The organism is Azotobacter armeniacus (genome assembly GCF_054779355.1).
In genome coordinates this window covers 1-55,181 of record NZ_BAAGYK010000139.1, presented here as the reverse complement: position 1 = coordinate 55,181, position 55,181 = coordinate 1, and the positions used below count along the sequence as shown (strand labels likewise).

General features: G+C 60.3%; 53 protein-coding genes, 5 pseudogenes and 1 CRISPR repeat array. Of the genes and pseudogenes, 14 read left to right on the top strand and 44 right to left on the bottom strand.

Annotated features, from left to right (window positions below):
* Positions 1–61: 61 nt before the first annotated feature.
* From ACYVD0_RS18860 to ssb, 11 genes are all read right to left on the bottom strand, one after another.
* Positions 62–532, bottom strand: coding sequence for a hypothetical protein (locus ACYVD0_RS18860; RefSeq protein ID WP_460428229.1), 471 nt, complete (start codon positions 530–532; stop codon positions 62–64).
* A complete protein-coding gene (locus ACYVD0_RS18855; protein WP_460428228.1) occupies positions 529–870 on the bottom strand; it encodes a type II toxin-antitoxin system RelE/ParE family toxin in 342 nt (113 codons plus the stop codon). Before ACYVD0_RS18855 ends, ACYVD0_RS18860 begins: the two co-directional genes overlap by 4 nt.
* Positions 867–1,127 (bottom strand): type II toxin-antitoxin system Phd/YefM family antitoxin, encoded by a 261-nt coding sequence (locus tag ACYVD0_RS18850; RefSeq protein WP_040107296.1) that lies wholly within the window; start codon positions 1,125–1,127, stop codon positions 867–869. Before ACYVD0_RS18850 ends, ACYVD0_RS18855 begins: the two co-directional genes overlap by 4 nt.
* A gap of 210 nt (positions 1,128–1,337) precedes the next feature.
* On the bottom strand, positions 1,338–1,733 hold the full coding sequence (locus ACYVD0_RS18845) for a type II toxin-antitoxin system PemK/MazF family toxin (RefSeq protein ID WP_460428227.1): 396 nt from the start codon (positions 1,731–1,733) through the stop codon (positions 1,338–1,340).
* The gene (locus ACYVD0_RS18840; RefSeq protein WP_460428226.1) at positions 1,705–1,986 is read right to left on the bottom strand and encodes an AbrB/MazE/SpoVT family DNA-binding domain-containing protein; all 282 of its coding nucleotides are present in this window, start codon (positions 1,984–1,986) and stop codon (positions 1,705–1,707) included. The genes ACYVD0_RS18845 and ACYVD0_RS18840 overlap by 29 nt, the downstream gene beginning before the upstream one ends.
* A 292-nt stretch (positions 1,987–2,278) precedes the next feature.
* Positions 2,279–3,319 carry a lambda-exonuclease family protein gene (locus ACYVD0_RS18835; protein ID WP_460428225.1) on the bottom strand — a complete coding sequence of 347 codons (1,041 nt, stop codon included), beginning with the start codon at positions 3,317–3,319 and terminating at the stop codon, positions 2,279–2,281.
* Complete coding sequence (locus tag ACYVD0_RS18830) at positions 3,306–3,926, bottom strand: hypothetical protein (RefSeq protein ID WP_460428224.1); 621 nt, start codon at positions 3,924–3,926, stop codon at positions 3,306–3,308. The genes ACYVD0_RS18835 and ACYVD0_RS18830 overlap by 14 nt, the downstream gene beginning before the upstream one ends.
* Before the next feature lie 135 nt (positions 3,927–4,061).
* The gene (locus ACYVD0_RS18825) at positions 4,062–4,571 is read right to left on the bottom strand and encodes a hypothetical protein (RefSeq protein WP_460428223.1); all 510 of its coding nucleotides are present in this window, start codon (positions 4,569–4,571) and stop codon (positions 4,062–4,064) included.
* Positions 4,552–4,731, bottom strand: coding sequence for a hypothetical protein (locus tag ACYVD0_RS18820; RefSeq protein WP_131255201.1), 180 nt, complete (start codon positions 4,729–4,731; stop codon positions 4,552–4,554). The genes ACYVD0_RS18825 and ACYVD0_RS18820 overlap by 20 nt, the downstream gene beginning before the upstream one ends.
* 133 nt (positions 4,732–4,864) lie before the next feature.
* Positions 4,865–5,998: a recombinase RecT gene (locus ACYVD0_RS18815; protein WP_460428222.1), complete on the bottom strand. Its 1,134-nt coding sequence runs from the start codon at positions 5,996–5,998 to the stop codon at positions 4,865–4,867.
* Positions 5,999–6,151: 153 nt separating this feature from the next.
* On the bottom strand, positions 6,152–6,646 hold the full coding sequence (ssb, locus tag ACYVD0_RS18810; RefSeq protein ID WP_460428221.1) for a single stranded DNA-binding domain-containing protein: 495 nt from the start codon (positions 6,644–6,646) through the stop codon (positions 6,152–6,154).
* Positions 6,647–7,094: 448 nt separating this feature from the next.
* On the opposite strand from ssb, the gene ACYVD0_RS18805 reads away from it, so the two are divergent.
* The 8 genes from ACYVD0_RS18805 to ACYVD0_RS18770 all read left to right on the top strand — a co-directional run bounded on the left by ACYVD0_RS18805 (position 7,095) and on the right by ACYVD0_RS18770 (position 20,679).
* Entirely contained in the window at positions 7,095–7,775 is a 681-nt protein-coding gene (locus ACYVD0_RS18805; RefSeq protein ID WP_460428220.1) for a hypothetical protein, read from the top strand.
* A gap of 558 nt (positions 7,776–8,333) precedes the next feature.
* Positions 8,334–9,311 carry a CRISPR-associated endonuclease Cas1 gene (gene cas1f, locus ACYVD0_RS18800; RefSeq protein WP_460428219.1) on the top strand — a complete coding sequence of 326 codons (978 nt, stop codon included), beginning with the start codon at positions 8,334–8,336 and terminating at the stop codon, positions 9,309–9,311.
* Positions 9,308–12,565, top strand: a complete 3,258-nt coding sequence (gene cas3f, locus ACYVD0_RS18795; RefSeq protein WP_460428218.1) for a type I-F CRISPR-associated helicase Cas3f — start codon at positions 9,308–9,310, stop codon at positions 12,563–12,565. The genes cas1f and cas3f overlap by 4 nt, the downstream gene beginning before the upstream one ends.
* A gap of 246 nt (positions 12,566–12,811) precedes the next feature.
* On the top strand, positions 12,812–14,119 hold the full coding sequence (gene csy1, locus ACYVD0_RS18790; protein WP_460428217.1) for a type I-F CRISPR-associated protein Csy1: 1,308 nt from the start codon (positions 12,812–12,814) through the stop codon (positions 14,117–14,119).
* Positions 14,112–15,077 (top strand): type I-F CRISPR-associated protein Csy2, encoded by a 966-nt coding sequence (gene csy2 / locus ACYVD0_RS18785; RefSeq protein WP_460428216.1) that lies wholly within the window; start codon positions 14,112–14,114, stop codon positions 15,075–15,077. The genes csy1 and csy2 overlap by 8 nt, the downstream gene beginning before the upstream one ends.
* Complete coding sequence (csy3, locus tag ACYVD0_RS18780; RefSeq protein WP_460428215.1) at positions 15,077–16,114, top strand: type I-F CRISPR-associated protein Csy3; 1,038 nt, start codon at positions 15,077–15,079, stop codon at positions 16,112–16,114. Before csy2 ends, csy3 begins: the two co-directional genes overlap by 1 nt.
* A gap of 10 nt (positions 16,115–16,124) precedes the next feature.
* On the top strand, positions 16,125–16,691 hold the full coding sequence (gene cas6f / locus ACYVD0_RS18775; RefSeq protein WP_460428214.1) for a type I-F CRISPR-associated endoribonuclease Cas6/Csy4: 567 nt from the start codon (positions 16,125–16,127) through the stop codon (positions 16,689–16,691).
* Positions 16,692–16,821: 130 nt separating this feature from the next.
* A CRISPR array of direct repeats spans positions 16,822–19,789; the repeat unit is 28 nt; unit sequence CTTCACTGCCGTGTAGGCAGCTCAGAAA.
* 62 nt (positions 19,790–19,851) lie between these two features.
* The gene (locus tag ACYVD0_RS18770; RefSeq protein WP_460428213.1) at positions 19,852–20,679 is read left to right on the top strand and encodes a hypothetical protein; all 828 of its coding nucleotides are present in this window, start codon (positions 19,852–19,854) and stop codon (positions 20,677–20,679) included.
* Positions 20,680–20,714: 35 nt separating this feature from the next.
* Here ACYVD0_RS18770 and traN read toward each other — a convergent pair whose 3' ends face one another.
* The 17 genes from traN to ACYVD0_RS18685 form a co-directional block, all read right to left on the bottom strand.
* Positions 20,715–23,345: a conjugal transfer mating pair stabilization protein TraN gene (traN, locus tag ACYVD0_RS18765; RefSeq protein WP_460428212.1), complete on the bottom strand. Its 2,631-nt coding sequence runs from the start codon at positions 23,343–23,345 to the stop codon at positions 20,715–20,717.
* Between the two features lie 163 nt (positions 23,346–23,508).
* Entirely contained in the window at positions 23,509–23,706 is a 198-nt protein-coding gene (locus tag ACYVD0_RS18760; protein ID WP_460428211.1) for a hypothetical protein, read from the bottom strand.
* A gap of 234 nt (positions 23,707–23,940) precedes the next feature.
* The gene (locus ACYVD0_RS18755) at positions 23,941–24,153 is read right to left on the bottom strand and encodes a hypothetical protein (RefSeq protein WP_090732726.1); all 213 of its coding nucleotides are present in this window, start codon (positions 24,151–24,153) and stop codon (positions 23,941–23,943) included.
* Between the two features lie 110 nt (positions 24,154–24,263).
* A complete protein-coding gene (locus tag ACYVD0_RS18750) occupies positions 24,264–24,680 on the bottom strand; it encodes a hypothetical protein (protein WP_460428210.1) in 417 nt (138 codons plus the stop codon).
* A 71-nt stretch (positions 24,681–24,751) separates the two neighbouring features.
* Positions 24,752–26,635 carry a VWA domain-containing protein gene (locus tag ACYVD0_RS18745; protein ID WP_460428209.1) on the bottom strand — a complete coding sequence of 628 codons (1,884 nt, stop codon included), beginning with the start codon at positions 26,633–26,635 and terminating at the stop codon, positions 24,752–24,754.
* Positions 26,636–26,714: 79 nt separating this feature from the next.
* A complete protein-coding gene (locus ACYVD0_RS18740) occupies positions 26,715–27,890 on the bottom strand; it encodes a DUF3150 domain-containing protein (RefSeq protein ID WP_460428208.1) in 1,176 nt (391 codons plus the stop codon).
* Between the two features lie 88 nt (positions 27,891–27,978).
* Positions 27,979–28,953 carry an AAA family ATPase gene (locus tag ACYVD0_RS18735; protein ID WP_460428207.1) on the bottom strand — a complete coding sequence of 325 codons (975 nt, stop codon included), beginning with the start codon at positions 28,951–28,953 and terminating at the stop codon, positions 27,979–27,981.
* Between the two features lie 94 nt (positions 28,954–29,047).
* Positions 29,048–29,404 carry a hypothetical protein gene (locus ACYVD0_RS18730; RefSeq protein WP_460428206.1) on the bottom strand — a complete coding sequence of 119 codons (357 nt, stop codon included), beginning with the start codon at positions 29,402–29,404 and terminating at the stop codon, positions 29,048–29,050.
* Positions 29,405–29,781: 377 nt separating this feature from the next.
* Entirely contained in the window at positions 29,782–31,227 is a 1,446-nt protein-coding gene (locus ACYVD0_RS18725; RefSeq protein WP_460428205.1) for a 3'-5' exonuclease, read from the bottom strand.
* 138 nt (positions 31,228–31,365) lie between these two features.
* Complete coding sequence (locus tag ACYVD0_RS18720) at positions 31,366–32,862, bottom strand: DEAD/DEAH box helicase (RefSeq protein WP_460428204.1); 1,497 nt, start codon at positions 32,860–32,862, stop codon at positions 31,366–31,368.
* 83 nt (positions 32,863–32,945) lie between these two features.
* Positions 32,946–33,656 carry a hypothetical protein gene (locus ACYVD0_RS18715; RefSeq protein WP_460428203.1) on the bottom strand — a complete coding sequence of 237 codons (711 nt, stop codon included), beginning with the start codon at positions 33,654–33,656 and terminating at the stop codon, positions 32,946–32,948.
* A 40-nt stretch (positions 33,657–33,696) separates the two neighbouring features.
* On the bottom strand, positions 33,697–34,095 hold the full coding sequence (locus ACYVD0_RS18710; RefSeq protein ID WP_460428202.1) for a DNA binding protein: 399 nt from the start codon (positions 34,093–34,095) through the stop codon (positions 33,697–33,699).
* Positions 34,096–34,395: 300 nt separating this feature from the next.
* Positions 34,396–35,286: a ParB/RepB/Spo0J family partition protein gene (locus ACYVD0_RS18705; RefSeq protein WP_460428201.1), complete on the bottom strand. Its 891-nt coding sequence runs from the start codon at positions 35,284–35,286 to the stop codon at positions 34,396–34,398.
* Positions 35,287–35,436: 150 nt separating this feature from the next.
* Positions 35,437–35,631 carry a hypothetical protein gene (locus ACYVD0_RS18700; RefSeq protein ID WP_460428200.1) on the bottom strand — a complete coding sequence of 65 codons (195 nt, stop codon included), beginning with the start codon at positions 35,629–35,631 and terminating at the stop codon, positions 35,437–35,439.
* A 187-nt stretch (positions 35,632–35,818) separates the two neighbouring features.
* Positions 35,819–36,121, bottom strand: coding sequence for a hypothetical protein (locus ACYVD0_RS18695; protein WP_460428199.1), 303 nt, complete (start codon positions 36,119–36,121; stop codon positions 35,819–35,821).
* Between the two features lie 16 nt (positions 36,122–36,137).
* Positions 36,138–36,416 carry a hypothetical protein gene (locus ACYVD0_RS18690; RefSeq protein WP_460428198.1) on the bottom strand — a complete coding sequence of 93 codons (279 nt, stop codon included), beginning with the start codon at positions 36,414–36,416 and terminating at the stop codon, positions 36,138–36,140.
* Positions 36,417–36,583: 167 nt separating this feature from the next.
* A complete protein-coding gene (locus tag ACYVD0_RS18685; protein WP_460428197.1) occupies positions 36,584–37,054 on the bottom strand; it encodes a hypothetical protein in 471 nt (156 codons plus the stop codon).
* Between the two features lie 35 nt (positions 37,055–37,089).
* On the opposite strand from ACYVD0_RS18685, the gene ACYVD0_RS18680 reads away from it, so the two are divergent.
* Positions 37,090–37,344, top strand: coding sequence for a hypothetical protein (locus tag ACYVD0_RS18680; protein WP_460428196.1), 255 nt, complete (start codon positions 37,090–37,092; stop codon positions 37,342–37,344).
* Positions 37,345–37,588: 244 nt separating this feature from the next.
* On the opposite strand, the gene ACYVD0_RS18675 is transcribed toward ACYVD0_RS18680, so the two are convergent.
* From ACYVD0_RS18675 to ACYVD0_RS18665, 3 genes are all read right to left on the bottom strand, one after another.
* Positions 37,589–38,434 (bottom strand): hypothetical protein, encoded by an 846-nt coding sequence (locus ACYVD0_RS18675; RefSeq protein WP_460428195.1) that lies wholly within the window; start codon positions 38,432–38,434, stop codon positions 37,589–37,591.
* 195 nt (positions 38,435–38,629) lie between these two features.
* Positions 38,630–38,869 (bottom strand): hypothetical protein, encoded by a 240-nt coding sequence (locus ACYVD0_RS18670; RefSeq protein ID WP_460428194.1) that lies wholly within the window; start codon positions 38,867–38,869, stop codon positions 38,630–38,632.
* A gap of 118 nt (positions 38,870–38,987) precedes the next feature.
* Positions 38,988–39,242, bottom strand: coding sequence for a hypothetical protein (locus ACYVD0_RS18665; RefSeq protein ID WP_460428193.1), 255 nt, complete (start codon positions 39,240–39,242; stop codon positions 38,988–38,990).
* Between the two features lie 590 nt (positions 39,243–39,832).
* On the opposite strand from ACYVD0_RS18665, the pseudogene ACYVD0_RS18660 reads away from it, so the two are divergent.
* Positions 39,833–40,447: pseudogene (locus tag ACYVD0_RS18660) on the top strand (transposase family protein); the annotation flags it as partial.
* 29 nt (positions 40,448–40,476) lie between these two features.
* Here the strand turns inward: ACYVD0_RS18660 and ACYVD0_RS18655 are convergent.
* The 9 genes from ACYVD0_RS18655 to ACYVD0_RS18615 form a co-directional block, all read right to left on the bottom strand.
* Positions 40,477–41,553 (bottom strand): endonuclease/exonuclease/phosphatase family protein, encoded by a 1,077-nt coding sequence (locus ACYVD0_RS18655; RefSeq protein ID WP_460428192.1) that lies wholly within the window; start codon positions 41,551–41,553, stop codon positions 40,477–40,479.
* Positions 41,550–42,794 (bottom strand): VWA domain-containing protein, encoded by a 1,245-nt coding sequence (locus ACYVD0_RS18650; RefSeq protein ID WP_460428191.1) that lies wholly within the window; start codon positions 42,792–42,794, stop codon positions 41,550–41,552. Before ACYVD0_RS18650 ends, ACYVD0_RS18655 begins: the two co-directional genes overlap by 4 nt.
* A gap of 151 nt (positions 42,795–42,945) precedes the next feature.
* The gene (locus ACYVD0_RS18645) at positions 42,946–43,524 is read right to left on the bottom strand and encodes a TerD family protein (RefSeq protein WP_460428190.1); all 579 of its coding nucleotides are present in this window, start codon (positions 43,522–43,524) and stop codon (positions 42,946–42,948) included.
* A 38-nt stretch (positions 43,525–43,562) separates the two neighbouring features.
* Positions 43,563–44,138, bottom strand: coding sequence for a TerD family protein (locus ACYVD0_RS18640; protein WP_460428189.1), 576 nt, complete (start codon positions 44,136–44,138; stop codon positions 43,563–43,565).
* Between the two features lie 143 nt (positions 44,139–44,281).
* The gene (locus tag ACYVD0_RS18635) at positions 44,282–45,442 is read right to left on the bottom strand and encodes a TerD family protein (RefSeq protein WP_460428188.1); all 1,161 of its coding nucleotides are present in this window, start codon (positions 45,440–45,442) and stop codon (positions 44,282–44,284) included.
* Positions 45,439–46,029, bottom strand: a complete 591-nt coding sequence (locus tag ACYVD0_RS18630; protein ID WP_460428187.1) for a TerD family protein — start codon at positions 46,027–46,029, stop codon at positions 45,439–45,441. Before ACYVD0_RS18630 ends, ACYVD0_RS18635 begins: the two co-directional genes overlap by 4 nt.
* Positions 46,030–46,058: 29 nt before the next feature.
* The gene (locus ACYVD0_RS18625) at positions 46,059–46,259 is read right to left on the bottom strand and encodes an HpcH/HpaI aldolase/citrate lyase family protein (RefSeq protein ID WP_460428186.1); all 201 of its coding nucleotides are present in this window, start codon (positions 46,257–46,259) and stop codon (positions 46,059–46,061) included.
* Positions 46,207–46,449 (bottom strand): phosphoribosyltransferase domain-containing protein, encoded by a 243-nt coding sequence (locus tag ACYVD0_RS18620; protein WP_460428185.1) that lies wholly within the window; start codon positions 46,447–46,449, stop codon positions 46,207–46,209. Before ACYVD0_RS18620 ends, ACYVD0_RS18625 begins: the two co-directional genes overlap by 53 nt.
* 572 nt (positions 46,450–47,021) lie before the next feature.
* A complete protein-coding gene (locus ACYVD0_RS18615) occupies positions 47,022–47,924 on the bottom strand; it encodes a RepB family plasmid replication initiator protein (RefSeq protein WP_460428184.1) in 903 nt (300 codons plus the stop codon).
* A gap of 1,013 nt (positions 47,925–48,937) precedes the next feature.
* Between ACYVD0_RS18615 and ACYVD0_RS18610 the strand changes: the two genes are divergently transcribed.
* Together ACYVD0_RS18610 and ACYVD0_RS18605 are read left to right on the top strand one after the other, a co-directional pair.
* Complete coding sequence (locus ACYVD0_RS18610; RefSeq protein ID WP_460428183.1) at positions 48,938–50,062, top strand: ParA family protein; 1,125 nt, start codon at positions 48,938–48,940, stop codon at positions 50,060–50,062.
* A gap of 91 nt (positions 50,063–50,153) precedes the next feature.
* Positions 50,154–51,125, top strand: coding sequence for a ParB/RepB/Spo0J family partition protein (locus tag ACYVD0_RS18605; protein ID WP_460428182.1), 972 nt, complete (start codon positions 50,154–50,156; stop codon positions 51,123–51,125).
* Between the two features lie 37 nt (positions 51,126–51,162).
* On the opposite strand, the gene ACYVD0_RS18600 is transcribed toward ACYVD0_RS18605, so the two are convergent.
* Positions 51,163–52,113 carry a DNA replication terminus site-binding protein gene (locus ACYVD0_RS18600; RefSeq protein WP_460428181.1) on the bottom strand — a complete coding sequence of 317 codons (951 nt, stop codon included), beginning with the start codon at positions 52,111–52,113 and terminating at the stop codon, positions 51,163–51,165.
* A 346-nt stretch (positions 52,114–52,459) separates the two neighbouring features.
* Here ACYVD0_RS18600 and ACYVD0_RS18595 point away from each other — a divergent pair.
* Positions 52,460–53,541: pseudogene (locus ACYVD0_RS18595) on the top strand (IS4 family transposase).
* 17 nt (positions 53,542–53,558) lie between these two features.
* On the opposite strand, the pseudogene ACYVD0_RS18590 reads toward ACYVD0_RS18595, so the two are convergent.
* A pseudogene (locus ACYVD0_RS18590) lies at positions 53,559–53,735 on the bottom strand (IS701 family transposase); the annotation flags it as partial.
* A gap of 31 nt (positions 53,736–53,766) precedes the next feature.
* Positions 53,767–53,883 (bottom strand): annotated as a pseudogene (locus ACYVD0_RS18585) (IS3 family transposase); the annotation flags it as partial.
* Positions 53,884–54,155: 272 nt separating this feature from the next.
* On the opposite strand from ACYVD0_RS18585, the gene ACYVD0_RS18580 reads away from it, so the two are divergent.
* Entirely contained in the window at positions 54,156–54,698 is a 543-nt protein-coding gene (locus ACYVD0_RS18580) for a nuclear transport factor 2 family protein (protein ID WP_460428180.1), read from the top strand.
* A gap of 66 nt (positions 54,699–54,764) precedes the next feature.
* On the opposite strand, the pseudogene ACYVD0_RS18575 reads toward ACYVD0_RS18580, so the two are convergent.
* Positions 54,765–55,181, bottom strand: a pseudogene (locus tag ACYVD0_RS18575) (reverse transcriptase domain-containing protein); the annotation flags it as partial.

Genomic DNA, 55,181 nt, shown 5'->3' with positions numbered 1-55,181 from the left:
TCCAGGCGCCCGCGCCAGTAGTCCCGGTGGTATGCGAGGCCTTTGTGGTGCAGACGGCGGGTCAGACTTTGCGCCGATCCCACTCGCGCTCAATGGCTACCACCAAGGCAGAAGCGGCACCGTGCAGGTCGTTCAACGCCTGGTTGTCCTGTCCGCGCACATTGATGGCCTTGAGGGTGTCGGCCATGTCGGGGGCGCCACTGTGCACGCCGGTCAAAATGTCCACGAATGTCCCATAAATCTCTCTCAGCTCAGCAGCGCGGCCATCGTCTTCTTCATCCTTGATGAACTCCGAGAGGGCGCGACAATTGGCGGCGAGTTCGTCTAGTTCGGTCTGGTCGAGGGTGTATTTATTGCTCATCGCCGTTTCTCTTTTTAGCTTGTTGTAAATTCCGGTGCCGGTGCCGGTATCGGCCGGCTGGCGGATAGTTTTCCCACGCTCTTGGCCACTTCCCCAGACCAGCACCGATAAACGACCGTCACCAAGGGCGGGTTCGGCGGTTTGCCAGGTGTACTGGCGGTTACGGCTCAACGATCAAACATCAGGCAGTAATGGATCAGCTGCTGCTCGATGCTCTGTCGCTGCCCCAGGATGAGCAGGACCACCACGAGGCGCTTTTCCTCGTCGCATTCATAGAAGACGCGGTAGCCGTCGTGATTGAGCTCCCGGTAATGGGTGATCCCAAGCTCGCTGGCTTGTGCGCTGATGGGGTAGCCCAACGGGTGATTGGCCAGGCGGCGTATAACTTCTGCCACCAAGGTGGAGAGCTTTTCATAGGCCCCGTCATAGCCGTGGTACGGCTCCAGGTGGGCGATCTGGGAAAACAGGCTGGTTTCAGCAGTAGTAGCAAACTGAACGTCGAAGCTCATGGGGTTCCTTTGGGTTGCTGGCATCGTTGTGCCAAGCGATCCAGGAGCGTGTCGCCCGACACCAGCTTGCCTTGCTCTTTGTCACGGGACCCCAATGCCAGGAGCTTGACGAGCGCAATCGTCTCATCGCGCTGCTTGCGTTCGGCATAGGACTCGATGACATAGGCGGGCAGACCGTTCTGGGTGATCACCATGGGCTCGGTTAGATCCAACGATGCGGCGTGCTTCTTCAAGAAGCTGATCGTCTCGATTTTCATGTCAGCAAGGTCCTGCGTTTAAGAAGTCTATTTATAGACTAAATTTAGATCTGCGTCGACAAAACAAAAAACCCGGCGCGAGGCCGGGTTGAAGGATTGTGCATCAGAACCAGAAACCGGCCGCAAAGGGCGGCTGCTCCTCCGGTTCGGGTTGCGCCGGCTTGCGGATGCGAAGCACTGGTGCCGGCTGGTTCGAGTTTCTGCGACGGCTTACCGTGGGTCGAGCAGATCCAGCGTAATGCCGAGCGTAGCGGCCAGGTTCAGTCTGACCGCCTCAAGGAACGCCGGGTCAGTGATTCTGCCGAGCCATTGGCCCTGGCGGGCGACAGGATCGAGCGCCCGCATCTGGGTGACCACCGCAGATCCGTGCATCCCGCAATCATTCTGTGTCGGGTCAAGGACGGGAAATAGCCGCATGATCGGCCCGCTCCCCGTGGACAGGGGCACCACGATAATGGTCCGGCTCACCGCGTTGAGCGCCTGCTCCGTCAGCACGATGCATGGACGGGTCTTCTGAGTTTCCGAGCCTACCGTAGGGTCGAGGGCGATCCTGATCAGATCGCCAGGCTTGAGCTGTTTACGGACTGCTTCGGTAATTCGCGTCATCGTCTTCCAGCACCTCTGCGCCCACGGCGCCTGGGATTAGTTCGCCCTCGACATCCTGAAAGTCGGCGAGCAGCCAGTTCAAAGAAACTTCGCGTGAGCCTTGCCGTTTTTCCTTCACGGGTTTGATGTTTAAAACGCCGTTTTCAACGGTCAGATCGATCTCTGCGCCAACGGTGAGTTTCACCTCCTTGAGCAAGGCGGACGGGATCACAACGCCAGCGCTGTTACCCACCTTTCGGATTTGGGTGATCATGGTCAAAGAGCCTCTAATGTTGGAAGGTCACCTAATGTAGGCCGGACCTCGGAAATTGCGGTTTTCTTACTGAGTTACAGGGTGGTTATTGTTGGTTACCGCCCACTCGCTGAGCGTGACAACAATGTAATACGTCCTAGGATGTTTTACAATGTACCCACGCCTTTGGGGCATGCTCCTCGCGCAGGGAGATTCAGCGGGCCGCTCTTATTCAATGGGATAAACCTTTAATCCTATGGGACCAACGGCGGACAAAAAAACCCGGCGCGAGGCCGGGTTGAAGGATTGTGCATCAGAACCAGAAACCGGCCGCAAAGGGCGGCTGTTCCTCCGGTTCGGGTTGTGCCGGCTTGCGGATGCGAGGCTCCGGTGCCGGCTGGTTCGGGTTGAAGTGGGGATCTACCGTCATGCGCGTCCGGCAGCCACTGTCGCCCTGGTGCTTCTGGATCAGGTCCGCCGGAATGTCCTTCCCTTGGGCCAGCTCCTCGGCAATCGCCTTCCAGTCGACAGCGCCTGCCACGTCGTAGGCGGTGATCTTCACCCCGTAGGCATCGGCTCGGCGGAACCCAGCCGCTCTCACGAGGAGCTTGAGCTGGGTGTCCAGCTCGCCGGCCTCCTTCTGCAGCGCGCTCAGCTGCGCCTTGAGGGCGACCAGCCTGGCCTCCTGCTCGCGACGCTTTTCCGCCAACGCCTTCCAGGCGGCTTCGTCGGTCTGCTCCATCGGCAGCACATCCCGCAGGGGAGTGGCTGCCGGGGGCGTCCCGGTTTCCACCGTGTTCCAGAAGATTTTTTCTGCCTCGATGATCCGCTGGATGAGCAGGTCATCCCGCTCGACCACCAGGCAGCACGGCTCGTGCTTGGGCGACCAGAACCACAGGTAGCCACGCCGCGCGCCGCAGACGATCAGCTGGTGCATGACCTGCCAGCGATAGAGCTGGAAGGCCGGGCTCTTGTCCCGCAGCGCCAACACCTGCAGATGATTGTCCTCCGCGAGATTCTTGATCTCGACGGGGGCACCATCACCCAGCAGGCCATCGAAGGAGGCCCGGATGAACGGGTGCTCCTGCGACTCGGCGCAGATCGGCAAGCCCAGCTGGCCGTATTTCTCCTCGAACATCTGCAGGGCCAGCGGCTCGAACTTCTGGCCACGCCTGACCTGCGGAACAACCGACAGGTCGGGCGGGGTCGTCAGTCCGACCAGCTCCTTCCAGAGCTCGAGGGGCGTCTTGTCGGGGTTGTGCCCCATGATGACGGCGCAACTGGTTGCGCTGACACCTTCCTGACGCCATTGCTGCCACGCCGGGGTCCGCTGCTCGAGATCAACGACCTTCATCGTTCACCTCCTCGTCAGCGAATCCCAGGCGAGTTTTTTCGTCCGGGATGGGTACACCCGATCGATATAGGTAACACCGCTTCAAATCCTCCGAGAGCCCTTCCGACAGCTCTTTCGGGTTCAACCCCGAGGTCTTGTAGAACCCCTGAGCGAAGCGGGTTGTTTCTGTTCCCAGTACCCCACCGACTGAGCCTATCCCGTCGAGCTTGTTTTGGCGGATCTGGCTGGCATTGGTGAGCACCGTGGCGATCCGCCTCTCGAGAGGCCCCTGAAGCTTCAGGAACTCGCGACCGGCCTGTTCGCCGAGGGCTTGCAGCGCCCTGAGCAGCCGCTCATGGGTCGCTGCATGCAGCGTTTCGGCCCTCGCATGAAAGGCCGACAGTTGCTTCGTGTACGACTCGCCCCACTCGCGCAGGAGAGCCTTATCGTCCTCGCTCAGAGACTCCAGCGCCGGATTGTCCAGCCAGTTGTCCAGATCCATGTACAGGCTCAAGGCCGGCAGCATGGTCCCGGACTGGATCTCTTGTGCGAACGCCGAGCGCTGGTGGGCGATCAGCTCGTGCTGCGCCAGGCGGTAGGCCACCTGGCAGGTCTCGAAAGCTTCCATCTCGTTCTCCTTTTCTTGAGTGCACCACCCAGGCTCGAAAACCCAAGCAGCCCCTCGAGGCGAACGAGTCCCCCAGAGGGGCAGGTTCGCCCCTCAGGGAATTTTTTTTGCTGGAATTCCAGCGCTCAGCCGGTATCAGCGCGCTGTGCCGCTCGCGTACCGGGCATCGATTGCTTCACGCGCGCGCAAGGCATCCTCGTAGCTCATCCGTCCTGCATTGCAGGCCTGAATCACTGCGACGACCTCCATGCCGCGCTGCCACTCGACCGTGGCGGCCAGACGATCCAGCGCCCCCGAATCGGGGAGCGTGTAACCGTCATCCACCAGGTCGCCCAGGCACTGCTCGCTGGAATCGAACGTGCTGTGGCCGGTGAAGCCGTCACGTCGAAACGCCTGCCAGCGGTAGCGTCCGGGTTCCGATGCATCGAGGCAGATCATCCCCCAGGCATCGTGCTGGCAATGCTTGAGCGTGAAGCCCATACCCTGTGCGGCAAGCTCACCCAGCAGTTGCTCCAATACCGCCAACTTCGCCTGGATCTGCTCGATCATCTCGTCCGCACAACAGGCAAGGCCCTCGCCCGTCTCCTTCATCTCCAGCCAGTCCCGCAGCGAAGCCTTCAGACGCTCAGGTGTCGATGGGCGCATGGTTGTGCCCCTCCTTGAACGCAGAACGCAGTGCCGCAAAAAAGCCGGGATGCTCCTTCTCGGCCATCTTCATCGCTGCCGCGAAGGTTGTGGCCCGACACCGAAACGAAACCCGCTGCCGGGTGCTCATGTCGGTGACGCTCAACAGGTAAGTCCGCATGGTGTGATTCCTTTCTCGTCCCCGAGAAAGGCACACCCCCGGAGAGGGACATGCCCCCTCAGGGTGGGTTTCAGATGACTGCAGGCCTTACGGCAACAGCAGCAACAGGATGGTCGCGATCAGATCGGCGGGTTCACTCCCCTTCGCTCGCCGCCAGGTATTCGCCGGCCTTGAGCCGTTGAAGCGCGTATTGCCGTGCCTCTTCAGGCCACGTGGAGACATACTCCTTGGCCGCTGCCCAGCAACCCTGAGCACTGGCACGGCGAACCAGCTCCGCCACCTTTTTCACGACCTTCTCGGGCAGTTCGGCAGGCTTGGGTTCCGGCTCTTTCGCGGGCATCACCTCGCCTTCGACGGCCTGCGGCTCAGGATCGGCAGCAGGTTCGGCAGCAGGCGGATCAGCCCTTTCGGGTTCAGGATCGACTTTCGCCGGTTGAGCGGCGGGAGACGGCTCGCTCGCAGCCTCCTCCTGGTTGGAAGTGGGCAGCGGCTCGACCGGCTCGACCTCATCGCTGGCCCCGATCACCCGCTCGACGACCGCCAGCGGCACGTCTTGCGAAGCGAACCCCTCGCCACCGTTGGTGTTGAGGTACTGGATAAGCTCATCCAGCTTGGGTCCCGACTGAGGCCAGTATTTCCTGGCGATCTTGATGGCGCTCTTTTTCGCCATGGCGGCGAAGAAGTCGACCCAGGGGCCTTTCTTCTTCCGCTTCCACAGCTCGGAAGCCTCGCGCGCCGCGTGGATTTCCTCGGCGGTGACGGCCTCCACATGGACACGCCCATCGGGCAGCAAGGCCTCGACAAAGGCCCCGACAAACTCCCCACGATCGCCCTTCTTGTCGAAGGGGTTGAACGTGTGGGTCGGGCTCTGCCGCTTGCCGCGATAGACGAATTCGTCCTTCGCGTAGACCAACTCGACGATACAGTCCCTGATCGCCCCATCGTTCACGGCCGCCTTGATCATGCCCCGGTAGGACACATCGAGGATGACCTGCCCATCGCGAGGCACCAGGTACGCGAAACCCCGGGCGGGATTCAGCGTGAGGCCGCACGCGGCCACCTGGCTGAACGCATTACGCAGACTCAGCGGGTTGCTGAGCGCTGCCCGGCAGAGATAATCGTTGTTCATCAATGCCTGCGAGGCATACAGCATCTCACTCTTGAACAAGACATCCGTATTCGATGTCTTCACCAGCTCGACAAACTTTGGCTCAAGTTTGGCAATGACTGCCACTGCAGTTTGAAACTCTTTTTGAACTTCGCTCATAACCGTTCTCCTTTCAGAATACCTTCAGGGCGAACGGCCCCCAAAGGGACAAGTCGCCCCTCAGGGTTTGGATAGTGCCGGGAGTATTTCCGGCGCTTGATTTCACAGACTAAAAAGCGGACCTGAACTCATGTCCGCCGTTTTTGAAGTTTCCTAAAAAGGAATGTTGTCATCGAAAGCATCATAGTCAGGCGCCGGCTGGGGAGCCGGAGTCGACTTGTCTGCTCGATTTCCAGATTGACGCGGGCGACTTCCACCTGCGCTTGACCGAGGTTGCGGGGATTGCCCCTCACCTCCGTCTCTGCGCCCGCCCAGCAGTTGCAGGGTGCCATTCTGGTCGACCACGATTTCCGTGGTATACCGGTCTTGGCCGTCCTGTCCCTGCCACTTGCGGGTTTGCAGTTTGCCCTCGATATAAACCTGAGCGCCTTTCTTCAAATATTCTCCAGCGATTTCAGCAAGCTTGCCGAAGAACACCACGCGGTGCCATTCGGTACGCTCTTGCTGCTGGCCAGTTTGCTTGTCTTTCCAGGTTTCGGAAGTCGCCAGTGTGATGTTGGTCACCGCATTGCCGTTGGGCATGGAGCGAGTTTCCGGATCACCGCCGACATTGCCGAGCAGAATGACTTTATTGACACCGCGCGCCATAAGATTCTCCTTTCGGGATAATACGGGGCGGCATTTTCCCCAACGGGAGTCTGCGACCCCGATGGGTTGGTTTTTTAAGAGCGTTTTTAAGGTGATTTATGAGACGGCACCACCCGTCCGCGTAGTCACTACGCGACTAAATCGGCAGACGCACGTCGGCCAATTTAATGGGGGGAATTCTTGACGGCTTTATTCAGCCGATTAAGCCACCAGGGCTTGAAGGGCACTTGCCGGAGTTCCGGCAGGCCTATTTAGCGCCGCACAAGGGCGTGGCTGGAGTCTGCAACAGTCCGCCGCCTATTGCAATCGAGCCGCCGCACGCAAATTTGCGGTCGTCCTTCGGTCTGTCCAGAGCCCCCAAAATCAAGCCATAAAGTGGCGCGAAATGGCCACACAGGAGCGGATTGGCTTTTCACAATGGGGCCGAATCCATCGATGAGGAACCCCGATGAAACATCCCTGTTTTCTGCTGGCGCTGACCCTCAGCGCGATCGCCGTCGCCGGCTGCTCCAAGGATAAAAAGCCGGAGGCACCACCCGTTCCCACGGGGCCGAAGTTCGCCGTCAGCGAATACGAGCCCGACCTGCGCGACTACCACACCAGCTGGGGGCACCAGGGCCGCGGCGGAGCGGCCCTGCGCAAACCCACCTACCAGCACACGGTGAGCCCCCAGGACCAGCTCGACACCCGCTCGGGCCGCCTGCACCCGGAGCTGCAGGTCGCCAGTACAGCGCCCCTGGCCATGGTCGCGGTCCCGCCCTCCACCTACGCCAGCAACTGCCAGCACGCCGGCAACCTCGTGGCTTACGCCGCCCCCGGCTACGCGGTGAACGCCTCGGCACGCGAAGAAGTGAACGACTACATCCGCGTGCGCAACAAGCTGTGCCAGGGCCAGTCCCGACTGACCTACGACGAGTGGCTGGTGCTGGTGAACGGCACGCCCAAGGACCTGCCGGTGGCCATTCAAGCACGGCCCCCCGTCCGCGTTCCTGCCCAGCCCATGCCACCCGTCCGAGTTTCCGCACAGCCCATACAGCCCTTGCCGCCTGTGCGCGTCCAGGCTCAGCAGGCACCCAGCTCCTCAAAAACGCCCTCCAATATTCTGCCGGATGAGCTGTATCCATGGTGAAAACAACAAAATTAAGCTGCGGCGCTACACTGAGACAGGCGTGTTCACTGCCCTTGTGGTCGCAACCACCGCCGAACTGGCTCACTATCGGGTGCAAACTCAAGCCGTTTTCTTCACTGCCTATAGTCTGAGCAACAGCGCAACTGTTCCCCTGCTCTGACCTTTTTTCCAGGGCGCACAGGCGGGGACGATGACGTGCGGCACAGCCAACTTCACTGCCGTGTAGGCAGCTCAGAAATGGATAGCCACTGGCTGGTCCTTGGGCGTGCCCTTCACTGCCGCATAGGCAGCTCAAAAACACGAAGCGTCTGGAGCGCAGGACGGAAAAGTTCTTTACTGCCGCGTAGTCCTACTGTGTCATAAGGGCGACAACCCATTGATTTATCAAGCAAATTTCATACATGTTAAGAGCAATAAATTTCTTGTAATTCAATAGGTTACTGATGGCTTAACCTATCTGCTTGAAAAGCTTACATGTACAAATATCCAGTCTTCGCCTTGTCGACACCAAGGCCTAAGGCCTAGCATGGCTAGCCTTCCGCTAGTACGAGCCTTGCCATGGACGACTTCTCCCCCTCCGATCTCAAAACCATCCTGCACTCCAAACGCGCCAATCTCTACTACCTCGAACACTGCCGGGTGCTTGTCAACGGCGGACGGGTGGAATACGTCACCGACGAGGGAAAACGCTCCCTGTACTGGAATATTCCGATCGCCAACACCACCACGCTGCTGCTCGGTACCGGCACTTCCATCACCCAGGCGGCGATGCGCGAGCTGGCCAAGGCCGGTGTGCTGGTGGGCTTTGCCGGCGGCGGCGGTACCCCGTTGTTCAGCGCCAACGAAATGGACATCGAGGTTGCTTGGTTCTGTCCGCAGAGCGAATACCGCCCCACCGAATACCTGCAGCGCTGGGTGTCCTTCTGGTTCGATGAGGGCAAACGCCAGGAAGCGGCGAAAGCCTTCCAGCGAGCCCGCCTAGAACTGATCGAGCGACATTGGCTGAACGGCCGCTGGCTGCGCGACGCCGATTTCCAAGTCGACGCTGGGCAGTTGAAGAACCTTCTGGCTCTCACCGGCAAAGCCCTGGAGACGGCTCCAGACGGCACCTTCCTGCTCACCGAGGAAGCTCGCCTGACCAAGCAGCTGTTCCGCCTGGCGGCGCAGGCGGTCGGCTATGAAGACTTCGTGCGGGCCAAGCGCGGCAGCGGCGGCGATCCGGCCAACCGCTTTCTCGATCACGGCAACTACCTGGCCTACGGTCTGGCCGCCACCGCTACCTGGGTGCTTGGATTGCCCCATGGCCTGGCCGTGTTGCACGGCAAGACCCGCCGCGGTGGTCTGGTGTTCGACGTGGCCGATCTGGTCAAGGACGCGCTGATCCTCCCGCAGGCCTTCCTCTCCGCCATGGGCGGCGACGAGGAGCAGGAATTCCGTCAAGCCTGCCTGGAAAACCTGACACGCAGCGAAGCGCTCGACTTCATGATCGACAACCTGCAGGCCGTCGCCCAACGGCTGGGCGGAGCGCGCCCATGAACATCCTGCTGATCTCCGAGTGCAGCAAGCGCGCCCTGAGCGAAACCCGCCGCATCCTCGATCAATTTGCCGAGCGCCGCGGCGAGCGCACTTGGCAGACGCCCATCACCCAGCAGGGTCTGGACACCCTGCACCGACTGCTGCGCAAAACCGCGCGGCGCAACACGGCGGTCGCCTGCCACTTGATTCGCGGCAAGGACCACAGCGAACTGCTGTGGGTGGTGGGCGACGCCAGCCGCTTCAACCCCCAGGGGGCAGTACCGACCAACAGCACCGAGCGCAATGTGTTGCGACGGGAGGACGAGAACGACTGGCACACGGGCGAGGACATCCGTCTGCTGACCGCTCTGGCCGCGCTGTTCCATGACCTGGGCAAAGCCAGCCTGGCCTTCCAGAATAAGCTGGCCCCCCGGCACGCTCGGACGCCCGTGGCCGATGCCTACCGGCACGAATGGGTGTCCCTGCGCCTCTTCGAGGCCTTTGTCGGCGGCAGCAGTGATGAGGAATGGCTGCAGCACCTGGTCGACCTGCCGGACAAGCCCGATGATCAGTGGCTGCAAAACCTCCAGGCCGATGGTCTGGTCAAGCTGCCACGCAGCCCGTTCAACAAGCTGCCGCCCCTGGCCCGGGCGGTCGGCTGGCTGATCCTCAGCCACCATCGACTGCCGGCCAGTCACGACGGCAAGGCCGGCGTGCGCCCGGAGCTCCTGGCGAAACTGCCTAGCCAGCTTTCCGCCGCCTGGTGCGGCGCCCGTGGCGAAGCCACGGCCAAAGAGATCCAGGCCTGCTGGACCTTCAAGAAGGGTCTGCCCTTCGCCAGCGCCCACTGGCGCAGCCACGTGCGCCGAATTGCCTCCAGCCTGCTGGCGCGGCATGGCGTCCTAGCCACCGACTGGTGCGACAATCCCTACGCCATGCACGTCGCGCGCCTGGTGCTGATGCTGGCGGACCACTTCTATTCCAGCCAACCCAGTCATGCCCGTTACGGCGACAAGGGCTTCTCGCTGCATGCCAACACTGACCGGGAAACGGGGGAGCTGAAACAGCGGCTCGACGAGCATCTGATCGGCGTCAAGGTCAACGCCAGCCGGATTCTGCGCAGCCTGCCGCGCCTGGCCGATAACCTACCGCGCATCGCCCGCCACAAGGGCTTCCGCCGGCGCAGCGCAGATCCGCGCTTCCGCTGGCAGGACAAGGCCTACGATCTGGCGGCCGGCCTGCAGCGGCGCTCGGCCGAACAGGGCTTCTTCGGGGTCAACATGGCCTCCACCGGCTGCGGCAAAACCCTGGCCAACGGCCGCATCCTCTACGCCCTGGCTGACCCGCAGCGCGGCGCCCGCTTCTGCCTGGCGCTGGGCCTGCGCAGCCTCACCCTGCAGACCGGCGACGCCTACCGACAGCGCCTGGGACTGGGCCCCGAGGACATGGCGGTACTGGTCGGCGGCGGCGCGACCCGGCAGCTCCATGATCCTCTGGCCGGCACCGGCTCGGAGTCGGCCGGGGATCTCCTGCCGGAAAACAGCTTCGTGCATTTCGAGGGCAGTCTCGAGGACGGCCCGCTCAACCGCTGGCTGCAGCGGAGCCCGGACGCGCAGAAACTGCTGAACGCCCCGATCCTCGCCTGCACCATCGATCACTTGATGCCAGCCACCGAGGGCGTGCGCGGCGGTCGGCAGATCCCGGCGATGCTGCGCCTGCTGACTTCCGACCTGGTGCTCGACGAACCGGACGATTTCGACCTGGCCGATCTGTACGGCCTCTCCCGGCTGGTGCACTGGGCAGGGCTCCTGGGCAGCAGGGTCCTGCTGTCCTCGGCGACCCTACCGCCCGCCCTCGTGCAGGGGCTGTTCGAGGCCTACGCCGCCGGCCGGCGCCTCTTCCAGCAGAACCGCGGTATCCCCGGCACCGCCCCGGAGATCTGCTGCGCCTGGTTCGACGAATTCGCCGTGAATGCCGTCCCGTGCGCCGACGGCAAAGCCTTCATGCAGGAGCACCGGAGCTTCGTCGACAAACGCCTCGCCGCCCTGGCTGCCAAGGCCGAGGTACGCCGCCAGGCAATCGTCCGGCCCCTGCCGCTCGGGCGCGGCAGCCGCCAGGAACTGTGCCGTGAGCTGGCCGGCGAGCTGCTCGGACAGGCGCTCGAGCTGCACGCGCAGCACCATACGCCCGACCCGCGGACCGGCAAGCGGGTCAGCTTTGGCCTGATCCGCATGGCCAACATCGATCCCCTGCTGGATACCGTCCAAGCGCTGTACGCCTTGGACGCGCCGCCCAGCGTGCGTATCCACCTGTGCTGCTACCACGCGCAACACCCGCTGCTGGTGCGGTCTGGCATCGAGCAGCAGCTAGACCGGCTGCTGAACCGCCAGCGGCCCGATGCCCTCTTCGCCGACCCGAAACTGTGCCAGAGCCTGGACAAATCCGACGAGGCGGATCAGGTCTTCGTCGTGCTGGCCACCGCCGTGGCCGAGGTGGGCCGCGACCACGACTACGACTGGGGCATCGTCGAGCCCTCGTCGATGCGCTCGATCATCCAGCTCGCCGGGCGCATCCGTCGGCACCGTCCAGGAAATTGCAGGACACCGAACCTCCACCTGCTGGACAGCAACATCAAGGCCCTGAGCAGCGGCCCGGACCGGCCGGCTTTCTGCCGGCCAGGCTTCGAGAGCGAGGACTTCCTGCTCAACAGCCACCGGCTGAGCGAACTGCTGACCGCCGAACAGCTGGCGGTGATCGACGCCTCGACGCGGATACGTGAACGTCCCGAGCTACAGCCTCACGACAACCTGATCGACCTCGAACACGCACGGCTGCAGGTGCAGATGCTGGGCCAGGAAACCCAGGGCGAGTTCCTAGCGACGCCGGCCGACTGGTGGTGGCAGTGGCAATCCCGGGCAGCCCTGAGCGGCGAACTGCAGCGCTGCCATCCCTTCCGCGATGACCCACAGGGCCGCCAGCGCTACGGTCTGCTGCCGGACGACGACGGCGAAATCCAGTTCTACCGCTACGAACAACAAGCGGCACCGACCCCGGCGAACAGCCTTCTCCAGCCCCTGGGGGCGACGCCCGGCAGGGGCATGGCGTTCTGGGGCGAGCCGGATTACCAGGCCGCCTTGGAAGCCTTGGCCAAGCGGCTGGATTTGGAGCCGCGCTACTGCGCCGAGCGCTTCGGCTATATCGATCTGCCAGCCAGGGGCGCGGAACAGGGGTGGCGTTACCACCCTGCCCTGGGGTTCGGCAGGTATTTGCCTTGAAGCAATTACCTGCCTGGCTGGCTGCCTTTTCGGCAGTGAATGGCAAAGAAACACTAGATCTTCTGAGCTGCCTTTGCGGCAGTCGAAGAATTGTAGCTGAACTCAGGCTTTCGCTCATTGTATTGAGTTTTTCTAAAGAAACATTAGATGGTTGATTTTTCTTTCCTCAATCACATACATTTCTTACGGGCTTGAGCACTGGAGCGCTCAAGCACCAGTCAAGCCATCCATAGAGAAGGAGCCTCCATGACGAGGGAAGAGCCTGACAAGGCGGAAATAGCGGGATTGCGCGCACTGATCGCCGGGTTCGTCGAGGAGCGCCTGCAGCTCAAGCTGGACAAGCTCAAGGACGGCGAAGCCGAAAAGCGTCTGGAATTGCAGGCCACCCATCGGCCGGAAGCCTGGATCGCCGATGCGGCGCGGCGGGTCGCGCAGATTCAGCTGGTGACCCACGCGCTCAAGTACACCCACCCGGAAGCCCGCGGCAGCAACCTGCACAGCACGGGAAACCCGCAGGCCGGAGACGCGCTGGTCGGCAGCCACACGCTGGGCGAAGACCTGCCCGAGGATGTGGTGGGTAACGCCGCGGCATTGGACGTCTACAAATTCCTCCGGCTGGAGTACGCCAACAAATCCCTGCTGCGCCGCGCCATCGGCGGCGATCCGGCGCTGCGGGCCGCCTTCGGCGACTCTCACGAAGAGGCCGAAGACTGGATGCAGGCCTTCGCCGGCATCACCCGGGACAAAGGTGCGGCAGCCTCCCACCCCCTGGCCAAGCAGCTGTACTGGCCGCTGCCCGAGGGCGGCTACCATCTGCTCGCACCCCTCTACCCCACCAGCCTGGTACAGGCGATGCACCGGATCATCCGCGAGGACCGTTTCTCGGAGGCCGGCAAGGCGGCACGCGCGGCCCGTCAGGAGGGCCGCCCCCACTCCGAGGGCTATCGCGAGTACCCGGGCCTGGCGATCCAGAAGTTCGGCGGCACCAAGCCGCAGAACGTCAGCCAGCTGAACAGCGAACGCCATGGCGAAGGCTATCTGCTTCCCTCCTGCCCGCCCAACTGGCGCTCCCAGGGGGCACGCCCTCCCCTCGCCGTGCCGACAGTGCTTTCCGTCTGGCTCCAGCGCCGCCCCGCCCTGCGCGAACTGACCCGCAGCCTGCGCGAGTTCTTGCGCAGCACCGGGGACTACACCAACCGGCGCATCCGCGACACCCGCGCCGAACTGGTGGCGCGGATCTGCGACGAGGTCCTGCAGTTCGCCGCGGAAATCCAAGAGCTGCCGGCGGACTGGAGCGCCGATCCCAACTGCCGCCTGAACGCGGACGAGCAGTTCTGGCTCGATCCTTATCGCGCCGAAACGGACCCGGACTTCGCCCAGCGCCGCCAGCACAGCGATTGGGTGGAAACGGTCTGCCAGCGTTTTGGCAACTGGCTGAACGCCCGCCTCGGCGACAAGCAGAACCCCATGGGCGATGCCGAAAACCACGAGTGGAGCCGGGTGCTCGACCGGGAAATGCACTTCCTGCGCCTGGAGCTGGAAAACCATGACTAGAACCACCGCCCTGTTGCTCCTGCCGCGACTGCACGTGCAGAACGCCAATGCCGTTTCCGGTCCGCTGAGCTGGGGCTTTCCCGCCCCCTCGGCCTTCACCGGATTCGCCCATGCTCTGCAGCGGCGCCTGGCCGAGTACGACGTCCGCCTGGGCGGCGTCGGCATCGTCTGCCACAGCTTCGAGCCGCAGACCTTCCAGCCGCCGGGGCGGCGCACCCAGGTGTTCCGCCTGACGCGCAACCCGCTGGACAAGGACGGCGGCAGTCCGGCACTGGTCGAGGAAGGCCGCGTCCACCTTAAGGTCAGTCTGGTAATTGAGGTGCTCGAACCGCTGGACGAAGACCTGCGCCCGGGACTGGCGGCTGCGGCCCTTGAAGTGGCGCACGGCATGCGCCTGGCCGGTGGCAGCATCCTGCCGCAGTACGGCGCGCGCCATGCCGCGGAGCTGATCGACTGGTACGCCACCCGCGAGCACAACGCCGAAGCCTTCCGCAGGCTGCGCCGGCGCCTGCTGCCCGGTTTCGCCCTGGTCGCCCGCGACGACCTGCTCGCCGCGCACCTGCAGGAACTGCGGGCGGCCCACCCGGACGGCACGGCGCTGGACGCCCTGCTGGATCTTTCGCGGCTGAACGTCGAACCGGGACCGGACGATCCGCAGACGCCCGGGAAAGTCCTCTGGTCCATCCGCGGAAAACCCGGCTGGCTGGTGCCCCTGCCCGTGGGCTATGCCGCCCTATCCGAACTCCATGCCACTGGCAGCGTCGCCAACGCCCGCGACGGGCAAACCCCGTTCCGCTTCGTGGAAAGCCTGTACAGCCTGGGCGAGTGGGTCAGCCCCCATCGCTTGGGCGATCTTCAGCAGCTGCTCTGGCGCCACCACGCCGACCCCAAGCGGGGCCTCTATCGCTGCATCAACACATTCTCCGCCCGCCAGACATCGCACAAGGAAAACGCATAATGGCCAAGACCGATCTGAAAACCGCCTCCGTACTGGCTTTCGAGCGCAAGCTCGATCCCTCCGACGCCCTGTTCAGCGCCGGCCGCTGGGACGACCGCGACTCGGGCGCCCGCTGGAAGGCCGTCGAGGTGCGCGAGAAATCCGTGCGCGGAACTATCTCCAACCGCCTAAAGGCCGGCGCCCAGGACTCCGCCAAGCTCGATGCGGAAATCCAGAAGCCCAACCTGCAGACCGTGGATATGGCCACGCTCCCCGGCGACGCCGACACCCTGCGCGTGCGCTTCACGCTGCGCGTGTTGGGCGGCGCCGGCCGGCCATCGGCCTGCAACAACGCCGACTACCAGCAGAAGCTGGAGGAAAAGGTGCAGGGCTACGTCGAGGGGATCGGCTTCGCCGAACTGGCCCGTCGCTATGCCTGCAACCTGGCCAACGGCCGCTTCCTCTGGCGCAACCGGGTGGGTGCCGAGGCCGTCGAGGTGCGCATTGCCCACCTGCGCGAAGGCCAGGCCTCCACCAGTTGGACCTTCGATGCGTTGAAACTGCCCCTGCGGGATTTCGAGGCCGGCAGCGAGGCGGCCGGACTGAACGATTTGGGTGGGGTGATCGAGCGCGGCCTGTCCGGCAGCGACTATGTACTGCTGGAAGTCTGCGCTTACGCGCGGATCGGCGACGGCCAGGAGGTCTTCCCCTCCCAGGAACTGATCCTCGACCGCGGCGACAGCAAGAAGGGCCAGAAGAGCAAGACGCTGTACACCGTGGGCAACGTCGCCGGCATGCATTCGCAGAAGATCGGCAATGCGCTGCGCACCATCGACACTTGGTATCCCGAGGTGGAGACGGGTCTCGGGCCGATCGCCGTCGAGCCTTACGGCTCCGTCACCTCCCAGGGCAAGGCCTATCGCCAGCCCAAACAGAAGGCCGACTTCTACACGCTCTTCGACGGCTGGGTCCTCAAGGACCAACCGCTGTCGACCGAACAGCAGCATTACGTCATGGCCAACCTGATCCGCGGCGGCGTCTTCGGGGCCGCCGAGTAAGGGGAAGCATATGGACAGCTATATCGACATCCGCCTGCTGCCGGACCCGGAGTTCGCCCAGAACCAGCTGATGAGCGCCCTGTTCGCCAAGCTGCACCGGGTCCTGACGCAGCGGCGGACACAGGACATCGGCGTGAGCTTCCCGCGGATGCAAACCGAGCCGCGCACCCTGGGCGACCGCCTGCGCCTGCACGGCACGGCACAGGCACTAGAGCCCCTGATGATGCTCGACTGGCTGAGCGGCATGCGCGACCACGCCAGCATCACCGATCTGCAGTCCGTACCTGCGGGAGCGCAGTACCGGGTGGTCCGTCGCGTCCAGAGCAAGAGCAACCCCGAGCGCCTGCGTCGGCGCCTAGCCAAAAGGCATGGCCTAACCGAGGAACAGGCCCGCGAGCGGATACTCGACACGACGGAAGGCCGTCTGCTGAAGCTGCCCTTCGTCACCCTCCATAGCCAGAGCACCAGCCAGAACTTCCGGCTGTTCATCGAACACGGCGACCTGCTGGAGCAACCGCTCGCCGGAGCCTTCACGGCCTACGGCCTGAGCAACGGCGCGACCGTTCCATGGTTCTGACCATTTTCTAAGGGGCGAACTATAAGCTCTTTAAAAACAATGACTTGTATCTTCGCCCACTTTTATGGGTCAACGTGCTGCAGGCTGTACTTTTCCTTGCCAGCCAAGAGGTTGGCTGTTTGAATCTCTACTTCACTGCCGTGTAGGCAGCTCAGAAATCATTGAGGTAGAAGCAGATACCCATGTATCTCTTCACTGCCGTGTAGGCAGCTCAGAAAGTAGCATCTGAGAGCATTCCCAAGAGCGAATCCTTCACTGCCGTGTAGGCAGCTCAGAAAATGCTCGAAGCTGCGCCGACCCCGCCCGCAGGCTTCACTGCCGTGTAGGCAGCTCAGAAAACCCTCGGCGAGGGACAGGTAGACCTGATCCCCTTCACTGCCGTGTAGGCAGCTCAGAAATTCGCGATGCATACGTGGGCGCAAGAGAGGACCTTCACTGCCGTGTAGGCAGCTCAGAAAATGACAGGTCCGCGCCGATCTTGTTGTCCCAGCTTCACTGCCGTGTAGGCAGCTCAGAAATTCGCGGCTCTCTGGAGGCCGACGAGCAGCGCCTTCACTGCCGTGTAGGCAGCTCAGAAAAGGCTGACGTCCAGCGCTTGCAGCTCCGGCCACTTCACTGCCGTGTAGGCAGCTCAGAAATTTTTGGCATAGCAGCGCAGTTTGGGGTTGTTCTTCACTGCCGTGTAGGCAGCTCAGAAAGAGCGCAATCCCAGATCGACGAGGCGCTGGCCCTTCACTGCCGTGTAGGCAGCTCAGAAAAACGACTCTCTACGTCAAACCCAGTGCGCTACCTTCACTGCCGTGTAGGCAGCTCAGAAAGAACAGGTCGATGAGCGGCACCGCCCCGCATCCTTCACTGCCGTGTAGGCAGCTCAGAAAAGTTCCGGCCATTCGGCCACAGCAGCGATGGCCTTCACTGCCGTGTAGGCAGCTCAGAAAACATGTCCGCTCCGCTCAAGTCGGCGCACTTGCTTCACTGCCGTGTAGGCAGCTCAGAAAAGGACGAACTGGTAGTCAGCCAGGACCAGGTCCTTCACTGCCGTGTAGGCAGCTCAGAAAGAGTGGTGGAGCTTCGACGATGACACCATAGACTTCACTGCCGTGTAGGCAGCTCAGAAACGGAGAAATCCAAATGACCAAGTCCCCAAAAACTTCACTGCCGTGTAGGCAGCTCAGAAAACACCGTGATGAGCGCCCGTAGCATCTGAGAGCTTCACTGCCGTGTAGGCAGCTCAGAAAGGTCGCGCCCAGCGATGAAGGTCTGGGGTTCGCTTCACTGCCGTGTAGGCAGCTCAGAAAACGACGAACTTGTGCTCGCGGTAGGCGTTGGTCTTCACTGCCGTGTAGGCAGCTCAGAAAGTGGACACCGAAGAGAACTGGCTAGCCGAAATCTTCACTGCCGTGTAGGCAGCTCAGAAAAAGGCGGGGAAGTGCGCTGGATGCTTCCCCACCTTCACTGCCGTGTAGGCAGCTCAGAAAACAGCAGGCGTCCAGCGCTTCAACAACCATTTCTTCACTGCCGTGTAGGCAGCTCAGAAATCGCGGATCTTGGTGGACCCGCTGGGCTTCACCTTCACTGCCGTGTAGGCAGCTCAGAAAAGATCGAACAGCTTGACGGTGGCGACGGCCTCCTTCACTGCCGTGTAGGCAGCTCAGAAAATTTCATGGCGCATGAAGAACCAGCCGCTCTGCTTCACTGCCGTGTAGGCAGCTCAGAAAACAGCAGCAGATCCGAAAGCCACTGCGCGAAACTTCACTGCCGTGTAGGCAGCTCAGAAAAGAAACCACCAAACACACGCACCCCGGCATAGCTTCACTGCCGTGTAGGCAGCTCAGAAATGGCGGTATTGCAGATGGCCTGCAGCTGCTCGCTTCACTGCCGTGTAGGCAGCTCAGAAAATCAGCCGGCTGGAGCGGGCCATTGTCGGGCTCTTCACTGCCGTGTAGGCAGCTCAGAAAATACAGCCCATGCCACCCGTCCGCATTTCCGCCTTCACTGCCGTGTAGGCAGCTCAGAAAATCGCCCGGTACTCGGCACGGATGGAAGGCAGCTTCACTGCCGTGTAGGCAGCTCAGAAAATATTCGCGCTGATGCCCAGCTTCTCGCCGACCTTCACTGCCGTGTAGGCAGCTCAGAAAACTGCACGCCCGGATCATCCGCCTGGAAATACCTTCACTGCCGTGTAGGCAGCTCAGAAAGGGACGTGATGGCCACCGGCCGTTCGGTGCTGCTTCACTGCCGTGTAGGCAGCTCAGAAAAGCATGACCGACGGACGCACGGCGCAGGAACTCTTCACTGCCGTGTAGGCAGCTCAGAAAAAGCCAAGGGCTTTCCGTTGAAAGTCAGCCACCTTCACTGCCGTGTAGGCAGCTCAGAAAAAGAAAAGATTGTTTCAATAACGGAGTACGGACTTCACTGCCGTGTAGGCAGCTCAGAAAACAAAGGGAACGCCGTCGAAGTTCTTGAAGTTCTTCACTGCCGTGTAGGCAGCTCAGAAAGAAACCCTCGATCCCGCAGGTTATCGAGAGCCCTTCACTGCCGTGTAGGCAGCTCAGAAAACGGAACGTACTGGATGCCTTGCACCGTCGACCTTCACTGCCGTGTAGGCAGCTCAGAAAGAGTCGAATGCGCGATCCGCTCAACCCCTATACTTCACTGCCGTGTAGGCAGCTCAGAAAAGGACCTGTCGCAGCTGGCGGCCTGGGTCCGTCTTCACTGCCGTGTAGGCAGCTCAGAAAAATCATGTTCATGAATACGTCGCCGCCATTGGCTTCACTGCCGTGTAGGCAGCTCAGAAAATGCAAGAAGCCAAGATCGTCGAAGGCCCGTTCTTCACTGCCGTGTAGGCAGCTCAGAAAGATGAGGAGGCCGGGGCATGAACAAACTCAAGCTTCACTGCCGTGTAGGCAGCTCAGAAATGAAGGCATTACCACGTCCCCATGCGGATCATCTTCACTGCCGTGTAGGCAGCTCAGAAATACTGGCCTGGCGAGTTTCCGAGCAACGAGTACTTCACTGCCGTGTAGGCAGCTCAGAAACGCAACCCACTTCAAAGCATCGATCTTCACGCCTTCACTGCCGTGTAGGCAGCTCGGAAATGCACTTGGGAGCAACGCGACAAGCCGGTACCCTTTCCCACGATTTTTAAAGGGAATTTCACATGATCGAACTGCAACATATCAGCCGCCTGCTTTGCTCCGCCCTTGCTGCCGCCCTTCTGGTTGGGTGTGCGAGCACGGGCAAGGAGCCGCCGGCCCCTCAGATCACGCTCCAGGACCCGGAGCAGACTCCGCGCGAATGGTGGTCAGATGCCATGAGGATCTTGCGCGATGATTTGGGCATCAAGGGCATGAAGGATGTCCCGGTCGAAACCGCCCGGAAGTATGGGTTGATTGCTGGAGTGAGCGAGCCGGTCAGGGGTAATCAGGGCTCGATGGGTGACATTGCCTTTGGTGGAGTTGGGGCAGCGCTGTTTCTGATCCCAACCGGCCAGGTGATGGGCCCCTACCAACATGATCAAGCCACGGCTTGGGTACCTGTTGGAAAAGCCGGCAATATGGCCGAAGCGATTCAAGTCGCTATGAATGTCTGGAACAAGGCGAGAGCACGAGCCTTTGCTGACCCCAAAACTCTCAATATCAAGCCTAGCGCGCTACCGGATAACTCTCCTGATCAATACGCAGGCCTTAAGGAAGCATTTCTAAAACATCCCACACCTCCTTCTGGAGGGCCTGTGGATGGCCCCAGTTTTGCTCCAAAAGGGAAATATTACGGACCTATTTTCCTGAGTCGCTTTCACAGGCAACTAACAGTGGACGTATCAGGGAATCACATTGAGCGGGAAAAGGCTGTAAAGCTTCTTAGTTCGCAGCTGCCAAGCTGGTTTGTGATTTACAATTCTGGTCAACCGGAAGTCGGTAGAGGAATCACCCCGTTTCCACCCTCGGTTTTGGTGGCAGGCAAAGAATACACTTTCATTGGAAAGTAAGAACAAAAAAGCCCCGCTTAACGCGGGGCTTCATGTTACTGGAAGATGTTCCCTTTGATCTCCTGCTCCGCTTGTGACTTTATCTGATCGACATCGACGCCATCCAGCCGCTCGATGTTGCGGTTCAAAGTATTTGCTCGTGTCGAGTTATCAAAAACGTTTCCGAGCGAACTACCTGAGCCCGTGAGATTTTCCAACGTAGCGGTGTCGGGCGTATCGAGATGCCCCGTCGTATAAAGCATGCCTATCCACTCGGATAGATCGATTCGACTCCAGTCGATCCGGCCCAGTTGCTCAACAGTCAGCGCCTCGCAAACAGGGTTTTCGGGATCGCCGAAGTCCAAGCCCAATTGGGGCCGCCCTTGCTCCTGAATGATGCGGCCCACGACCGAACTGAAACAGCAATAGGCCTCGCGCTTCTCGACACAGGTCCCCAGTACCTTGGAAGCACAATAGCTCCCGACATAGGAGCACTGACGGGTTTCCTTCTTCGCGCCAAGCTCGAACTCTTTTTGCTCGCACTCCCAAATAACCTTGATCATCATGTCGGTAACGACATAGGCCGTATAAACCATGCCGACGAAGTTGACGAATGCTGCCGCTTGAGAAGTAAGTTGCATGCCGGTGCCCGTAGTTGCAGGCTGGAATATTGCACTGGCCGCCTGCGTGGCGCCCATTTCCACCATGGTGTTATACGTCTGCTCCATCAGAAACCCTTGGATTGCCCCTACAGTGTATTTACCTGCAATAGTATCGTTGAAAGCCCCTGTTGCTGTATTTAGTACATCACTCCACTCCCCTGAGATGAGTTCCGCTGCCCCATCGAAAAGTGCATTCTGAACCGCATACCAATATCCATCTGTTATAGCTCTACCCCCCGAAAGCGCCTCCACAGCAGAAGCCATCTTCAAACTGGCCATCGTAAGTTTCACATAGTCGTAGATACTGACCCCGTCGGGCGCTTCACAGCAGTCCACATACCCGCCCAGGGCTTTCTTGCATTCCATGCCCTCGCCTTTGAAAACTTTGCAGGTATTGGATTCCGATACATCCGTCCCTTCCCCGCCGCATTCGAGATCGTGCTCGGCGAACTGGGCCGCCTGGAGCATGGCCACGGCATAGGCGAAGTCGGTGCTTTTCGTGTTGCTGGTATCGAAGCACTCGCCGCCCATGCAGCGGATGCCGCCGGGGCAATCGATCTTCACGCCGGTGTTGACGAGGCTGGGCACGGAAACGTCATACCCGCAGTCCCAGATCTCTTCAAAGGCGTAGCACTGCCCCGATGGCCCCTGGGCGCCCTCGATGCACTTCTGCGAGATGAAGCCGCAGGAGGAGTTCTGCTCGTAGGCTTTGCACGTGTTGAGGTTGCCCCCTTCGTTCTGCGGGCACCGCTCCACCCCCTGGGCATCGGTGTAGCAGGCCATCTGCCCTTTATAAAAAGAACACTCGGCACTCACCGTGGCCCGCTTGCAGAAGGGATCGATGTCCGGATGCGGCGAGGCCGGCATGTTTCCGGGGCAGAGCAGAACGCCGTTCTCGGTGATGCAGCCATTGGCATCCTTCTCCGGCATCGAGGTGCAGGCCATCGACGTGTTGGAGCAGAAGCCGTCGTTGATCATGCCGAAGATCGGCAGGCGGTCCTGCGGCCCCCAGCCATTGTCGATAAAGGCCTTGGTCGGATCGTAGGTGATCTTGATGCGCGCATAGCCCTCGCCTTTGCGGGTGACCGAAGTGCGGGTTTTGAAGGTTATATATTCCCCGCCATTTTTAATCACATTGGTGACATCGGTGTTGGGGTTCACTTTCCAGCTGGTATTGCGCTCGCATTTGCCTGCCGTTTCCGGTGGAAAGACACCCGGCGTATGCGTCCAGAGCAACTGGTCGTTGAAATAGATCTGGAAGTAATCGTCGAACGCGGCATATTCAAACACGGCAGACTGGATCGCTTCTTTCGCGACCACCCGAAACCGCGTGTACTCCTCAAAGATGCTGCAGTTGCCGTTCCAGTAGTTGTCGCCGACTGTCCCCACCCATACATACAGGCAGCCTGTGCCGCACGACTGATAGTTCGGCTGACCCGATTCATATTCGACAACCCCGGCACTGTAATCGTGGACGAACTCGACGGTTCCGCCCTGATCGACCAGCCGCTCGCAGGTCTTGAAGTTGCTGATATGGGTTTCCCGAACAATGTTCTCGAAAACATCCTGGCGCGTGCAGTCGGTGAAATAGTCCGCGAATGCCTGCATGTAACTGGTGGTACGCACCTGATCGGCCACATTCAGCATCGGGTCGTTGGACAGGTCCGGTGACACGCGGTTGGCGCTTTGAATCATGGTCCGGTAGGCCTCGCCCTCCTCGGACTGCTCATCCTTCAGACGAGCATTGGCCTCGAGCCCCAGTTGGATGGTTGCGGTGTCATCCCCGAAAACCTCCTCCAGCGTGGCCGTCGAGGCCTTGCCGCTGTCCGGGAAGATGTCCTGAAGGGTTTTGTGCGGCTGGCTGTCCGGGAAGGCCTGGAGGACCTGCCTGCCGAGCTGCTGGGCCTGCGCCGCGCTGTCCGAAACAGCATCGGCCCAGGCGCTGTGGGACAGCAGGTTCAGGTGCAGGCCGATCAGGCTCACACAGAGCCAGCGGGCCAGGCGGGGGGAACGGAAGGTTTGCATAGGACGATATCTCGTGATGGGGATACCGCGATGCTAGAAAGCCGGATAGGGGGTTGTGTGGGCTTTTCCGGCGATTTTCTGGCTTGATTTGGCCTCTTGAAACGCGAAAAACGAAAGGCCCCGGCTGGAAATCCAGACCGGGGCCTCGGGCTCTATCTGCTGCTCACGCCGACTGCAGGACGGAAACCTGCGCGTGGGCCGGGATCAGGCCGAATATCACCGCCCAGGATTTCACGAAACGTGTGTCGGGCGAGTCGGCGCTGACCGTCCGAGCGACCTGCGGAGGGACTTTAAAAATCCTCCCCGAATCGATCATCAGCTCGTTGAGTTCGCGGCAGAAGATGGCATGTACTGCATTCATGGGTCTTTTCTCCTTGGGGTGATCCCCGGAATCCTCCCAGTCGGAAGGACTCGGGTGGATCACCCCAAGGGGTGACCTCGATCAGGCGTCAGGCGCAGCCGGGCTGCGCCTGAACCGATTTATTTGTTTTCGGTCCCGTACTTTTTATCCAGCCAGACTGCAACCCTGTAGCCAATGGCTGCAACGATGCAGAGTGTCAGGACAACGCCGGTGACTGCGTATGCAAGAGTCATGTCACTCTCCTTTTTGGGGGCCTTTGGGCAGCGCCTGAACGCCCGAGAATATCAAATCTGCTACCAACATTAGCATGCCGGTAACCAGCGTCAGGCTGACCTCCCAAGGCGTGGCTGCCAGACCAATCAGACCGACGAAGGCTGTCGCCAGAAGGCTACAGCCGACACCGATCAGGCAGCTCTGAAACCACCGGATCAGAATGTTCTTGAACATATTTTCTCCTGTGTGAACCACCCGACAGGAGAAATCCCCAACGGGATTATCCCGTCAGGGGTTATGGCCGAAGAAACAGCCCGGCAGGAAAGCTTCCCGCCGGGGCTGGTTCAACTCGCGTGTTTGCGCATGATCGCCAGGACGCCCTCGCGAACGTCTTCGTGATCGGCCTGCAAGGCCGCGCAGCACACCTTGAAGCTGAAGGGGTGCACGTCGTCCGACATCACCCATTCAAGCGCTTCATGCCGGTGCAACTCGCTCACCTGGGGGTGAGCGAGTTGCCTCAGCGTCAGTTTCAGCAGGTACTCCCGCAGCCACTCGACGTACTCATCCGAGATGTCGTCGTGTACCCGCAGTTGCTCCAGCGCCTCGTCCGACATCTCGAGGATGTCGAGGAATCCCAGCTGGACCGGCTCCTGTCGTGCAGGGGCCGGCTTGCGCACGGGGCGCCGCTCGAACCAGCGGCGCCGAAGGATCACCTCCTCGCCGAACAGATCGAGAGGCGGTACTGCCATCGCTGTTTTCATTTCAGCCTCCTCAAACCGACGGAGGCCGCCCGGTAAGGGGATGGCCCCCTATCGGGTTGATTGGTGGTGGATCAGGCGACCAGAACCTCACGCACGAGCTCGAAGAGCGCCTGCCTGAGTCTGGATACCTCACCCACTGGGCGGTACCGGGTGAACGTCTGGCTCAGGAGGTCGGCTGTCGCCTTTCCAAAGCCCAACGCGATCACTTCGATGCCGCTGTTTTCGCAGCGCTCGACCATCTCCCTGGCCAGCAGGGGACTGTCCGGCGCACCGTCGGTGACGACGAACAGGATCTTGCGCTCGCCCTTGGCCCTGAGCAGTTCGACTGCCGCCGGCCACAGCGCTTCGGCCAGAGGGGTAAACCCCTGCGGCAGGGCACCGAAGCCGCCCAGCCGCACCGCCTGTAACAACCGTTCCCGGTGTCCCTTGATCAGGGCGCACCGCGTGACGCCATCCGTCCCTTGCTCAGGGAAGGCGATCGCCCCGGTCGATACCGACGGCAGGTTTTCCACGGCATGCAGCACCGCATACAGCGCGGCCTCGGCCTCGTCCATCGCCCTACTCATGCTCCCCGACTTGTCGAGGAGAAATTGGATGGCGGCGGACTGGCGCTCGGCCCGGGCCTTGCTCCTGAATACCCGCGTCTCGCCCGCCTTGAGCAAGGCGATCCGTGAGGTATCCAGGCGCTTGCCCTGGCGCTTGAGGCTGACCCGGCAGTCGACCTGCGCCTGCAGCAGCCCGTTGAGGCACTGCCGCAGCCCGGAGGACTGCTCGAGACCGAGCTGGACCCGGCGCCCACTGGCCGCATCGCTGCGCAAGCAGGAGCGCCCAGCCAGGGACAGCAGCCGTCTGGCGCAGGGATCGCGCCTGGCTTTCTGGCTCAGCAGCTCGGCCGCCTTGTCCCCCACCTCGGAGATCAACCCTTGCAGGTCGCCCGCGGTGGCTTGCATGGCCTGCTCGCGCAGGTCGTTCGCCTCCTGGCTGGGGTGATCGCCTGACTGGCAGCCCGAATCACCGGCAGCATCGTCGCCTTCAGCCTCGGCCGGGGTGTCACCACCCTGGCTGCGACTGGAGCCGCCGTCCTGTCGATCGTCCTGGCCGTCACCGGCCTGATCCCCAGCGGAGTTTTTCTGCTCGGAATCGGGTTGCCCCGCTTCTTCGCCCTGGCTTTCACCTTCGCCAGCAGCAGAGCCGGGTTCCGACGCCGAAGCGTCATCGCCCTCCTGCGGCTGGTTTTCCGGCTGCTGCTGATCCTGCTGGTCGCCTTGCCCACCTCCCGAGTTCTCTTGCGAGTTCTCTTGAGGGGGCTGCTCCTGCTGGTCGGCGCCACCCTTATCCTGCGGGTCCTCCTGCGAGGGCAGCAGCGCGATGATGGCATCGGCCAGCGCGAGGACTTCCCGGGTGCTGTCGCACTGCAGGACCTCCCCGACCTTTTGCATCATCCGGGCACTCAGTTGAGCGCCCAGCAGCTTTTCTTGCGCCTGGAGCATCACCGTGGCCGGCTGCTCCAGTTCCTGGCCGAGCACTTGCCTACGGCCCGCCAGCAACAGCGTGTCGTGGACGACATGCAGTGCCGGTTTTTGGGCCACCTCAGCCGGATCGAGCCGGTCGCCGAGAACAGCCTTCGCCAGATGGTTCAGGTCGCCTTCGGTGCCCGGGTACTGATCCATGCTCATCCGCTCGATGCGGATATCCTCGAGGATGCTCAGCACGGAGAGCCGGAACGGCACCGCCTGCGCCTCGCCGAAGTACTGCATGTCGGTATTGCGGACATGCGAGCACTCGTGAGCGACATACCCAAAGGACAGCTCGGGATCGGTCTCCGTGAAGGGAACGACCACCTTGGTCCCATCCGTGTAGGCCTGGGAGCCTTCGACGATCACCTTCACGCCGGTCTGCTCGCTCAGGTGTTGGGCGTAGACCGGCAGGGAGCCCATCAGGGTTTTCTTTTGCATCGCGATTCTCCTTTCTCACACAGCGGAAAAAGGGAATCCCCCCACGCGGGAGGGGACTCCCGCAGGGGGTTGATGGGCTTTAGAACCAGAAGCCGGCAGCCTGGGGCAGCGGTTCGGGTTCGGTTTCTTCAGCCGGCTTGGCGACTTCCGGCTCCGGCGCAGGCTCTGGCGAGACTGCAACGGGGCTTTCGGTCACCTCGGCAGGCGTGCGGACGGTTTCATCCACCGCGACAGAGGCATGAGGGACGATTTCGGCCATTACCGGCTCGGATACCGGAGCATCCGGGCTGGCTGGGGCTTCTACCGCTTGTTCGACGGCCTCTACAGCTTCAACGACAGGCTCCTGGGGAGCCGCCGGCTCGGTCGGCAACTGAACCTCCACCGCCGGCGCGACAACCTCGTCGGAGCCATTGGCGATGTTCAGGTGCTTGATCAGGCGCTTGATCGACTCCTCGGTCGAGAGCGACGAGATCAGCGTCACGACGGCGCCGTACTGAACGCCGTTGACCACGCCCGAGGTGGGCAGCGCCGCGAGGGTCGCCTCGATGTGATCGGACAGGCCTTTCACCTCCGAAGAGAGGAACATCAAGCCTTTCAGCTTGGTGTTCATCTTGCGCACGGTGTTGAGCGTGTTTTGCGTGACATGGCCACGAGTGGCCAGGCCGGTTTCCAGCAGGCGTTCCGCCGTGTCGGCGGTCTCGGCGAAGAGCTGATCGGCCAGGCCGCGGACTTGCCCGCCCAGCGTGCTGGACAGGTGTTTGTCGCCATCCGGCGCCACACGGCAGGCCGCGTAGCCGAACTGCAGGCCGGCATCGACTTCCGCCTTGGGCGTCGCCGACGATCGGATGGCTTCACGCCATTCGACTTTCTCCCAACCTTGATTCACCCAGTCGCTGACCCAGCGGTCATAGTTGGGAAGGAAGCTGCTCTTCAGGTCGTAGAATTGCGTCTTCAGGGCCTCCAGGTGGTCGACGACCTCCTGGATCTTGTCCTGTGAAACGGCATAGCCGCCCAGGAACTTGACCCCGCACTCCTCGACTGCCTTGATCGCCTGCCGCTTGATCTTCTCGAACGGCTTGAGCTTTTCCGGATCGATGACGCGCATCGAACCCAGCGAAGCCAGATCGGCCGGAGGAATCTTGCCCTCCAGCATTTCGGCCTTCAGTTTTTTCCGAGCTGTCCACAAATGGATGGCGGACAGGTCTACCAACAGAATCTGATCGAGGATCTTGATCTCGTTCGTTTGGATGGTCATGGGTGATTCTCCTTTCTCGATAGCGAAATCAGGAGGAATCACCCCCACAGGGGAATGATTCCCCCTCAGGGTTTGGGTAGAAAAATGCTTAGAAGGTGGTATTCCAGTCACCGCCGAAGACGCTCTGCGCGATCTTGGTGATGGCCAGTTTCTGCACCTTGTCGCAGCGATTGAGCAGCGACTCGTTCAGCGCATCCTGGATGGGATTCTTGCTGGCGCCCAGTTGGGTGTAGCCGCAGGCGATCCGCGCCCAGCGCAGCACGGTCCGGGTGGACAGCGTGACGCTGAGGTAGTGACCGCCCAACCCCTGGTGCTGACTGCGAACCGAGTTCGCGACCTGCACCATTTTCTCGGCCAGCTCCGACGGCAATTGCGGAAGCGCGGACACGAGGGTCTGCACTTCGTGCTCAGCCGCCAGATACGGCACTTCCCAGACGCGGAAGCGATCCAGGGAAGCCAGGTTCTGCTGCAGGGTCGCCGTATAGTGACCGTTATCGTCACCCTGGCCTGCCGTGTTGCCGCAGGCGACAAAGCGGAAGTTCGGGTGCGGTGGCACAACTTCGCCACCATTCTCGGCGATGACCAGAGGGCGTCCCTCCAGTATCGCGTGCAAACCCACGGTCACCGCGGGATCCAGCGTGTCGTACTCGTCTAGTACGAACACGAAGCCATGGCGCATGGCTCGCGTCAGCGGCCCGTCCACGAACTTCGTGTTCAGGTCGCCACTCACCGGGTCGGTGACCGGCAGGTTGTAGCCGGTCAACTCCGGCATCTCCATCCGGCTGTGCGCCGAGACAGTGAGGCAGGGCCAGTACAGGCGGGCCGTCAGCTGCTCGACGAGCGAGGACTTGCCGGAACCCGTAGGCCCGACGAGCAGAGCGCTATCTCCGCAGGGGGTATAGAGCCAGTTCATCAGCGGCTTCAGCAGCTCCTCCCGAAAGAAGTAACCCTTCGCGATGGGAGCCACGTATTGCATGTAGGCATGTCCGGCTTCGAAGGCGGGCGCTTGCGCGCTCGAAGCAAAACCGAACTCGCTCATGCTGACTTTGGTAGTGAATTGCATCTTGGTTCTCCTTTCTCAAATGCGAAGCCCGAAAAAGGAGAATCCCCACAGGGGAATATCTCCCCCAAGGGCAGTTTTAAAGTGGACTATTTAATTAAGCGGCGTTGACCAATGAAAGAACGGTCACGCCTTTATCGTTGTTGCTTTTCGTGAAGGTCACCACCGGCTGTATATCGAAGTACATCAACTCCTTGCACAGCGGCGACAGCATCCAGGGCGGGCAACTCACCAATACCTGAGTCGCGCCCGTTCTCTTGGCCTCGCGCAGGGCAATAGCCGTCAAGCGCTCGACGCGCTGATCGATTTGCTCTTTGGTCGGCGGGTCGGGGTAGTACAGAAGACCTCGGATCTCCTGAAACTCCCTCCAGTTGCTTAAGTCGTGCACACCGAAACTGGCGAGTTCCGGAGTGATTTTAAATTTCGTCAAGTTAATGACAGGTTCGGTTTTCATTTCTCGACTCCAATGACTTGAAGCGAAGAAATCCCCAGACGGGGAATTCCCCGCAGGGTTTAAGTTTTTTGAATTACCAGTTTTTAGGCTGAAAGTGTCGTCAGCTAGCGACCCGTGTCGAGCACGGACAAACATCAGCGCACACGCGCAGATGAATGATTCTTTGGAGAAAGAGCGGCATCGGATGGATGCACTCTTTTTTGAAATAACGCCCTGGCGTCAGCGTTATTTGGAAACAACGCCTGGGCGTTGTTCGAGGATTCTTAGGCTGTAGAGCGCACAGCTAGCGCACCTGTCGGTCGCCCAAGGATGCCCAATCGGACGGGGGCCTGCAAGCGTGAGCCTGCACGCAAATTTGCGAGCCCCCTTTCCACAGGCTAGCCATTGGCTGCCTTCGCCCTGGAGTGCGCCAGCCGGACGATGGCCTGAACGATCCCGTTGACGACCAGGTGCTGCCTGGCCCGGGTGCTGGCCACGTAGAGCAGGTTCAACTCGTCGACCCGCTGCTCCGGGGAGATTTTCTCGTCGTCGAAGAGGTCCGGAAAATCCTCCTCCAGCACCACGATGTCCCACTCCAGGCCCTTGGCCCGGTGCACCGTGCTGACGGTGATATCCGCCTCGTCGGGGTCATCCGTGGAGTGACGGCGCAGCACGGCGATCAAGCGCGGGATATCGTGGTGGTCCTTGAGGAGGCGGACCGTGCGCAGCATTTCCGGGTCCTTGCTCTGCTCCGCGGCCTCGGTGAAATCGGCGAAGGTCTTGAACTGCGCCAGCAGTCGCTGGTTGCGAATCCGGTCGGTCTGCTCCGCCCTGAGATAATGGACGTCCTCCAGGTCCGAGAGCTGGTAGGCGTCGATCCCGCCGTTCCAGTGCACGACCTTGCCGTGGCCGACCGCGCCGATGGCGGTCATGATCACCCCCACCACCGTCCGGTTGAGCACGGTGTAGCGCTCGCCCCCCGGCGGCAGGCGCGTCGACACCCGATCGCGCGGGCCGAACCCCACCAGGGGGCGTGTCTCGCCCTGCAGCGCGAGGATGGCATTGGCCACGCCGGCGATCATCGGCCCGAAGCGAAACGAATTGGTCAGGTAGAGCGCATCGGCTCCGGCCTCGATCTGCCGGTCGAGGGCGTTCTCCGCGCCGCGCCAGCGGTAGATCTGCTGCCACTTGTCGCCGACGAAAATCTTCCGAGCCGATTGCTCGGCGACCAGGGCGGCGGTGACCGGGTTCGAGTCCTGGGCCTCGTCGAACAGGATCACGTCGTAGGGCAGCGTCGGCCGGCTCAACTGGAACAGCTTGAGGTAGGCATCGTGCTGGCAGGGAAAGCTGTGCTGGGGATCGATCATCGCCTCCCACAGCCGCTGGGCCGAGCCGATGGTTCGCTCGATATGGGCGTCCCCGCCGGTGGCGAAGCTCTCCCCGTCGAGCCCGGCGAGCGCATGGGCCAGGCCGATCTCCCGGTCGGCGCTCGCGAGATAGGCGCTGAGCACCGCCAGGGCATCGCGCACGCTGCCCCAGTGGCGGGTCTCGAGCAGGCCCGCGGCATCGGTCAGGCGGACGTTGCCCAGCTTGTGCTGGTAGCGCCGACCGAAGCCGGGCCAGGCCAGCTGGTGGGAGGTCTTGCAGGCCACGTTGCGCGGGAACTTGGCCGCGCCCTCGTCGCGGATGGCGCGGTTGTAGGCCAGGTACAGCATGCGCAGGTGGCGGTGCTGCTCGGCATAGGCCACCAGGGTGGTGGTCTTGCCGCAGCCGGCGTAGGCCTTCACCACCAGGTGATTGCCCTCGTAGTGGATGACGGGGAGCTGTTCTGCTGTCGACTTCATAAAGGGTGTCCTTTTGCCAGGTGAGGTCGACGATGGTGGCAGGCCTGGCGGGCGCCGGGCGGCCTATTCCGGCGCTTTTGTGGCTTGAAAGTGAAGGATCAGGCAGGGGCAATGGCCCGCTGGGGCGCACGGGCCGCCTCACGTGCCGTACTTGGCGTGGCTCTTGGCCCGGCGGATGTTGTAGCCCTTGATCCAGCCGCGCATCTCCGGCGTCAGGGGCTTGGACTGCAGGGAGCTGCTGCGCCAGGCGCGATCCGGCGGCTCCTTGAGGAAGGCCTGATAGGCGAAGTAGGCCCAGCCCTCCTTCTTGCCCTTGGCGCGGGCATAGCCCAGCAGCTCCCGGTAGATGTCCTGCTTGCAGGTCGGCCCGAGCACCTGACGGCGATCCTCCAGCTTGGCGAGCTTGCCCGGCGCCACGGCCACGCCATCGGGCAGCAGGATCTCGTGGGCGCATTTCGGGCACTGCAGGCCGCTGAACACGAAGCCGCAGTGCGGACAGGCCTTGGTCTTGTGCTCGTGGTCCTGCTTGGCCTGCTGGCGCCGATCGGCAGGCTCCCCCTCTCCGGTGTCGAGCCGATCCGGCAAGGTGTCGGTCGGCCGTCCGTTGAGCAGCAGGTTGCCGGCGTGGTCGATGATGACGCAGTTGGCCTTGTCGGTTTCCGGAGAGGGGCGCAGCCCGCGACCGAGCATCTGGTAGTGGAGCATCAGCGACTTGGTGGGGCGGGCCAGCACCAGGCAGGCAATCTCCGGGTCGTCGAAGCCCTTGATCAGCATGGCCACCGAGACCAGCACCTTGATCTTGCCGGCCTTGTAGAGCCGCAGGATCTCGTCGACTTCGTGCTGCGGCATGTAGCCGTCGATGTGCGCGGCCATCACGCCGGCGGCGAAGAAGGCTTCTGCAAGACGTTTGGAGTGCATCACGTTGCAGGCGAAGACCAGGGTCTTGCGGTTCTCGCCCAGCGCCTTCCAGTGGGAGACGACATCGCCGACCAGTTGGGCGTCGCCCATCACCTCGGCCAGCTCGTCCTCGATCCAGTCGCCGTTGGCCTTGGTGCCCACGCCCTTGAGCGAGGGCACGAACGGAGCCCAGCACTGGGTCGGCACCAGATAGCCCTGCTCGGTCAGCTCCTCGGTGGTGATGCAGCTGACCAGCCGGTCGAAGATCTTGCCCAGGCCGCGGCGAAACGGCGTGGCGCTCAGGCCGATCACTGGCACCTTGTTGGCGCGGCACCAGTCGATCAGCTCGAGGTGGGGCTTGTGGAGGATGTGCGCCTCGTCGATCAGCACCAGGTCCGGCGGCTGCGCGGCGAGCAGGTGTTGCAGCCTGGGCCGTAGGCTCTGCACCGTGCAGATCTGGATGGGCTTGCCGTAGTCGGTGCACGGGTGGTCCGCTTGAATGGCGCCGGCATACAGGCCGCTCTGGTGAAAGCGGCTCAGGGCCTGGTCGAGCAGGCTCACGCTGTCGACGACGAACCATGCCCGGCGCCCTTTCGCCTGCGAGCCGGCGATGATGGCCTTGGCGACTTCGGTCTTGCCGGAGCCCGTGGGACTCATGAGCATTTGCACATACTGCTTGGCGGCAATGCCTTGCCGAAGCAGGTCGAGCTGGTTGTTCTGGTAAGGACGAAGTTCCATCGGTGTCTCCCTGCAAGTAGTGCAAACAGGGATAACACCGCCGCCAAGAATCCCAAGCGAAGATCCGGGCTAATTAACCGGGTTCAACTTTCCGGCATGGTCTGGGTCAGCTTGATCAACTCGACCAGCGAGGTGGCATTCATCCAGGGGCAGGCCTTCTGAAGCTGCCGGATGAACAAGGCCGACACGAAGAACAGATCGGCGGGAATGATCGGGACGCCTTTCACGCCTTGTTCCCTGGCGAACACCTTGACGTATACCCGCCCCTCTTTCTGCCGCTCCATCGAGAAACCCTTGTCCTTGTCCTGGCCGTGATTCTTGAACTCGCATCCCGGCAATACGCCCAGCAACACGGCGGTCACGACCGGCATTTCGGCCCGCGTCAGTTGCAGGCGGATCTTCTGTGACCAGTCGTACTGCATGGGGCCGTCGGCGTTGGTTGCATCGAGCGCCACCGTCGGGAAGCCCTGGCGGGTGGTGTCGGCCTCGAAGCACAGGGCGAACCGGCCGCCATAGACGTGCACGGAGGCATTGCCCAGACGAGGGTCCGGCTGTTCCGGTGCCGGCCTGGACGCTGTGTCGATGGCCGCCTCCGAGCCAATACCCGCGGCGCTCAGCACCTCGGCCAGAAAGCGCCGGGCCTCCGCATCCTGCGGCGCCTGGGCTATGGCGGCGACGATTCGCGCGCGGTCCTCGACCTGGAGAACCGCGGCGATCTTTTCCTGGGGGATTCGCGGGAGCCCGAGCTCGGCCAGAGCCGTGTTGATCTCGGCGAGGGTGGGTCGGGCGGACAAGGCGCTGGAATGCGGCGGCATGACGAGCTACAGGCCGGCATCAGCCGGCATTGGCCAGCGGCTCTTCCTGCGTGACTTCGAGCCAGCTTTCCACCGTTTCAGCCCCGAACTGTTCTTTCCAGGCCTTGAGCGTGCGCTGGTTGCCGCCCTTGGTGACCACGACTTCATCGGTGTAGGGGTTGCGGTAGCGTTTCGCCTCGCGCTGCCGGCGCGATCGTTGCGGCGTTGTGGGGGACGAGACGGCCTGCTGATACGTCTGGGGATCAAGGATCATGTTGATGTCGCGCAGGGTCTTTCCGTATTCCTGCATCAAATGACGAAGCCTCTGCTCGAACTCCAATTCCTCTTGCAAACCTTGATTCCCTTTCAAGGCATTGAGCTTGGCTTGCAGTTCGACGATCGCTTCTTCCGTGGCGCGAAACTCTAAAATCTTGGACATCTGAATCCCTCGATGATTAATCATGACTGGCGAGTTCTATAATACAGCCCGCTGTTGGGAAGCGTAAAACTTAATTGATTATTCCACTGAACTGCAACAGCAAGTGGCCCACAACATAACCCGCACTGGGCCAGCCCAAATACCAGGCTATTGTTTTCAAGCGCGCGTACATGGTGTTCTCCTCGAGGTTGATACTTTATTAAGCCGCTCGCTCTGGCAGGGAACAAAGCCTGGCCAAGAGTGAGCCGGTGAAGTCCATTTCAATGCAGATTCGACAAAACCCAAATCCACATCGGCCTATCAATCCCGGGCTGTCACTCGGTCGCGAAGATGGATGGCCACCTCGATCGTGAAGAGCAGGCGCTGGTGGTCGATGCCCTCCTCCAGCTCGGCCAGCAGCGCCTCGGCTACCGTTTCCGGCTCGCGCCCCTCCTGCATCGCTTCATCGGCCAGCTCGAACAGTTTCAGCGCGGTCGGTTTCTTGGCCGCTGCGTGCGGCGCCGCCGGTTGCAGGCCGGTTTGCTCGACCAGAAGCACGTCCTGCAACATCGGAGTTGCGGCGGGTGCAGAGGGCGTTTTGGCTGGCGCTGAGGGCTTGTCCTTCAGGCGGATCTCGCGGGCGGCCTTGGACAGGGCTCGTGTCCCTTGCGCACAGATCTCCTGCTGGCGCGTTCGGTCCAGCTTGGAGACGTGCTCGGCACCGGAAACGCTCACCTTGCCTGTTCTCACCGCCTCGACCAGCTCCGGGGCACCTTCGCGCACCACGCGGCTGGCGGACGAAACCGAGCGCGGGCTGATCCCCAGCAGCCTGGCGGCCTGCTCGATCCCCATGGCGCTGTCGTGCGAGGCCTCTCCCGGGGCCGAGACCTTCGCCTCTCGTTCGCGCAGTGCGGACAGCTCGGCAGCGATCACCGCCCGTTGGGCGATGGTCAGCTGCCGGCGGTGCAGATTCAGGCTGAGCACGAATTCGAGGGCGTTGGCGCCTTCGAATGGGCGCGTATCAGGCTCTCGCCCCAGCTCCAGGCAGGCGCGATAGCGATTGCGGCCATCGAGAATCCGCCCTTCGAAAAGGATGATCGGTTCGCGCTGGCCGTGGAGCTCTATGTCTTTGGCGAGGTTGGTGAAGTCCTCACCCTGCAGGAGCGGAAAGAGATTGGAGAACGGGTGGAACTCGAGTGCTTGAAGGTCCATGTCGAATGTCCTGAAATGAGGTCGATGCTTCAACAGGACGTTAAACAAGAACTTTCGCGGTGGGTGGGCATTTCCGGCGGAAAAGTGGTCGGAAATTAACTTCGGCAGGCGGCAAAAAGCAGAAAGGCCACCGTGGGGGTGGCCTTTCGCTTAGCACTGGCTTTCCAGGTGCTTGATCAATTTCTCGAGTTCGGCTCGATCGGGCTGTTCGCGAACGAAGCGGAGAGTGTCGTCGGAAAGGACCTCCATGACTCCCCATTCGATATCCCGGAAGGTTTCATGGGGCTCGGGGGGAGCGACCCAGTAGGGGAAGCGACGTATGACATACGGATTAGAGTTCTTCATGTAAATTCCCTTTCTCAGCGGTGTCTGAGGAGGATGCACCATTTTCAGCGGTTTTTATGTGAGCGTCGGCATTGTGCGGTTTGGTATTGCTACCGTTTCAATAGCCTTATGCTTGCCCTGGCAAGCTCCAATGATCAATTCAGCTTAACATGACATTGGAGCGATAAGGAAAATCCTGCTGGCTAGGCTAGACGTCGTGCGGGGGGTCTTTCGGCGCGAGCCACAGCGCAGTCCGGGCTGCGTTCAGGGCCTCGGCGAGGAAGGGTACATTGTCGAAGTTGCCACAGATCACGGGCTTCGCGCCTTCACGATCCGAGGGCAGCGTGAGGGTGACGTCCTCGGGAGCGTCCAGGTCGACGGTGAATTGGTAGTGAGGCAGAGTCGAGAGGACCACCGTTGCGATGGTTCCAGCGAAGGTTACGGTCGCTTCAAAATGGCGCCTCTGGTGCTTGAAGCGCACCTTCAGCACTTTTGCATCAGAGGCAGCCATTTTCAAAACCTCCCCGTCAGTTCAAACGCACATTTGCGATCGTGCTCTGTGCTGTTTCCTTTGCCTGGCTCAGCTGGGCTGCCTCGCTGATGAGAGGCAGCCGGTCCGACAGCAAGGCTTGCCGCGCACACTCCGTGCACTTGTTCCATAGCGCGGTGGCAATTACGTATTGGGCCAATACATCCAGGTTCTCCAGATCGGACTTCACGATGATCGTCTGGCGGGAAACCGCGGTAATACGCAAGTCATAGCCATTGCTGGGTTTGACAGTGCCGGCAGTATTTATCATTTCCATAGTTCTATCCTCAAATGCTCCATGCGAGGATTGCATACGATGCAATGATCCTCTTCCAAAACCTTTACTAATTTCGATAGAGTGTCTGAACAGACGTATTAGTTCAGGTGCATACAGATTACCACCCGGTTAATCCGAAGACTAGGCTTATATATAGCCTATGTGTTTTAAGTGATCCATGAAACGCACGGCAATGAATCGTTACGGGCATGTTTGAAAGCCTGGCTGGTGTAACTCAGAAAACATGAGCTGCCGGGTCTTTGAGGATCGAGGGTGATCTCGATAGGGCCATTGCTGAAAATGGCTATGAAGTGGCCCTGGAGACTATCGCGCTGACTGACCAATATGAATGCATTTCGCAAGTATTCCAACAGGTACGGGTACTGGACCTTTTCGAACTGGAAGTAGAGAGCGTCCAGACAATCGTTGCGGTTGAACGCCAGTTCCGCACCGAGAATGCCTAACTCACTTAGTTCATAGGCAGCGATCCTGAATAGCGGTCCGCCTGTGTAGGAATGCCCAATCATTGAGTCCAGCGATTTGAACGTATTTCTGATGTCCGCAAGTGTTGCGCCAATATCCAGTCCGATTACCGCTGGGTTGGATAGAACACTGAAGCTCAGGCTCAGTGGGGTCACGGGGGGCTCCTTGATCTCGATTACGAGCCTTGAGTGTGCACGTCGATTTCGGCCGTGTGCGGTCATTTCAGGCCATTTTCTGGCTTGAATTCGGTGTCTTGAACGCTTCGTTTTTTGGCGGCTCGGTGCTGAGGGTCGATCGTCGATCCCCGATCAGCTTCTCCTGGTTGGGAGAAGGGGCCGAATCGTTACGCGACGGTGGCGAACGAGCGCAGTGGCTGTTTGGGAATGCTGTTCGATCCAAGGCAAAGGCCTTTCAACCTGAAAGGTTGGTACTGGAGGCTATTTAAAATTCGACTTATCGAGGCGCCGTTTTTCGTGTCGCCGCTTTGTGCGCCGAGCGACCTGCTCGATGGGCTGGAATGAAGCTGTTCGGGGGCCGGTTGAGAGCCTTGCTGGCGGCTCTTTGGCCTTGGGGAGGGCTGGATAGGCGGGCTGTTCGGTCGCCGGGTTTCCGCCAGGCACGACAACGCCTCGCCAGGCACGACGATAAAGGTGGGGGAGGTAGAGCCTTTTCGGTTTTGCCGGCGAGCGCTATCCGGCGCCGGCAAGGATGGCGTCGGCCCTGGCGTGCAATTCGGCGCCCGAGAGCGAGGGATTCTCGATCTTGAGCTGGACCAGGATCTCGTGTCGTCGCAGCTGTTCGGGCATCCTGCTGTCGTCGAGGGGGGCGGTTCGGACCCGGAGTCTGCCGTTGAGCGCAGCCGCCGCCGCTCTGCCCTGCCCTCGCGGGTTGCTCCTCCTGGCCGGCGTGCGGGCGGTTTGAGCCTTGGCGAGTTCGAGGGCATGCAGCTTGCGCAGGCGTCTCTTGCGCGCCGCCTTCCGGGCCATGGTATGGACGAACGACATCTGGAGGTGTCGCCAGAACAGGTCGGCGAACCTGATCAACACCCGGGTGCGCACGAACTGGATGCCATGCTCGTGAACCGCAATGCGTTCGAGCCGTCGGGTGAGGTAGCCGGCTTTTTCCAGCAGCTTGAACAGCCGGTTCAGGGTGGCGGGCCGGAGACCGGCGTCGTAGGCCAGGCCTTTCTGGTTGTTGAGGCGGAAACTCCCCGTCTCGTCCAGCCAGCCGAGCACGCCGGTGGCCAGATCCAGGCGGACCAGTATGGGTTCGGCTGCGGCGGCCAGGTTGTGGTAGACCTCGATGCGAGTAATGCGCTCGTTGTCGTTGGCGCGAATCAGCCGGGGCAGCAGTTTGAAGCGCGTCTGGGGAATCGATTTCAGGCGTGCGAGCGCTTTCTTGAAGAACGGCAGCTTCAGCTGGGCCTCGGAAAGCCGTCGCTCGTGGCTCTTGTGGCCAGGATCGGGGCGGGGTGTGGCGCGTAGTGCCGCAGTCGGGGATGCCGGGTGCAGGTTCTTGTGCGCTAGCTTGGCCATCGTTTCCTCACCGGATCGGCGGCGAGGGAAGAGGCGGCTTCATCCTTGCGCAAAACTACAGGCGAAGTCATACTCCAACTCACCAAATGGCTGGTTGTCATTGGGGGTAGGACTTGTCGCGAAACAGTTGACCTACCCATGGTTCTGGCAGAAGGCCCGGTCGGCAAACCGGGCCTTCTGCTTTTCAGCGTCTGCTTAACCCATCCGCACCATCACCTTCTTCATTCCCACCGCTGCGGCATCAGCCAAGGCCGCAGCGCAGTTCTTGTATGTTTTGACACAGGTTCGGCGCGCATAGGTCAGGCAATCCTTGTCGCCATCCACGCGTGCAAACTCGAGCACCCACGCCTCTTGATCGTCGGCAGGGCGGATGATGGCATCGGCAATGAAACCAGCGCTGACGTGCGCTGATACGACTGTCCGGTCGAAGACCATGATGCTCACTCCTTGAGTCTCGAAAGGCGACATTCAATCAATCTTATCCATGATGCGGTATTTATAACTGTTGGGGCAAGACTGCATATTTTTTTGTGCAATTTCGTACATAAAGTGGCTAGAAATTAACAAGATCGCCACTATTTTGATTGCACACATCCCAATGCACCGGGCGCAGCTGGGCTGCGTCCAGGTGTTCGGCCTCGAGGGCAGCCTGTTCCTGGCTGCTCCAGACGGCTTCCGAATGACGCTCAACGCCATTTTCGGTATCGCGAAAGACGAGATCGAAAGTCGGGGCGTCGTAATGCGACGATAGGTCGCGGACCCGAAAACGGCGCGCGGAGGTGGATGGAACGGAGGGTGAAGAATGCATCAGGTTGCTCGTGGTGTGTGAAAGACGAATCCGTTCTCTCACGAGCTAGAGAAAACCCAAGCGAGTCTTCCGGTGGGCTTCTCCGACTCCAAATCTTGGGTTAGATTTTTGCTGTATAAAAACACAGTAAGCCCATGAACGATGAACGCCCACCTAATCGCTAGCCTCTCCCCCAGCCTGCAACATCAGCCTCTGCCGCTGGGAGGTCAAGCCAGCTGTGGCAGGGCAATCGCATGAAGGGGCAAGTGCAGCCATTCACTCCCTCTCCCGCGTGCGGGAGAAGGCTGGGGAGCGGAAAAACAGGCCATCGCAACTCATTTGCCCTCTCCCCCGGCCCCTCGGCTTTGGCCTCCTGCATCGCCCTACCTCCTGCATCCATGCAGTCGTCTCCCATGGATGGGAGAGGGAAGAAAGAAAGTTGTTCATGCGATTGCCCTGATGGTGCTCATTTCGTTTGCAATAGCTAATGGCTTCTGAATCTGAGTGATCCCCATAAAAATCCAGAAAAACCAAGCAGATAGTTCTTGAAGAAGTCTGCATGGACGAGCGACGTTGATTATCGCCAAACAAACCGACGTCCCATGATCCCCATGCAGACCCTCCAATTTTTGCACGCCGCACTCGCCGAGCCACTCCCCACGTCCATGCCCGCCGTCTCGAGACCCTGCTGCAGGAGCGCTGCCTGACCTTGATTGCGCTGGGGAGTTCCATGCCTGGCTCGGCCCATCAAAGCATGCGATTAAGTGGATCGACCGCCTGCTTGGCAACCGGCAGCTGCAGGCCGAGCTCGAATTGTTCTACTGGGCCGTGCTCCGCGCCCTGCTGGGCTCGCTCAGACATCCTCGATCTTGGTGGACTGGTTGGTGATCGATGCCGCCCGGAACCTCGTCCATCCGTGCGAGGGCTGCCGGCGTTGCCAGCAGCGCCTGCTCGAGGCGCTCGCGGCGATGTTACCGGCCGACTGACAGCCCGTCTTGGTCACCGATGCCGGCTTCCGGCGGCCTTGGCAGCCGGTGAAAGACCTGTATGCCCTGGTCTCGGCGTCGCCGAAACGGCCCGCTTGCATCGAGATGACGCGCTCGGCGCCCTGGTCCACCCAGGTCTACGCGGTGAAGCATGCGCCGCGGGGACGCCGGCACCGGCGCGTCACCGGAACCCTGGCCCGGGACAAGCGCAGCCGACAAAACGCACAGCGCGAAAACGAGATATCTCCTGGATTGGTGCTGCGGCCTGATCAATGGCAGTTGCCCGCCAGCCGATAGCCGGCCGCCTCAGCAGCGGCAGCACTCTCGAATTCGATGGCGTTCTTGGCTGAAATACGCCCGTAGCTCGGGCAGTCCGGGCGATGGTAGATCTGCGAGTCGCGATTTCCGCGCACCGCGCCCGGAGCCTTGGTGTCGACCTGCGAGGCGGATGCCTGGTGGGCGACCTGCTGTGGTGTGGTTTGGACCGCCGCGGCTCCGGCCCCATTGCGACCAAAGCTACTCAGCGAGACGAATACCGGTGCATGGTCGGAGACGTGGGAGCGGCTCTTTTCGTGACTCCAACCGATGATCTTGGGATAGTCAATGACCCCGAAGGAGGTGATCTTCAGCGGGCTGTTTTTGGCGATCCAGATATTATCGTAGAGGCTAGCGTACTTGCCGTCTTTACCGGATAGGGTGGTGCCGCCTTTGGTGATCAGAGGCTGGGCGTGCTGCTTCAGCGGAGCCCAGGCGGCGTCCGACGGCGGTAGGTTAAAGTCGCCGACCAACATCTGCGGGGTGCCTGGGTAGACCCCGCTCATCCAGGTCCAGTAGTTCGCCAGCTCCCGGATCTCTGGCGTGCGGTCTTCCACCCCATCACCGTAGAGGATGTGAACAGTGCCCAGCGCCAGCATGCTGCCGTCGCGCATCGACTTGAAGCGGGCCGAGAAGGGCTCGCGGATAAAACGATTGCCGCGATCCATATAGACCACAGCACCATCCTCGTAGGCCACGGTCTTGTCACGCCAAACGAAGGCGTACATTTCCTTGTAGGAGTTGGAGCCGATGGCATGGGATTTCAGGGTCGACCAGCTTTCACCGGTCTGCTTCTCCAGCGCGACCTCGAGCTTGTTCAGCCCCTGTTCGGTCATGACCTCCTGCACGGCCAGCAGGTCGGCCCGACTGGCGACCGTGGCCAACGCCGGAAAGCTCTGCTGACTGCCATGGCCCATCCGCTTGATGTTCCAGGAAGCCACCACGATGTCCGAGGCACTGGCGATGGAGCTGGCCAGCAGGGAGACGGCAAGGAAGGTGGTGCGCATCAGCATTTTCGGTACGATCTTCATGCGACGATCCCCTTGGCTTTGGCCGCCTGCAGCCAGCCGGGGAATTCCTCCATCAGTCGGTCGTAGAGGGTTTCCTCGCTGATGCCGTGCAGGTCATCGAGGGCGAAGAAGTTGCAGTTGTCGACCACGCGGTTGGTCATGTCGTCGAGCTTTTCGAGAATGCCGTAATTGCGCCCGGCCAGGCCGACGAACTGCCAGAAGATCGGCAATTTGGCCGCTTCAGTGATCAGCTTGATAATGCGCCGGCTGTCGTAAATGCCGCCGTCGCTGATGAACAGGATATAAATCGGGGTAGAGCTATTGCTTCGGCGGTAGAACTCGATGGTCTGCTCGATAACCCGGTATTCGGTGTTGATCCGTGAGCCCAGCTCCCAATTCCGCCAGCCGCCGTGGTCGGTGTTGATGAAGTCGTGGAAGTTCTGCAAGTTTACGCTGCTGAGCTGCTGAGGCAGATCGCCGAAGGCCCAGCAGTCGAGCTGGCCATCGTTGTCGAAGTGAACCGCCAGCGGCAGCAGGCGATTCACCACTTCCTGCACCCGGCCTTGCTTGTACTGATTGTTCATGGAGCCCGAGCCGTCGAGGATCAGGCCCACGCGGGCGCGCACGTCGGTCAGTCTGGCTTTCTCCAGGCTGACCTGCGCCTTCTTGGCCAGGCTCATCAGTTGCGGGGCTGCGGCAGCCACCTTCTTCTCGAGGGAGACCTGGCCAGCCGGCGCCGGGGCTGCTACGTCTTCCGCCACCTCACCGCCGAAGTGGCGTACCAGCGCATCCAGACCCTCATTGAAGCCCTGCAGCACCGAGTTCAGGCGCCAGATGCCGTCCTTGCGGTAGAACTCCACAAGCATGATGGCGCGCTCCTGGGCGAAGGTTTCACCGGCGAACGCGCAGGTGGCTTTGGGGGTGCCGGCATCGCTGATCCTGAACTGACTCGCGCCGAGCTGGCGCAGTGTGCCCTGGCCGTCGATAGCCGCGGTGAAGACGAGCTTGTCGATGCTGGCAGGGACCTCGACCAGCGAGAGGCCGAAAGTAGTCGGCTTCACCAACCGTACGCTCCGGCAGGGCGATTCCGGCTGGTTGAAGAAGACCATGTAGCGGTCGTCGGAGAGCTTGCCTTGGGCATCGAGGCCAAAGCAGGCCAGGTCGAGCGCTAGTTGGCCCTGAATGTCGAAAGTCACTTCTACGGAGCTTGAAGTGGTAATCGAGGACAAGGGCAGCCGCTGGCCCTGGATAAGTTCGAGCATTCAGAAATTCCTTGTTCAATCCAAGTAGATAAAGGTTTTGGTTTGATCCAGAGGAATGGCTTCATACCAGCCAGAGCGAAGCCAGTCCTCTGGATCAGAAGGAAGGGAAAAGGAGGCCTCGGTGTGAAGCCCCCTTTGTTACCAAGCCTGATTAGGCGAGGTTGACGCCGAAGTTGGCAGCCAGCGGAGCCAGGCCGCCTGCGAAGCCCTGACCGATGGCCTTGAACTTCCACTCTTCGCCGTGGCGATACAACTCACCGAAGATCATCGCGGTTTCGGTGGAGGCATCCTCGCTCAGGTCGAAGCGGGCGATCTCGGTGCCGCCAGCCTTGTTCATCACGCGGATATAGGCCTTGTTCACCTGGCCGAAGCTCTGGTTGCGAGCGGCAGCCTCGTGAATGGTGACAGCGAAGACCAGCTTCTTGGCTTCGGCGCCCAGGCCAGCCAGGTTCACCGAGACCAGCTCGTCGTCGCCGCTGCCTTCACCGCTGCGGTTGTCGCCCTGGTGCTCAACGTTGCCGCAGGCAGACTTCTTGTTGTTGTAGAAAACAAAGGCCTGGTCGTTCAGCACCTTGTCGTTCTCGCCGACTACGAATACCGAGGCGTCCAGATCGAACGCGGCGCCATCGGTGACGCGAGCATCCCAGCCCAGGCCGACATTCACGGCGGTCAGGCCAGGGGCCTCTTTGGACAGGGATACGTTGCCGCCTTTGCTCAGAGATACAGCCATTTTCAACTTCCTTCTGGATGGTTTCGCTTGGGATTGGGTTACAGGTTCAGGCCGAACTGGTTGCACATCGCTTTCAGGACACCGGCATAGCCTTGGCCGACAGCGTGGAGCTTCCATTCGCCGTTGTGGCGGTACAACTCACCGAAGATCATTGCGGTTTCGGTGGAGGCATCCTCGGCCAGGTCGAAGCGTACGACCTCGACGCCAGTGACGTTGTTCACGATGCGAATGAAGGCATTGCCGACTTGGCCGAAGCTCTGGCGACGCGCTTCAGCATCGTGAATGGTCACGGTGAGCGAGATCCTGTTGACGGCGGCCGGAACCTTGCTTAGATCGACATTGATGGCCTCGTCGTCGCCGTCGCCTAGACCATCACGGCTGTCGCCGGCATGCTCGACTGCGCCTTCAGGACTGCGTAGCTGGTTGTAAAAGATGAAGTCTTGTTCGCCACGGACCTTGCCGTCGGCGTTCAGCAGGAAGGCGCTGTCATCCAGGTCGAACTGAGTGCCGTCAGTGGCGCGCGGGTCCCAGCCCAGACCGACCAGGATCTTGGTCAGGCTCGGGTCGGCCTTGGACAAGGAAAGGTTGCCATCTTTGTGCAGGGTAAGTGCCATGGTTTACTCTCCTTAGTAGGGTATGGTTAAGCGTTTTCTTTGGCTTTAGTTCCCGCGTCTTCCTCTTTCCCAAGGCAAGAGCACGCAGGCGACGATGCCGATGTTCAAAGCGAGCAGAACAATCAGCAGGCATGTTGCCCGTGTTATTTGGATCCCCCGCTCCAGCGAAGTCCCCACTGGTAGGCATGATCAAGCTTCTGCTGGTCTTGGAAGAAGCGCACTTCACGGCACACCTTTACGCTTCCACTCACGTTCTCGAGCAGGGCGATAGCGCAGCAATTGAGATTGCCGCCCTCTTCGCTCACACGAACCTCGATGGGAAGTTGGCCGGGAGCAAAAAGCGTCACGACACCATCGGTGGCTTTCCAGTTCGGAACGCCTTCGTAGATAAAGGCGTAAACCAGTACGCGGCGGATATTGCGCCACTCCTTGCCGTTGATCCGCAGCCACTCGCCATCACTAACTGAGCCAGTGCGGTCATCACCCATAAGGTGAATGAACGGGGAGCTATTGAAGTTGCCGAAGGCGTTGCCGAGCGCCTGGATCACGCCCTTGCGACCATCCTGCATTTCGAACAGGCAACCCACATCAAGATCAACTCCGCTAGATCTGCCCAGAAGGCCGGAGAAGAACCCGCCAGAGGTATTGGGACGGTTCCAGTTCAGGTTCATCTTGATCTCGCCGAAGTCGCCATCGCTTTTCTTCTCCAAGCTAATGCTGGAGCGAGACTTGTCGAGGGTGATCTTGCTCAGGTTGATCTGGGAGGGTGCCGTCGGCGCGGGTGCCGGACTCGCGGTCGGAGCCGCGATTTCGACGCCGAAGTGGGTGGCAAGCGGCTTGAGACCACCGGCAAAGCCCTGTGCCACGCAACGGAACTTCCAGGCACCCTGGCGGCGATAGAACTCGCCGAGGATCAGCGCTGTTTCCTGCATGCCCTGAGTCGGGATTGGCGCTTCAATGCCACCAGTCACGATCAGTGTCAGATGCGGGAATGCCGCAAAGCGGGCCTTGTTCTCGTAGATCGTGGCAGTCAGGGCCACTTTCTCCACACTGGCATCCAATCGATCCAGATTGAGGCTAAAGACGACCCGACCAGATTCGGACAGAGACAGCTGAACAGCACCGTTGGCGACACTGGTCTGGCCGTAAAAGCACATATCGGCATCGCCGCGGGCCTTCCCGTTGGCGCCCAGCAGGAAAGCCGAAACGTCCAGATCCGCACCGGCTACAGGGGTAAAGCTGACCGTGGCGGTCAGTGGGCTTTGGGCGAGGGGCGCATTTGCGCCGGGAGCCAGCGTGGTCATGCGTTCACCGCTGCCACGGCTTCGTTACCCAGATCGGTAACGGTTCGACCGTTGCTGCGCTGGCCGACCGCGGTCACGTCCCAACCCGAAGCAGTACGGGTCAGATAAGCCATGATCATTCCGGTATGGTTGCCTTGATCGCTTAGATTAAAGCGGGCCAGCTCCTTGCCGGTTACGTCATCCACGATACGGCAGTAGGCGTTGCCCACCTTCTCAAAGGTCTGTCCCAAGAAGGAGTTCACGGTAAACACCAGATGCTTGATGTTGCTGGACAGTGCCTCCAGGTTCACGGAGATGGTTTCGTCGTCACCACTGCCGTCACCAGTACGGTTGTCGCCCGAGTGAGCGATCAGGCCGTCACTGGACTCCAGTTGACGGAACCAGACAACATCCAAGGGACGTTGGTTGGCGTCCACCACGATGCAAGAGGCATCTAGGTCAATCGCGGTATCGCTATTCACCAATTTGCTAAAGAAGCCGGATGGTTTAACCGGGTCCCAGCCCAGCCCCATGCGGATCTTGCGCAGACCCGTGCCCGCTTCCTTGTCCAGAGAGATCGTCTGTTTCTTTGCGAGGCTGATACTCATGTGGTACTCCGTTCCAGTTATGTTGGATTTTAAATGCGGGATACACGGAGGGGCATGACCGGACTTTCCTGCTGCACGCTATTCCAATGCGCGCGTTCAAGCATGTTCCGAGCCCATTTGCAGTGGGTTGCGGGCTCGCACATGGCGCCACCGTGCTTAAAAACCGCTGCTGTACCGTCACCGAGGATCAGGCGAGCACTGTTCAGGTCCTCCACGCTCACGCGCAGCACTTTGTGAACAGTTCGGTTCCCAAGGCGTGGCGAGTGTTGACCAGGTAAGCCTTGTCAGGACGGGATCAGGCAGGTCATCCGGAATGTTGGCGGCGAGCTCATCGAAGCTGGCGCTCACGGCTGAAGGGCGAGCCGGGATATGCCGGCCGAGTACGCAAGAGACAAATAGGAGGGCGCGCTTAAAGGGCATTCGGAAAAATCAAACAACAATGCAGGGTCCGTTTCGCTGCGGCTGACATCAACCTGCAATTTTTCACGCGCAAGAGTGGCATGAGTCATGCTTTCGGGATGCCGTGTTGATATCAATCCTTGACTTCTCCGCGTATTCCATGCCGCACTCTATCGGCCACAACACCTTATGTGCCGACAAAATAATTGATGGCACTTTGCTTGGCAATGGTTGATTTAAAGAAAAGCATTTTGGTTTCTGACCTTGATCCAGGGACTCTAGCCAAGCGGCTTTGTCGCAGTAAGAACGAATACCCAAAAGCAACGCTGCCACCTCGCGCTTACCTTACCAGAGATTGAAATTGCTATGCGGGGGACGGGCGAACGCTACCCTCGAACCGCAGTTGTTCTTTAGCAAGGGCATGATTTCAATCCCAGCCAGGATAATGCGGGCGCGGTACTGTCACGTTGTTGGCAGGTTGACGGAGATGTGGTGACAATCCCGGATATGAAACGAACCACCCTGCAGCACGACGCCCCTCCCTGCCACCGACGCCATTTCCTATGCCGGTTACCGCTTCCCACCAACCTGCGTTAGCTGCCCTCCATGGCAGGAAGCTTGAACTGCTCGCGCAAACGGACCTCTGCTGCCTCCAGGGATTCGTCACGCTGCTGGTGAGTGCGGATGAAATCGAGGGTGAACCACTCAGGAGCATTCGAGCGAGTAGCAAGCAGCGTCGTTGCCTTTGACTTGGCTTTCCTAGGCTTTCCAGCAGGTTTGTCCGGCTTGGCCAACAGGCGCATATCTTTCAGACTGATATCGAAAACAAGGTGCGTGACTGCGCGCCCCTGCTTGCGCTCGCTCCAGGAAACTTCGAGGTCAGAGAATTCATTGATCTGCTTAACAGCAGGCTCGAGTAAGTACCGCTTCAAAGCCGATAGCTTCTCGTACATATCCTCGATCTGAAATGTTTGCCGGAACTCTTGCATCGTAAAGGTGCGCTGCCCCAGTTTCTCGTATTGCAGCAAGAGCTCATACAGCCGGATTGCGTGTGGACTCGACATACGCCCGATGCGATCCAGGCGGTAGGACGTAAACTCGGCTTCTAGGCGAGTCAGGTAGGGAACGATCTCAGGGGCAAAACGCATTTGAACAGCCCCGGCGCCGTCAATATAGGTTTTGCTGCTAATCCAGCGGATGGAATTGTGCCGCCTGGCGCCGGTTTCTGGATGAATGTCGTAGAACGTGATTTCCCGCTCATACAGGGTGTTCAGAGCTTTCTTCAGCTGCCCGTACACCGAGTCGGGCCGCATACCAAAGAGTTTGCAGAAACGCTTGGCTTCTAGGGTCACATAGCCATCAGAGAGGCCTGTTTGCGTTTCGCGGGCCTCGACAATCGCGGCCAAGACCATGCGCTGCTCAATCAGGTCCAGTCGGTATCCCGCCTCGATAAGTCGATTGGATTTCACCACAAGGTCAGTTGTACTGGTATTCATCCAGACGGCACTCCTTAGCGTCTGGCGCGAATGCTAGATGCACTATGGATAGACGTCAATTACGTATATCCATAAGGTGCCCACTACTTCTCAAATAGCCAACCGGAAATGTCTATCCTTTACCGGAAATGTCTATCCCTTAGACCGGAATTTCCTATCCTTTAGACCGGAAAACACTATCCTTTAACCGGAATTTTCTATCCTTTGAGGCTCTGAAAGCCGCGCCAGCCGTGGCTTTCAGCCTTCCGAAAAGCTTTAAAAGCTTTAAAAGCCTTAAAAACCACGGCTTTTAGCTTCAGAAGGGCTTAACAGCGTGCACGGGGATTTTTGCTGAAAGATTCCCTCGCTTTCGGCCTGATCGGCCGTTGGAAAGCGAGGAAGTAGAAGACCGGAAATCTCTATCCTTTGGGGGGCTGATGGTCACCATCCTGGTGACCGGAAATTTCTATCCCTTGAAGGATGGATGCCGCCATTCCGGAGACCGGAAATCTCTATCCTTTGAGAGGCTGAAAGCCGCAACTGAGGCTAGTTCAAGCTACAACAATGTCCAGAAAACGAGCGCACAGAAGGACCGGAAATTTCTATCCTTTCGTGGGTAGAGCCTGAAATGGCGCGCCCTAGAGGCAACCACCATCAACCTTGCCTTGATCGCTGCCAGGAGAGGCCCCTGCTAATTGACCGGAAATCTCTATCCTTTCCCTGGGCACTTTCGCCACCTGTCTTTCTCCAGCAGCACTCGCACCAGTTCGATCACCGCCTTGTCGCTAACGGAGAACTGCAGGCCGCCGATACTGTTGAAAGCGCTGCTGCCAACTCAAATGCGATGCTCGGCACCGAGAAGTGCTCGATGAAGCCATCGACCTGGGTCCGTGGCAACAGCTCAAGACTTAACCGGTCACCTTCAGAGAATTCAGGAATTTTGAAGAAAAATTCATTACAACCTGAATTTCCACTTTAAAAAATGAATAACCGTATTATCATCTTTGCTATACCTATCCATGGCCGAGATTGCAATGAACGCTCAGACTGAATTGCCGGAAGAAAGCGCCAACTTCGTAGACTTCGATTCCCTTCTCTATCCCCCTCAGTTTGCCGCCGACTGCTTTGGACTGACGACCCGAAGGTTGAAGGACATCGAAGAAGAAAATGGGATCGAGATTCGCCGCGTGCCTCGCGGTACGGTCACTTCTAGGGCTTATACCCTGAGCGACATTTTTACTATCGCCGCCCTACGCCGTGCAAAGGGCTACACCAAGGGTTTGCAGAAGCAGATTGTGATTTCGACTTTTGTCCAGAAAGGGGGGACAGGCAAAACCACCACAGCAGTGAACTTTGCCATCTATCTTCAGCTGGTAGGCTTGAAAACTCTCATTATCGACAATGATCCTCAAGGTGACTCATCGTGCATGCTCGGTTACGACCCAGATCTGAGCGGTGCGGACCTGGAGGCTATGGGGGTTCCTGTTGACCGTCTTGTCGATGGCCATCTCGGTAATCTTGTCAGCCCCCTGCTCCGAATGCGGCCATTCCCTGGAAAAGCTCTTGCTGAAGTAATAAAAAAACCCTTTGGTGAGAACGGAGTTCACCTCATTCCATCCGATGGTTACTTGGACGATCTTGGTGTTGCCTTGGATGCAGCGAACAATAGCGATTTTTGGTATGCGCAATGGATTGAGGCTGGCAACACGGGAGGGCTGCCTGATTGTGATCTTTCCGTCTATGACGTAATCATCTTTGACAACGCGCCAGCCGCATCTCGGTTGACCAAGAACTCAGTCGCTGCAAGCGATCTTCTCTTGTGTCCAGTTCGTATGGACAAGTTTTCATTCCGCGCTTTGATGCGGTTACACGATTGGGTGGTTCGTTTCGCTCAAGACTATAAGCGCTCACCAACGATTGTGGCTTTGCCGACAATGTTCATCAAAAATCGAAAGCGACTTCTCGGAAACCTGCTGATCCTCAACGAGCTTTTCCCTAATAGGGTCACGGATGAAAAGCTGTACTTCTCCGAGGACTACGGCAAAGCGCTGGATCAGGGCGTCCCATTGCTTTTATGGAAAGGAACCACAGCGAAGACATCCGAATCCGCCCGGACCGTTTTCGGTGAAGTCCTCGAGCGTATGCGAGCAATAGCCTAACCCTAGAGAGACTGAAGGTGTTGCTTAAAGCAACAGAGCCGCCCCAAGTGGGATGTTGCTTGAAGCAACAGCTGAACATGGAGAACTTTGAGTGAAATCGGATGACTATCCAGGCCGTAAGAGAACCGTAGGAATGATGGGACTACGGGCGCCAGCAGCCGTGCCGCAACTTACGGAGCAGGTATCCAGGGCACAAATGCTCGCTATGAGTAAAGAAGAGGACAGCTCTTCTGAGTCGACTGTAGAGGCTGAAGCCACAGCTTCACAAACGACTTTGGCTGAGATCCCGGTCGAGGCTATCAAGCCATCTCCGTACCAACCCCGTCTGACGCTCAATGAGGCGGCAATCGAAGAACTGGCAAATTCAATCCAATCCATAGGCTTGGTCAAGCCTTTGATTGTTCGTCCTCTTGGACAGGGTGAGTACGAGCTGATCGGTGGGGAGAGGCGCTGGCGAGCCCACAAGCTCGTAGGTATCAAAACGGTTATGGCTTACGTCAGGCCGATGAGCGATGCCATGGGAAAAATCCTGGCGCTCACCGACAACGAGGGGCAGGAACCACTTACTGAGTATGAGCGGGGCCGCAGCTACGCACATATTCTCGCTTCTGGTGATGAGCCCAGTCAGCGTGCACTGGCCAGGCGACTGGGAGTGAATGTCTCCATCATAAGCCGCTGCCTACTTCTGATGGAGCTGCCAGAGGCTGCTCGTCAGATCTTGGACAAAAACCCTGGCTTGATCGGAGGCTTAAAAGCCAAAGAGTTCATTGAGTTCGGGAAAAGCCATCCTGACCTCCTCGTACAGGCTATTACCTCAATGCGTGATGAGGGCATCAGCCAAGTACAAGCCCTGCGGTGGATCACCAAAGCAATCGCTGAGCAGAAAGGAAATTCAGAGTCTTCAAGAACTATGTCGAAAGCCATCAAGGGGCTCGGCACTATGAAGATCGATGGCAGAAAAATGGTGTTGCGATGCGAAAAGAACGTGGACATGCAATTGCTCAGCGAGCAACTTTCAGCATTTTTGGAAACCATCAATCTGGATGGTCTTAAAGTGAATTAAGGGACATCGTGATGACACGGCGCGCTGCTACGGGAATTCAAGCTTTCCGGTAGGTAGAGGCTATATTAGCCTCCTCGACCTTATTGGGTGTGGCAGCCGCTTCCTCACTCTTGCGAGTCGGTAGGAAAAGATCCCTATTGGGTAAAACTTCTATTCGACGCTTTTCGTCGGGCCGTTTGGCTTGACGCGCATTACGATCGAAGTTTTTCAACTCTCTCACTTCGAAAGCATGTTCTCCAGCCATGACGAACATTGGAAGGTTGGCGTGGATCATGGCGTCATAGCGTGAGCTGTCGGTGAACCACAGCATGGCTCGTGGATGAGGCGCCACCGACTTTCGCTCTGTAAGCACTTCAGTGTCGGCCATGTTCACCAAGGTGCGAAGCTCCTGGTATTCAGGGGTATCTTCGAGGCGAATGCTCTCGCGGCCGGCTCGGGCCTCGGCACTGGCCTGAAGCGTTTCGCGCACCTTGTCGACGGAGACCCGGCCGGTGGCGGTGGTGTGACCTGCCCAGGTGAACACGATCAACCGCGGGGCTCCATCGAAGCATTGGATGTGGCGCAGCAGCTGCTTGGTGCTGAATTTGGCGCCCAGCGCCCGGCGCATGAGACGTGGCCGCGCCGCCGGCACGAGGTTCAGCTCGAGGCGCAGCTTCTCGATGGCCGCGGCCAAGTCATCCTTGAGCGCATTGACCTGACGGACCTGCTCCAACACTGAGTCGCTGACCACGAAGTAGCCGGGGAGGCGCATGACGGTACCCGGGGCCTGCCCAAGGTCACGCTCGAATTCAGCCAGTGCCATTCGGGTGGTATCCACGGCCTCTTGCCCAACCAGGCGTTCGACCTGGAGGGTATCGGGGGTCCGCTGCTCGGTGAGCAAAGGGAGACGCCACACCACGCCGGCGACGACGTGCGCGGGCCAGGTGAGGTTGAAAGCATGCAGTGCGCTTTGTAAGCGGATAAATGCGTCCTGGATTTCTTCGTACATGAGGGGCCTCCTTGGCGCTAATAATACCATCCCTATACATTACCTGAGTGTACCTAACCCCGCCACCTTCCTTCTCAGCGCCATCCTTACGCTTTTTCTTCTTTTTTGCTTCTTTTCCCTTCTTTCTTCTTCTTTTTCCTTGAGTTGGGGCGTTGCTGTGGAGGAGGGGAGGCTGGGGGTATTACCTATCATAGGCATATAGGGATGGTATTATAAATAATGAAATCTTCTCCGTTTCTGAGTGATCAACAGAAATTTTCCCGAAAAATCAAAGAGGTAGGGCTTGAAGAGGCCTGCATGGGCGGGCACGTTGGTTGTCACCAAACTGACCGATGTCCCCATACCCATGCAGACCGTCCAATACTTGCACGATGCCTTCGCCAAGACACTCCTCACGATCCATGCCCGCCGTCTCCAAGCCCTGATGGCCGCGGTGGCCGCCCTGCTGCAAGGCCGAGCGGGGGTTGTTCTACTGGGTCATGCGCCGTGCCCTGCCGGGCTCGCTCAGGCATCCGTTGATCCTGGTGGACGGGTCGCCGATCGATGCCGCCGGCAAGCGGTTCCTGCTGCGGGCCGCGATCCCGCTGGCCGGACGCTCGCTGCCGGCCTGCGAAGTCGTCCACCCGCGCGAGGGCTGCCCGCGTTGCCAGCGGCGCCTGCTCGAGGCGCTCGCGGCGATGTTGCCGGCCGGCTGCAGGCCCGTCCTGGTCACCGATGCCGGCTTCCGGCGACCCTGGTTCCAGGCCGTCGAAGCCCGGGGCTGGCATGACGGACGTCGGCCGCGTGCGCAATCGCGACCTGTGCCGGCTCGACGAACGGCCCTGGCAGCCGCTGAAGGACCTGTATGCCCTGGCCTCGGCGTCGCCGAAACGTCTTGGCGACATCGCGATGACGCGCTCGGCGCCCTGGTCCACCCGGCTGTACGCCGTGAAACAGGCGCCGCGGGGGCGCCAGCACCGGCGCGTCACCGGAGCCTTGGCCCGGGACAAGCGCAGCCGGCAAAGCGCGCAGCGCGAAAGCGAGCCCTGGCTGCTGGCCAGCAACCTGCCCGAGGCGCAGTGGAATGCCGCGCAGGTCGTGGCGATCTACCAGCGGCGCATGCAGGTCGAGGAGGGCTTCCGCGACCTGAAGAGCCATCGGCTGGGGCTCGGCCTGGGGCTGCATCGAAGCCGCTGCCCGCGGCGCATCGAGATCCTGCTGCTGATTGCCGTGCTGGCCAACTACGCACTGGGCCTGCAGGCACAGGAGGCGGGGCATGAACGGCGTTTCCAGAGCAACAGTCTCAAGGACAAGCACGTGCTGTCGCTGTGGCGGCTGGGACTGGAGTATGCACGCTGTTACGCGGGAACCATTTCCCGGGAGAGGCTGCGGGAGCTGGAGTTGGCCCTGCGGCGGGAGGTCCACCGGCAAGCGCAGGAACTGGGGTGATTTTGTGGGGATCATTCAGCCTCTGCTCGCATCCAGCCGGTCTTGCGTGGCTCGTTGCCCAGCAGGCCATCGAGGAACAAGCCGGCAGAGGCCGCCACTCGCTCCTGGGTAAACAGGGGGCGCATACGCGCCTTGACTTCGCGTAGCGATGAAGCCCTCAGCTCCAGGGTTGTCTCGATCGATGCACTTGTCATCCGGTCTCTCCCAGGCAAGGGAATACATCATGGCGACGCGAGAGAGGCAATACATGTGCTTGTGATTAATTTGAATACCGGCCAACCGCAGCAGGACGTGTAGGCATCGATAACCAAAGCGCCGACGCTGTTGCGCCAGTTCAATTAAGGAAATCCTTATATGGACGCCTCCCGGAACTCAAGAGGTAGGCCACTGGCGCTCAGGTAGGAGCAGTCTTATATCCGGCCTTCCATGGGCGTTGCCGCCCGGGCCATTCTGTAGTTCGCGCAGCGGGGGCCAAGCGCTCAACCTCGCTCACTTCGTTCGCTGGGCGAGCCAAAGCTACGCTTTAGCTCGCCGGTTAGCTTAATCGTTCTGCCGCCTCTTCGGCCGGCAAGAAGAAGCGGCTGTTTGTTTGAATCCCGTAAGCAGGAGACATTATGAGCAACTCATCAGACACCATAACAAGACGATCGCTCATCATCACCAGCGCAACGGCACTGGCAGCACTGGCGATCGGCTGTGCACACACCGAAGCATCCGACTCGCCAGAGAAGAGAAGGGGCGAGACGGGTGCACAGCAACCTGCCGCTTCTGACACCAACGTCCGCGCGGTTCTGGATCGCGCCGTCGAGAGTTTCTTCAGTGGCTGGGCGACTGGCGACTGGGAGCCGTACCTCGCCATGCTTGCGGACGACTTCGTGTTTCAGTTCCCGATCGGCCCGTACCGGGGACGCCACACCGGACCCGATGCCAAACAGAAGTTGATGGCATGGGCGCGTGAGCATGGCACGGCGGGTAACCGTATCACGCAAAGCGACGTCGACCTGCAGTTCTACGACGGCGATTGGGTGGTGGTGTGCGACCGTGGCATCGGCAATATCGGGGGACTGCCATATGACGGTCTGCACGCCATATTCATGAAGGCGAGGGGGGGCAAGATCGTCGAGTACCGTGAGTACATGGGCGACATCCGGTCATGATCGAGATCGCTCTGCGTCGAGCCGCTGGCTTGTTCGCAATGAACCTTGCTCCGCCAGGGAGCCTAAACGGTAACCCGTTGCCACGTGGGCACGGGCCGTCTCGACGGCTTGGTGGGCGCTTTTGCCCGGACGGAAGCCGTAGCTGAAGTCCGAGAAAAACGGGTCGAAGATAGGCGTGAGCTGTTGCAGCAAGGCTTGCTGAATCAGGCGATCCACGACACTGGGAATACCCAGTTGCCGGGTGCCGCCCCGCGGTTTGGGAATTTCAACCGCCCGCACTGCCTGGGGATGGTACTCACCGGCCAGCAGCCTGGCTTTGAGGATTGGCCAGTACTGTTTCACGTAGCCCGCCAAGTCGGCGACCGTCATGCCATCGGCGCCCGGCGCTCCCTTGTTGCTGACTACGCGCTGATATGCACGCTTGAGGTTGACCGGGGCAAGCACCCGTTCCATCAGCGTGTCCGGCTCCGCGTTCGTCCACGT

What these genes read in the sequence shown, in the direction of transcription:
- ssb (WP_460428221.1), bottom strand. Translation starts at nt 6,646, where the DNA reads ATGGCGCGCGGTGTCAATAAAGTCATTCTGCTCGGCAATGTCGGCGGT.
- ACYVD0_RS18610 (WP_460428183.1), top strand. Translation starts at nt 48,938, where the DNA reads ATGAACGCTCAGACTGAATTGCCGGAAGAAAGCGCCAACTTCGTAGAC.
- ACYVD0_RS18840 (WP_460428226.1), bottom strand. Translation starts at nt 1,986, where the DNA reads ATGATCACCCAAATCCGAAAGGTGGGTAACAGCGCTGGCGTTGTGATC.
- ACYVD0_RS18675 (WP_460428195.1), bottom strand. Translation starts at nt 38,434, where the DNA reads ATGGCCAAGCTAGCGCACAAGAACCTGCACCCGGCATCCCCGACTGCG.
- cas6f (WP_460428214.1), top strand. Translation starts at nt 16,125, where the DNA reads ATGGACAGCTATATCGACATCCGCCTGCTGCCGGACCCGGAGTTCGCC.
- ACYVD0_RS18650 (WP_460428191.1), bottom strand. Translation starts at nt 42,794, where the DNA reads ATGCTCGAACTTATCCAGGGCCAGCGGCTGCCCTTGTCCTCGATTACC.
- csy2 (WP_460428216.1), top strand. Translation starts at nt 14,112, where the DNA reads ATGACTAGAACCACCGCCCTGTTGCTCCTGCCGCGACTGCACGTGCAG.
- ACYVD0_RS18855 (WP_460428228.1), bottom strand. Translation starts at nt 870, where the DNA reads ATGAGCTTCGACGTTCAGTTTGCTACTACTGCTGAAACCAGCCTGTTT.
- traN (WP_460428212.1), bottom strand. Translation starts at nt 23,345, where the DNA reads ATGCAAACCTTCCGTTCCCCCCGCCTGGCCCGCTGGCTCTGTGTGAGC.
- ACYVD0_RS18640 (WP_460428189.1), bottom strand. Translation starts at nt 44,138, where the DNA reads ATGGCACTTACCCTGCACAAAGATGGCAACCTTTCCTTGTCCAAGGCC.
- csy3 (WP_460428215.1), top strand. Translation starts at nt 15,077, where the DNA reads ATGGCCAAGACCGATCTGAAAACCGCCTCCGTACTGGCTTTCGAGCGC.
- ACYVD0_RS18700 (WP_460428200.1), bottom strand. Translation starts at nt 35,631, where the DNA reads ATGAAGAACTCTAATCCGTATGTCATACGTCGCTTCCCCTACTGGGTC.
- ACYVD0_RS18620 (WP_460428185.1), bottom strand. Translation starts at nt 46,449, where the DNA reads ATGCCCTTTAAGCGCGCCCTCCTATTTGTCTCTTGCGTACTCGGCCGG.
- ACYVD0_RS18760 (WP_460428211.1), bottom strand. Translation starts at nt 23,706, where the DNA reads ATGAATGCAGTACATGCCATCTTCTGCCGCGAACTCAACGAGCTGATG.
- ACYVD0_RS18690 (WP_460428198.1), bottom strand. Translation starts at nt 36,416, where the DNA reads ATGGAAATGATAAATACTGCCGGCACTGTCAAACCCAGCAATGGCTAT.
- ACYVD0_RS18850 (WP_040107296.1), bottom strand. Translation starts at nt 1,127, where the DNA reads ATGAAAATCGAGACGATCAGCTTCTTGAAGAAGCACGCCGCATCGTTG.
- ACYVD0_RS18755 (WP_090732726.1), bottom strand. Translation starts at nt 24,153, where the DNA reads ATGTTCAAGAACATTCTGATCCGGTGGTTTCAGAGCTGCCTGATCGGT.
- ACYVD0_RS18805 (WP_460428220.1), top strand. Translation starts at nt 7,095, where the DNA reads ATGAAACATCCCTGTTTTCTGCTGGCGCTGACCCTCAGCGCGATCGCC.
- ACYVD0_RS18655 (WP_460428192.1), bottom strand. Translation starts at nt 41,553, where the DNA reads ATGAAGATCGTACCGAAAATGCTGATGCGCACCACCTTCCTTGCCGTC.
- cas3f (WP_460428218.1), top strand. Translation starts at nt 9,308, where the DNA reads ATGAACATCCTGCTGATCTCCGAGTGCAGCAAGCGCGCCCTGAGCGAA.
- csy1 (WP_460428217.1), top strand. Translation starts at nt 12,812, where the DNA reads ATGACGAGGGAAGAGCCTGACAAGGCGGAAATAGCGGGATTGCGCGCA.
- ACYVD0_RS18720 (WP_460428204.1), bottom strand. Translation starts at nt 32,862, where the DNA reads ATGGAACTTCGTCCTTACCAGAACAACCAGCTCGACCTGCTTCGGCAA.
- ACYVD0_RS18695 (WP_460428199.1), bottom strand. Translation starts at nt 36,121, where the DNA reads ATGGCTGCCTCTGATGCAAAAGTGCTGAAGGTGCGCTTCAAGCACCAG.
- ACYVD0_RS18820 (WP_131255201.1), bottom strand. Translation starts at nt 4,731, where the DNA reads ATGCGGACTTACCTGTTGAGCGTCACCGACATGAGCACCCGGCAGCGG.
- ACYVD0_RS18615 (WP_460428184.1), bottom strand. Translation starts at nt 47,924, where the DNA reads ATGAATACCAGTACAACTGACCTTGTGGTGAAATCCAATCGACTTATC.
- ACYVD0_RS18735 (WP_460428207.1), bottom strand. Translation starts at nt 28,953, where the DNA reads ATGCAATTCACTACCAAAGTCAGCATGAGCGAGTTCGGTTTTGCTTCG.
- ACYVD0_RS18635 (WP_460428188.1), bottom strand. Translation starts at nt 45,442, where the DNA reads ATGACCACGCTGGCTCCCGGCGCAAATGCGCCCCTCGCCCAAAGCCCA.
- ACYVD0_RS18835 (WP_460428225.1), bottom strand. Translation starts at nt 3,319, where the DNA reads ATGAAGGTCGTTGATCTCGAGCAGCGGACCCCGGCGTGGCAGCAATGG.
- ACYVD0_RS18600 (WP_460428181.1), bottom strand. Translation starts at nt 52,113, where the DNA reads ATGTACGAAGAAATCCAGGACGCATTTATCCGCTTACAAAGCGCACTG.
- cas1f (WP_460428219.1), top strand. Translation starts at nt 8,334, where the DNA reads ATGGACGACTTCTCCCCCTCCGATCTCAAAACCATCCTGCACTCCAAA.
- ACYVD0_RS18825 (WP_460428223.1), bottom strand. Translation starts at nt 4,571, where the DNA reads ATGCGCCCATCGACACCTGAGCGTCTGAAGGCTTCGCTGCGGGACTGG.
- ACYVD0_RS18710 (WP_460428202.1), bottom strand. Translation starts at nt 34,095, where the DNA reads ATGTCCAAGATTTTAGAGTTTCGCGCCACGGAAGAAGCGATCGTCGAA.
- ACYVD0_RS18705 (WP_460428201.1), bottom strand. Translation starts at nt 35,286, where the DNA reads ATGGACCTTCAAGCACTCGAGTTCCACCCGTTCTCCAATCTCTTTCCG.
- ACYVD0_RS18745 (WP_460428209.1), bottom strand. Translation starts at nt 26,635, where the DNA reads ATGCAAAAGAAAACCCTGATGGGCTCCCTGCCGGTCTACGCCCAACAC.
- ACYVD0_RS18665 (WP_460428193.1), bottom strand. Translation starts at nt 39,242, where the DNA reads ATGCATTCTTCACCCTCCGTTCCATCCACCTCCGCGCGCCGTTTTCGG.
- ACYVD0_RS18815 (WP_460428222.1), bottom strand. Translation starts at nt 5,998, where the DNA reads ATGAGCGAAGTTCAAAAAGAGTTTCAAACTGCAGTGGCAGTCATTGCC.
- ACYVD0_RS18770 (WP_460428213.1), top strand. Translation starts at nt 19,852, where the DNA reads ATGATCGAACTGCAACATATCAGCCGCCTGCTTTGCTCCGCCCTTGCT.
- ACYVD0_RS18830 (WP_460428224.1), bottom strand. Translation starts at nt 3,926, where the DNA reads ATGGAAGCTTTCGAGACCTGCCAGGTGGCCTACCGCCTGGCGCAGCAC.
- ACYVD0_RS18730 (WP_460428206.1), bottom strand. Translation starts at nt 29,404, where the DNA reads ATGAAAACCGAACCTGTCATTAACTTGACGAAATTTAAAATCACTCCG.
- ACYVD0_RS18845 (WP_460428227.1), bottom strand. Translation starts at nt 1,733, where the DNA reads ATGACGCGAATTACCGAAGCAGTCCGTAAACAGCTCAAGCCTGGCGAT.
- ACYVD0_RS18750 (WP_460428210.1), bottom strand. Translation starts at nt 24,680, where the DNA reads ATGAAAACAGCGATGGCAGTACCGCCTCTCGATCTGTTCGGCGAGGAG.
- ACYVD0_RS18740 (WP_460428208.1), bottom strand. Translation starts at nt 27,890, where the DNA reads ATGACCATCCAAACGAACGAGATCAAGATCCTCGATCAGATTCTGTTG.
- ACYVD0_RS18725 (WP_460428205.1), bottom strand. Translation starts at nt 31,227, where the DNA reads ATGAAGTCGACAGCAGAACAGCTCCCCGTCATCCACTACGAGGGCAAT.
- ACYVD0_RS18580 (WP_460428180.1), top strand. Translation starts at nt 54,156, where the DNA reads ATGAGCAACTCATCAGACACCATAACAAGACGATCGCTCATCATCACC.
- ACYVD0_RS18645 (WP_460428190.1), bottom strand. Translation starts at nt 43,524, where the DNA reads ATGGCTGTATCTCTGAGCAAAGGCGGCAACGTATCCCTGTCCAAAGAG.
- ACYVD0_RS18630 (WP_460428187.1), bottom strand. Translation starts at nt 46,029, where the DNA reads ATGAGTATCAGCCTCGCAAAGAAACAGACGATCTCTCTGGACAAGGAA.
- ACYVD0_RS18670 (WP_460428194.1), bottom strand. Translation starts at nt 38,869, where the DNA reads ATGGTCTTCGACCGGACAGTCGTATCAGCGCACGTCAGCGCTGGTTTC.